The following is a 57,671-nucleotide window of genomic DNA, read 5'->3' on the forward strand; positions in this document are numbered from 1 at the left end:
TAATGAAGTAGGTCGTCGGAATGGTAACCGTTTTGTAAAGGGTGCCGACGGAGCCGTCCATGTCAAACAGAATTTGAAAGGTGAGGCCGTTTTTCTTCACAAAGTCAAGCGGCGCATTCTCGTTCGTTTCTGTATTCGTTAAATTCACAGCAAGCACCGCGACATTCGGGTTTTTTTCATAAAAACGCTGCATATCCGGCATCTCCGCTTTACACGGCGGGCACCAGGAAGCCCAAAAATTCAAGATTACCGTTCTCCCTTTAAAATCAGACAGTTTGATCGTTTTCCCCGATAGATTTGTCAGTGCAAAATCCGGCGCATTTTCCCCTTCTTTTGCTTCTGCGCTGCCGGATAGCGGTTGTGCTTTCACGGCGGTTTGCCGATCCTCCCCTGTTGTTTTATTTTTATCGGGATCGTCCGGTTTTTTTAAGGCCGTAAGCAAAATGGCTGCGGCCAGAAGCACGGTGGCAGCCAGGAACACGATTTTCTTCACCCACTTCAGCTCCTTTTCGGGTATTAAAGTGCTTTTCTATCATTTCTATTCTTTTTTTCGATGAAATAGAAGCAAACGCTAGAACACCATTAATTGAAAAGAGGACAGAAGACGTTTTATAAAACGAGGTGGAACCCGGCCGGTATTGCAAATGCAAAGAACCGTTCTGCCGCAAACCAGTATGCGGCTGATATCAGATGGGCATCCAAACAGGTTGCAACGATCTATTAGCTGTACAGCCTGCTCGATTGCGGCCGGAACGAACTGGACATCCCGAAATCTCAACAGCCACGCAAAGAAAGCAGCAGGGTGCTTTATCCTGCTGCTTTTACCGTTTTTATTTTTACAAGGGCTGTCGGGGCTTTTGCCAAGCGGTTTAAAGCGGGCTTCCCGGCCGTTTAAAAAGGGGAACCTTTTGCTGTGTTTGGCGTTACCATCCCCGGCTTGCGCCGCCGCCTCCGGAAGAACCGCCGCCACCTTTGCTGCCGCCCCCACCGCTTCCGCCGCCACCGCCGCCGCGAAAGAACATCATCAGGATATTCAGCAGAAAATACGTCATGGTTCCGCCGAGAAACTTGAAATCAATGAAAATCAGGATAAGGATCCCAAGCCCGATTAAAATCTGTTTCCAGAACGATAAGGGGGAAGCCTGGCTGGAAGAGGGCTGCTCATACGCCTTTGGATGGGCCTGAAGATCCACATTGTACTCTTTCGCCGTTTCGGTGGCAAGTTCCTTATACGTATTGGTCACCGCCGCATCGGGCTTGTTTTCTTTCAAATACGGTATGGCATACTGATCAAGGATCCGCCCTACTTTTCCGTCCGGAAGCGCTCCCTCCAGGCCGTACCCGACTTCAATTCTGATTTTCCTGTCTTTTACTGCCAGTACGAGCAATACCCCGTTGTTCATGGATTTATTGCCGAGCCCGTACTGGCGGAAAGCTTTATTGGCGTACGCTTCAATGGTTGTGTCTTTCCCGATCGTGTTCACAGTTAAAACCGCGACTTGCGCTTTTGTTTGCTCATCCAGCTGCTTGCCGAGTGAAACGAGCTCCTGTTTTTGGCTGTCTGTCAGCACACCGGCAAAATCCTGCACATAGATGTCTCCAACCGGTTCCGGAATGTCCGTCGCAGCGTGCACACCAGAAACGGCCGAGCACACGGCAAAAAGAAAGGTGAGAAAAACGGCTGTAATAAGCGCGGCCTTTTTCATCACTGATCACTGCTGTTCCCAAAATCAACTTTCGGGGTTTTCTTTGCACTTTCATCCGCTTTAAAATATTCCTTTTCCTCAAAACCGAACAGGCCGGCAATCAGTGCGCCAGGCATTCTTTTTATCTTTTTGTTATACGTGGCAACGGCGCTATTGTAATCCTGGCGCGCCACAGCAAGGCGGTTTTCCGTGCCGGCGAGCTCATCCATCAGCTGCGTGTATTGTTGGTTTGCTTTTAAATCCGGATATTTTTCAACCACCACCAACAGCCGGCTCAACGCACTGTCCAGGCGGTCGTTTGCCGCTGCCTGATCTCCGGGTGTTTTCGCCCCGGCCAATTGTGCGCGGGCTTTCGAGACGTCATCTATCACCGCTTTTTCGTGGGAAGCATAGCCCTTGACGGTGTTCACAAGATTCGGGATCAAATCCGTCCGCCGTTGCAGCTGGTTTTGAATTTGCGAATAAGATTGATTTACATTTTCTTCCGCATTCACCAAGCTGTTATAACTTGTAAAAACGCTGACGATCAGAACCACCAATATGGCGGCCACAATCAGCCATGGCATCCACTTCTTCATATACAATCCTCCTCATTTATGCTTATAAATCCAATACCCTGTCAAGAGCATTGAAATACCAGGCTCGGCAAATAAAAAGAAAACATGTACCGGCCGTCTATCATTAAGATACGGAGTGCCTGCCCAAAAGTTTCATGCTTCATGTAAAATATTTTCCGAGCAGGATGCCTGAAAATGCCAGGGCAATGCCGAACAGATAGCTCAACACAAGGTACGGGACAAGAATATGATATTTTTTGTCTGCTTGCAGCTGAATATTCTCAAGTTTAAAAGTGGAGAAAGTTGTAAAGGCACCCAAAAAGCCGGTCCCGAGAAGCAGGCGCCACGAACTCCCGGCACCAGCACCGAACAGAAGGCCGAGCATAAATGAGCCCGAAAGGTTAATGAAAAATGTGGCCAGCGGGAATTTTGCCGGAAAGGCCCGGTTGATCCACCGCGAAAGAGAAAACCGGGAAACCGCCCCGAAAAAGGCGCCAATTGCGATAAAGATGCCGTTTAAAACCATGAATCCGTCTCCTTTATTTATGCTGTATCTGAACCGACTCTGCCTTTAGCCCGCGAATGCAGTATTCCGCCAAGTTTAAAGCCGGCCCATGACATGAACAAGCCGCCAAATAAACTGCAGAAAACATACAACATCGCGGCAAACGCATGCGATTGCCGGATCAGCTGCACCGTTTCCACACTGAAAGTCGAAAATGTGGTGAAGGAACCGACAAACCCGGTGCCAAGTGCGGTTACAACATACGGATGAATCTTTTTAGACTGAAATATATGCATCGTAAGCCAGCCAAGCAGAAAACAGCCGGCCAGATTGATCGCAAGTGTCGGGTATGGAAAAACGGCATGCGTGTACATGCCGATCCATATGCCGAAATAATAGCGTGCCAAGGCACCGAAAATACCGGCAACCCCGACCCAAATATATAACATACAGCTCCCTCCAGTCCATTGCGGCATGGGCTCCCCCCACTGTTTTTTCGTGAAAAGAGTTCCCCGTGCCGTTCTTAAAGTGCGTTTTATTTTGTCAAAAGCCTTGCCAGCCCAAACGCAGCGGCAGCGGCCAAACCACCAATCACAACCGTTTCAAGCCCGCTTTTCCACACATTGGAACCGGTAAACCGCCCTTTCACCGCCCCGAAAATAAACAGAACAACGAGCGTCACCAGGACGGAAACAAGCAAGGCCTGTGATGCCCGGGTGACAAAAAAGTAAGGGGAAAGCGGGATCAGCCCGCCCACAATATAAGACAAGGCAATCGTTAACGCACTTTTTAAGCTCCGCCCTTTTTCCGGCTTCTCAAGCCCCAGCTCGAATTTCATCATAAAATCCACCCATTTATCAGGGTTTTCCGCCATTTTATCGACGATTGCTTCGATTTGTTCCGGTTTCAGCTCATATGCCTTAAATACATCCCGGACTTCGTCTTTTTCCCGTTCCGGTACCTCTTCTACTTCCCGGTATTCCCTTTTTAATTCGCTATAATAATGCTCGGCATCCGATTTTGCTGCCAGATATCCGCCAAGCCCCATGGCAATGGAACCGGCCGCAATTTCCGCCGCGCCGGCCGCGAGAACGAGCACCGGCGAATCCACTGCACCGGATAATCCTGCTGCGAGTGCAAACGGCACAGTCAGCCCGTCTGACATGCCAATCACAATATCACGGACGGTGTCAGATGCCTGGAAATGTTCCTCAACATGTTCATATTCCGGCATTCCTTCTCTTCCTTTCTGTCTTTATAGGTCTTATTGTAGCATTTCAAGCCGGAAATGGGCGAAAATGAACATAAAGTTTACTTTCTTGTAAAAGTTTCTTTGCAAACTTTAGAGATACGCATATAATGAACTTAACAACTGACGTCCGTCCAAAAGCCTGTTTCCCGGCTTTTGGACAGCATGTGTAAAAGGAGCCAATAAAATGTCACACGACCATGGACACCAACACCATCACCATGAACCGGCACAATACGGAAAAGCTTTCGCCGCCGGCATCGGGCTGAATATTCTTTTTGTTGCGGTTGAAGCCATTTACGGTTTCTTTTCCGATTCCCTTTCGCTGTTGGCGGATGCAGGCCATAATCTGAGCGATGTGCTCGGGCTCATCATTGCTTGGGCCGCTGTCTGGCTTGGCAAAAAATTGCCGACAAAAAAGCGCACATACGGCTATAAAAAATCATCCGTGATGGCTGCGCTTTTAAATGCGATTATTTTGCTGATTGCGATCGGCGCGATTTTTCTCGGGGCAATCCAGCGTTTTGCCCATCCGGAACCTGTCGCAGGCAAAACGGTCATGATCGTTGCCGTGATCGGGATCGTTATTAATACCATTACCGCTTTACTGTTTATGTCAGGAAGAAAAACGGACCTCAACATCCGCGGCGCTTTTCTGCATATGGCTGCCGATGCGCTTGTCTCTCTCGGCGTTGTCATCGCAGGTGCGATTATCCTGTTTACAGGCTGGGAGTGGGTCGACCCGGTTACAAGCATCATTATTGCGATTGTGATTTTTGCGGGGACATGGGGCCTGTTGCGGGAAGCAGCCGACCTTTCGCTTGATGCGGTGCCTGCAGGCGTTGATGCTGATGCGATTAAAACCTATTTAGAACAAATTCCGACCGTGCTCAACGTCCATGATTTGCATATCTGGGGAATGAGCACGACAGAAACGATATTGACGGTCCATATTGTCCGTTCGCAAATTGAAGACAACGACCTGCTGCTTGAAAAACTGGAAAAAGAACTGCATGACAAATTCGGGATCGAACACGCTACCATCCAAATTGAAAAAGGGACATATGTTTGCGGCCTGGCGCCGGACAACAAAGTTTAAACCGGAAAACAAAACTTACGGCAATTCAATAAGCATGCCCGGCACATGAAGCCGGATCCAGCATGCAAAACCCCGATGGAAGCAAGCGGTTTACCTCATAAATACGCCTTTTGCCCGGATTTTCCTTTTGTACCGGCAAAAGAAAAAAGGCTGCCACTGCGCAGTCTTTTTTTTGTCCCTTTAAAAGCACAAAACTTTTCGACAGATTTCTACATTCTCCGTTGCTGTGGATATTCTTATACACATTTTGCACAAAGTAACACCAGGCCTTCTCACGTTTATAAACAATTTACCCACAAGATATAAACATTTTACTGTGGATAAAAGAACGCTTGTTCCGCAAGGCTAAATTTGGTAAAGTAAGAATACAAATACTCTCTCTTTATGATACGCAGGATGCTTAAAAAAAAGAACAACATTTTCGGAGGTGGTACAGATGTATAAGTTATCTGATGAACTATTGATCGAGTCCTATTATAAAGCAAAAGAGCTGAAATTAAGTGCCGAGTTTGTGAAGCTGATTGAAAAAGAGATTGAACGCCGGTCCCTGACCCATAAAATCAAAGCAACGTCCTAGCCACTTTTGCTTGATATGTGGCTTTTTTTGTGTGATCAATCCTTTTTTTCTTGAATATATATATAAATAAATGGCAGTTGGGAGGTTTGCGGGGGTGGACTTTGATCATTGGTATGATGCTATCTTGAATTTTATAAAATCGCAAGCCGCCAATGGATTGACAGTGGCAAACGGATGCTGCGGTGCTGCAGCGCTTTTTTATTGCGGCAATCATCAGCCGGCGGTTTCCGCAGCCTTGATCTTTGCCGCTGTATTGTTCGACCGCTATGACGGGAAACTGGCCAGGAAGTTAAAAATGGAATCCGCGCTTGGCAAGCAGCTTGATTCCCTTTGCGATTTGCTTTCGTTTGGCGCCGCGCCTGCCATGCTGATCCATACAGCGCTGTTTTGCCTGTACGGGGTTCCGGGTATGTTGGCCGCCATTTTTTATATGCTTTGCGGGATGATCCGGCTCGCCCGGTTTAATATCAGCAAGCAAGAGGGATTTTTTTACGGGCTTCCGATCCCCGTGGCAGGCTTATGTGTAACGGCCGGTTTTTTTGCCGTTCCTTATGTCACCCACTTCTGGTTGTTTGTGTGGATGGTGCTGTTGTCGGTCCTGATGGTGGCGCCGTTTAAGTTAAAAAAAATATGAAAAAGGCGCACTGCAAATTTTGCAATGTGCCTTTTTCATTATTCGCCGTTTTGTTCCTTTCTTTTTTCTTTCTCAAGCCGGTAAAATTCGTGGAACATTTTCATGAGGGCCCGCTTTTCAATACGGGATACGTAGCTTCTTGAAATGCCGAGCTCCTTCGCAATTTCGCGCTGTGTTTTTTCCTTTTTTAAATTCAGGCCGAATCTGCCGATGATCACCTGTTTTTCGCGTTCATCCAATATGTCAAAGAATTGTTTCACTTTTTCCAGCTCCATATTCAGCTGGATCGTGTCAAATACGTCTTCCGCTTCAGACTGGAGAACATCAATTAACGAAATTTCATTTCCTTCCTTATCTTGGCCGATCGGGTCATGCAGCGAAACATCTTTTTTTGTTTTCTTTAAAGCTCTTAAATGCATGAGGATTTCGTTTTCTATACACCTTGCTGCATAAGTGGCAAGTTTTGTCCCCTTCCCTTCCGAATAGCTCTCAATTGCTTTGATGAGGCCAATTGTTCCGATCGAGATAAGGTCTTCTGTATCTTCACCGGTATTTTCAAATTTTTTGACGATGTGCGCTACAAGCCGCAGGTTATGTTCGATTAAAATATTCCGGGCATCCGCGTCGCCTTCCGCCATCCGCTTCAAATATTTCCGTTCTTCGCTTGCCGAAAGAGGTTGTGGAAAAGCATTGTTTTTCACATAGGAAACCAAAAAAACAAGCTCTTTCATCATATAGCTTACCGCTGTTAAGATCCCCGACATCCTTCCACCTCCATTAGGCTTGAGCCTATATAGTTCAAACATATGAACAAGGAGGCGGAATTGTGTCTGTCCCGAAGAAAAGACGGCTGGTAAATATTGCACGACACTTAAAAAACAAAAAAAGTTGTCTCAAAATCGCAAAACGGCTGATGGGAGCTTTTATTTTTGCAAGGGATGATAAAGTTGGCTGTTTGATCGCGGCATTCAGCCACTATTCTCGGGAAGCGTTTCGTAAAATACGCGGCCTTCCGCCCAAGGAGTGACATACATGTAAAAACCGCATTACAGCGCGCTGTAATGCGGTTGGGTTGAACAGATTCCTTAACTGTGTACAGCTTCATCCGTTTTTGTTTCCCGGATGATGTAATCAAAAGCACCGAGCGCAGCTGTCGCGCCGGCCCCCATCGAAATAATGATTTGCTTATAAGCGCTGTCGGTGCAGTCTCCTGCGGCAAACACGCCCGGAACACTGGTCGCGCCGCGCTTATCCACCACAATTTCACCCCGCGGTGTGCGTTCCACTGTATCGCCAAGCCATTCGGTATTCGGGACAAGACCGATTTGGACAAACACACCCTCGAGTTCAATATGGTGTTCTTCCCTGGTTGCACGGTCAATATATGTGATGCCGTTCACTTTATCTGTGCCGGTAATTTCTTTTGTTTGCGCATTTTTTACAACCGTCACATTCGAAAGGCTGTAAAGGCGCTCGAGCAGCACACGGTCCGCCTTTAATTCAGGCATAAATTCAATGACGGTTACATGTTTGACTACACCGGCAAGGTCAATGGCCGCTTCAATGCCGGAATTGCCCCCGCCGATTACGGCAACATGTTTACCGGCAAACAACGGCCCGTCACAGTGCGGGCAATAGGCCACACCTTTGTTTTTGAATTCTGCTTCGCCCGGCACGTTGATGTTGCGCCAGCGTGCACCGGTGGAGATGATCACGGTTTTGCTCTTTAATACAGCCCCGTTTTCCAATTCCACCTCAACGAGATCTTTCTTTTCGACCCGTTTTGCACGTTGCAGATTCATAATATCAACATTATACTGTTTGACATGTTCTTCAAGGTTTGCAGCAAGTTGCGGGCCTTCCGTATACTTCGTGCCGATTAAGTTTTCAATGCCGACTGTATCGAGAACCTGCCCGCCAAAACGTTCAGCGACAATCCCTGTCCGGATGCCTTTGCGCGCCGCATAAATGGCTGCACTTGCGCCGGACGGGCCCCCGCCGATAACGAGCACATCAAACGGGTCTTTCTTTTCAAACTCGGACGGATCCGCTGTGCTGCCGAGTTTGGCAAGAATTTCTTCCACTTCCATCCGTCCGCTTTCAAAGAATTCGCCGTTCAGGTAAATGGAAGGGACGGCCATAATGCCTTTTCCTTCCGCTTCCTCTCTAAATGCAGCCCCGTCAATCATCGTGTGCGTAATATTCGGATTGAGCACACTCATGATGTTTAAAGCTTGTACCGCAACAGGACAGTTCTGGCAAGTCAGGCTGACATAGGTTTCGAAATGGTATTCGCCTTTTATGCTTTGAATCTGGTCAATAACCTTCTGATCCACTTTAGGAGGGCGGCCGCTGACCTGCAGCAGGGCCAAAACGAGCGATGTAAACTCATGCCCGAGCGGTACGCCTGCGAATACAATCCCGGTATCTTCTCCCGGGCGGTTTACACTGAAACTCGGGGTTCTGTCGAGTTTTGTGTTTTCCACTTTTATCCGGGGCGACATGGCAGCCAATTGGTCAACCAGTTCGAGCATGTTCCGTGATGTTTCATCGGATCCCGCGCTCACTTTCAGCAGAACGTCGCCCTCCATCATTTGCAGATACTGGGCCAGTTGCGCTTTAATCTCTTCATCCAGTATCATATCGGTTCAGCTCCTCAGATTTTGCCTACAAGATCAAGGCTTGGTTTCAGTGTTTCACCCGTTTCTTTCCATTTTGCCGGGCATACTTCACCTGGATGCTGGCGTACATATTGTGCGGCTTTGACTTTGTCGATCCATATGCTTGCGTCACGGCCGATGCCGTCAGCGTTGATTTCAACCCCTTGGATGACGCCGTCCGGATCGATCAGGAAAGTGCCCCTGTCAGCAACGCCTTCTTCTTCGCGCAATACATCAAACATACGGGTAAGTTTTTGTGTCGGGTCGCCGATCATGGTGTATTCGATTTTGCTGATCGCTTCAGAATGGTCATGCCATGCTTTGTGAACAAAATGAGAGTCTGTTGAAACCGAATAGACTTCCACGCCGAGTTCTTTTAAAGCGGCATAATTTTCCTGAAGATCTTCCAGTTCAGTAGGGCAGACAAATGTAAAATCAGCAGGATAGAAGCAGACAATGCTCCAGTTTCCATTGAAATTTTCATCCGTCACTTCGACAAATTCACCGTTGCGGTATGCTTGTGCTTTGAATGGTTCAATTTTTTTGCCAATAAGGGACATCGTGCAATTCCTCCTTAAAATCATTTGTGGTAAATGATCATGGTTCACTGACCAGGCCAGCAAACAATAATCATTTTAATTCAATACCAATTATTATATGGAATTAATTTCGTGTCAAGCAATTACACCCGGTTTTCTATTTTATCGTTTCCTGATTTTATATGATATAGTCATAAAACCATGATATTTATGTTTTTTATGCTGTTTCCGCCTCTTTTTTTCACCTCTGTAATTGAAAATCAGGGCAGATAATTGAAATTTTTTACGCCCAGAGACCGCCGCTCTCCCATTTCAGTATTGAGAATGCTTTTCAATAGATAGATGTCAAAAAAGCCGGTGGCCGGAGCCATCAGCTTTTTCTTTTCCGCCTGTGGAAAACAGCGGTAAAAATCAAAATATGCAAAAACATAGCGCCATCCCCTGATCCGGTTTTGCTAGGTGGAATCTGTCTCCATAAAGATAAAGTCCAAACGTTTCTGATAACGGGCCATCGTCAACCGCTCCTTTCTTCAGGTGTTTTTTCAGCTTAAAAATGCCTTGCTTGGAATGCCTCACGCTTTGCATTCATTTCATCGTACAGCCTGAAAACTTCTTCATCACGCTGCCTTTGTTCTGCCGTCTTTTTCAGCCGTTTAATCGTGACGGTAATAAAGATTAAATTGAGTGTCATATTTTTCCACCTCCTTAAGGGCGCAAAAAAACCGCAGGACAGGCATGATCCCGCGGCTTTCCGGAAAAAAACCGCACGGATCAGGCAAATGCATCCTGCGGCTTGTGCGTCAAGTTAAAAAATCAGCGCAAATTCAAACCGATACGGAGCGGATGCAGAACATGTTCAGTTGCAACTGCAGAAAATAGGATTGTGTATGCCATGTTCTTCAACCTCCTTTGAATTTGCTTACATAGGAAAGTATATCCAATTCCGGCGGGTTTGTAAACCGCAAATTGGCAAAAAAATAAAAAAAGGCCGAAAACCTTGTATGCCGGACAACCGTGTGCTTCGTTACTGCACCGCCCGCGTTACAAAGGCCCCTGCCTTTTCGATTATGATTTGCGATTATTCCGCTGTAAAAGCTGTGCGCCTTCTTCGCTTTTTAAAAGCCGTTTATGGTAAGCTCGTGAAATCGAGAAAAACAAAACAGATACGGCAACAAACCCGCTTGAAGCAACGAGTAAAATTTTTGTCCCCAGTTCGGATTTCCCTTCGATCGGCATCACCGCACCCAAATATAAAAAGCCCGTCACAGCAAGCAGCACGATGCCGTACATTTTAAAATCCACCATTTTCACGTACATCGATTTCGCTTTCTTCAACCGCCTCACCCTTTCTATCAATCTGCTAAACCTACTCTATCACAGATAAAACATAAAAAAGACAAGTAATTACAGGAAAGGAAGGAAAAAAATGGATCTACAGATTTTCAACAATACCCGTGACAAGATGGGCAGAGTTCACGGCCGCCGTTTCAAGATATTCATCAAAAGAGATCCCGGACTCCTGCCCTGCAATATCGGAAAGGGAGCGGATGATCACAAATGGGATGCCAAATTGCCATGCCACTTGTGCGACGGCAACGGCTTCCATTTCCACCGCCTGCACTTCCGGGAAGTGCTCCTTTACAGCCGCCGTTTTCGCAGGATCATCCATAAACGAGTCCCCGGTAGCAATCAATCCTTTCACAACCTTAATGCCAGGCAGTTTCCCTGCGCAGCTTTCCGCAATCCGGACAAGTTTCTCATCCGCCAAAAAAGCGGGCGGCATTTGCGGCACTTGCCCGTATTCATAGCCGAATACTGTCGCGTCGACATCATGGTGGCGCACTTCCGTTGAAATGACGACATCGCCGACGTGAAGGGCGGGGTTTGCGCCGCCTGCTGAACCGGTATTGATTAAGCAATCCGGCGCGTATGTTTGCAGCAAAAGGCCGGTAGAAAGCGCAGCATTCACTTTCCCGATGCCGGATCGGAGCAAGATGACATCTTTCCCTCTCATTTTTCCCGCCGTATATTCATAACCGGCAATCGTTTTAACTTGCGGGTGCTCGATCTGCCCGCGCAAAATCGACACCTCTTCTTCCATTGCGCCGATGATTCCAATTTTCATATGACTCCCTCTTTCGTCCAAAAGTTCCAATCCCCATTATATAGCAAAAAAGCAGAAGTGGATACGGCTTGCCAAAAAAACAACGTCTGATACGATGAACATGGAGGTGTACGAAAATGGCATTTGAGCTTGACAGGATAGAGGATAAGATTGAATTTTTCGAAGCGGACCGGCTTGAGGCGCTCGAGAAAAAAATCAATGATCAAATCGAAGCCAATAAAACCCTGCTGCTCCGGGTGGCGTCTGTTTCACACCAAATGCAGTTTGACGCGGACGGCAGACCCCATTATTCCGCCGTCGTCCATTTTACGGCACAAAAATAAGCGGCACAGACGGCCGCTTATTTTTTATCGTTCTCGATCAATTCATACATCTTTGTGGGTTTCCAGCCTTTTCCGTCCACCCATGTCAAATAAACACGGTAGGTCGTATCGGCATTTTTCGCGGAAACCGTCCCGATCGCCTCATCGGTCGTTGCCCCATGCTCCAAAAACCAGACCGTCATATTGTCTTCCGGTATGCCTGTTGCATACGACAATGCCTTCAGCTTTTCCTTCCAGTCAAGGGAAGTGGATGAGGCGGAATAGACATGTCCGCCTGTTTGTTCGGTTCCGACCGGTTTCCAGCTGGAATCGGTAATGACTTCTTTCACATTCGGTTCATTGCTTTTTTCCACTTTACGGGTTGATTTTTTGCTGTCTTTGTCCGCCGTTTTTTTGGATGTATGAGATGATGTCGTTTCATGGCCGGACGAAGCAGTCTTTGTTACGGCCGCTTTCTTTTCTTTCGGTGCCGGTTTTGAGTTGTCGTTACCGGCGAAAAAAATGGAGTAAGCCACAATACAAATAAGCGCGATGACAATCACAATCAGTGTATTTAAAATGATGTTTGTTTTCCGCCGTTTTGACTGCTGCATGGCCTGTTTCCGTTCTTCACGGCTGTAAAATTCAGGCAAGGTCATCCCTCCACTTCATGGCCTTATCATACCACGGTTTTACCGAATCGAAAAGGCGCACAAAGAAAATTCGGCGGGCATGGCCCACCGCAATCTGGATGTGATAAGCGTTTGCATCAGGCCGTATCCTTTACAACATGCACCTTGGAACACCTGCGCACCCGCTCCGGATTATTGAATCGAGATGATTTTGACTCTCATATCCCCGCCCGGCGTCTGAACCGTGACTTCCTCTCCGACGCTTTTCCCGAGCAGGCTTTTTGCAATCGGGGAGTCGTTTGAAATCTTTCCTTCAAACGGATCAGCTTCGGCGCTTCCGACAATCGTGTACGTTTCTTCTTCCCCGTCCGGCAGTTCCACAAAAGTAACGGATTTTCCGAGCGATACCGTATCTGTCCCGTCATCTTCAATGATTTTCGCGTTGCGGATCATGTTTTCAATCGTCGTAATGCGGCCTTCCACAAAAGCCTGTTCTTCTTTCGCGGAGTCGTACTCGGAATTTTCGGAAAGGTCCCCGAAACTTCTGGCAATTTTAATCCGTTCGACGACTTCTTTCCGTTTGACCGTTTTTAAATATTCCAATTCCTGTTCCAATTTTTCTTTCCCGTCCTGGGTCATCGGGTAAACTTTTTCCTGAGCCAAATCCCTTCACTCCTATATCTCTTAGTTATCAAATGTGTATGCGTTTCAACATACAAGATGACGCTTTCTGCAAGCGGCTGTGTTTTTTCCACCATGTTGTTTAGCGCGCCGAAAAGATTCCGGCGCGCTCACCATGTATTCTAAATAATCGTATTACAAAAAAGACTTTTGTTCAAGGATGGATTGCAATTTTGTCACGACCAAATCAATCGCCACCCGGTTCTGCCCGCCTTCCGGGATAATGACGTCCGCATATCTTTTTGTCGGCTCGATGAACTGGTTGTGCATCGGCCTGACCACCGTAATATACTGCTCGATGACCGACTGGAGCGTCCTGCCGCGCTCTTCGATATCCCGTTCAAGCCGCCGGATGATCCGCAAATCGGCATCGGTATCGACATACAGCTTAATATCCATTAAGTTGCGCAATCTCTCATCTTCCAATACTAAAATGCCTTCCAAAATAATGACATCTTTCGGTTCCACATGGATGGTGCGGCTAGCGCGCGTATGTTTGGAAAAATCGTAAACCGGTTTTTCAATTGCCTCATAAGAAAGCAGTTTATGCAGATGCTCAATTAACAGGTCATTGTCAAATGCAAACGGGTGGTCATAATTTGTTTTCAGCCTTTCTTCAAACGGGAGATGGCTTTGATCTTTGTAGTAAAAGTCCTGTTCAAGCACCAGAATGGAGTGTCCCTTCAAGCTTTCGTAAATCGCCCGGGTTACGCTTGTCTTCCCGGACCCGGAGCCCCCGGCCACGCCGATCACAGCCGGCTTTCGTTCCATTTCCTTCACCTCTTCATACTGACTGCCAATCCATCTCCGACTGGGAAAATCGCGGTGATAAATTGCTCATGCTGCATTAACCATTCGTTGTAGCTTCTGATTTTCCGCACCAGATTGCTGACTTGCTTCTTTGCGATGAAGTCTTGTACCACAAGGCCTTTAAATAGCACATTATCCGTGTATACACATCCCTTTTCCCGCAGAAAAGGCGTAAACGAATCAAAAAATTTCCGGTACTGCCCCTTTGCCGCATCAATAAATATCGCATCGTACGGGCCGAGTTCCCTGGTCTTTTGGATGACGTCGGAAGAAAGTGCATCCCCTTTCAGCAGGCGGATCCGCCGGGATAAAGGGGTGCGGGCAAAATACGCATTTGCCTGGGCAACCCTTTCTTCTTCGCGTTCAATGGTGACGATTTTTACATCCTGAAGCGCATCTGCCATTTTCAGGGCCGAATACCCGATCGCCGTCCCGATTTCAAGCACGCTTTCCGGCTTTTGAATCCTTAACAACTGGCAGAGTGTTTCCATTCCGATTGGATCCATAATCGGAATATGCTCTGATTTTGCAAAAGACGCCATTTCTTCAAAAAGCGGATCTTTCTTTTGCATCAACTGTTCTATATACGCTTCGACCGGTCCGTTCATCGCTGGGCCCTCCGGCATAAACACATTTCCATAACTTCTCCCTGCTTCTCAAAAAAATTCCGCTTATTATCGTAGCACATTTCAAACGGGAAAGCGAATGTTTACCGTTTCGCCTTCGCAATGTACTTTTCCTTTAAAGCATTATGTTCCTTCAATGTCTTGGCAAAATAGACTTTTCCTGTATCCACATTTGCAAGAAAATAGAGGTAATCGGTTTTTTCGGGCTTGAGCGCAGCCTTGATCGATTGTTCTCCGGGACTTGCAATCGGGCCCGGCGGCAGGCCTTTATGTTTGTACGTGTTATAAGGGGAATTCACCCGCAAATCTTTATACGTCACTTTTTCTTTATGCCGGTTTAAAGCATACAGTACGGTCGGGTCCGTCTGCAGCGGCATGTTCTTCTTTAATCTGTTGTAAAAGACGCTTGAAATTTTTGCCCTGTCCGCTTTTTCAGTTGCTTCTTCCTCGATAAGTGAAGCCATCGTAAGCAGTTTGTGTGGCGTTAAACGGGCCTGTGTGCTTTGCCCGGCGTAAGCGGAAAAAACCGCATTTGTTTTAGCCACCATCGTTTCCAGTACGGCATCAAGCGGCACATGCTGATCATAAAACGAATAGGTCGCCGGAAAAAAGTAGCCCTCGAGCGGATGCCGGATCTGCTGATTGAAAACTTCTTTTGTCACAAGGCGCGGATATTTTTTCATCAAATGTTGTACAAAAGCAGGGTCATCTGCCCGCTTGAGCACCTCTTCTTTCCGGAAGGAGCTGTGTTTTTCGATGATCTCCGCAATTTCCTCAAGGCCGGCCCCTTCCGGCACGGTAAAGCGGATCATGGCAATGCCGCCTTTTTGCATGCTGCTGACGATCTCGCTCGTATCCATGGACGGCGACATTTGATAGGTGCCGGCCTTTAAACCCGACTGGTGGTGGGATTTCGCATAAATTGCAAAAGCCCAGGCATTTTGGATGATCCCGTTTTTTTGCAAAATATGCCCGATCTCTTTTACCCCGGAGCCGGGCGGAATCGTGACGAGTTTTGTCTTATGGCTTCCAGGCTCCACCGGTTTCAGCGCCGACACGTAAAAAAGGGCAGCCCCTCCAAAAACAACAACAGCCAGCATGATGATGCATGCGGCTATCCATAATTTCGGTTTCTGCTTCATTTTTTGAAGCAACAGTTGAAACGGATTTTTCTTTCCGGCCAAAACAGAATCTTCCTCTCAATAAGAAAAATCTTAAAACAAGTACAGAAAGCCATTTTCGACTTTTTTCCTGTCCATTATACTACAAATTTCGCCAAGTTTTATTTCATTTTCTTTTCAAAAGGGAAAGTCTTCCATTCCGGCAGACGGAAAAAGCACACGGTTTGTCCCGTGTGCATGTTCAAGATGCGTTTATGCTTCTTCTTCATCGAGAAACGTATTCAGCATTTCCTCGATCATTTCCCACTCTTCATCTGTTTCAATCGGCTGGAGATCCCCTTCTGTGCCGTCTTCATTTTCCACATAGGCGGAAGCATGAATTTCGATGCTTTCATCCTCGTCTTCTTCCGCACCAATCGGATAATACAGGACGTACGATTTTCCGAAATCTTCGGATTCAAACGTAAAAAGCACTTCATACAATTGTTCGTTTCCGTCTTCGTCCACTACGGTAATATGCTGGTGGTCTTCGTGGTCATGTTCATGGTTATGTGTCATTTCTTCACCCCGTTAAGTTTGGCTGTCAAGGAATCCTTGCAAAATTACACTTGCCGCCATTTTATCAATTACTTTTTTCCTTTTTTTACGGCTGACATCGGCTTCCAGTAATATTCTTTCCGCTTGTGCCGTGCTTAAACGTTCGTCCCATAAAATAACGGGCAGATTGAGCCGTTTTTTTAATTCTTCGGCATAAACCTTTGAGGCCTCTGCCCGTGGGCCGATCGTGTTGTTCATATTTTTCGGGAATCCGACGACAATTTTTTCGACGCCGTGGATTTGCGCGAGTTCAGCGACCCTGTCGAAACCGAATTTGCCCTTTGCTTCATTGATGGCAATCGTTTCGATGCCTTGGGCAGTCCAGCCCAGGGCATCGCTGACCGCCACACCGACGGTTTTCGAACCGACATCAAGGCCCATAATTTTCAATTTGATCCCCCGCGATGTTGTTTCAAATACGATTTGACCAGTTCTTCGATAATTTCATCCCGTTCCAGTTTGCGAATCATATTCCGGGCATCCTGATGGCGAGGGATATAAGCCGGGTCGCCCGAGAGGAGGTATCCGACAATCTGGTTAATCGGGTTATAGCCCTTTTCCTCGAGCGCGCTGTATACATGGAGCAAAACTTCCTTGACCTCGTGTTCCGTCGGTTCTTCCGGAAAATTAAACCTCATCGTTTCATCGAATGAGCTCATTATCGCAGCACCTCTCTACTAAAGCTTGGCTTTTTAGATGTTCCGGTTTACACAAATTTTGAAGGTGCATTTTCCGCTTTCTGCCTGAAAACGATCCGTGTAAACAACCAGCTTTGTTTCATTGTACACTACTTTTTGCTTGAATCAAACGGATTTTACCCATTCTTCTACAATTTGTAATGCGGCATCAATTTGTTCAGGCTGTTTGCCACCGGCCTGCGCCATGTCCGGACGGCCGCCGCCACCGCCGCCGCAGCGCGATGCCACTTCTTTTACTAGCTTCCCGGCATGGTACCCTTTTTCGACAAGGTCTTTGGTGACGCCAGCAATGAAGCTGGCTTTTCCGTCTGTCGCCGCAGCGAGGACAATAATGCCGCTTCCGAGTTTTTGTTTTAAATCGTCCGCCATATTGCGCAATTGGTTCATGTCGCCGGCTTCGACTTTCGCCGCGAGCACATTTATGCCGTCTACTACTTTTACGCGGTCCACAAGCGATCCGGCTTCGATATTGGCGAGTTTTGCGGCCAGGGATGCATTTTCACGCTGCGCTTCTTTCAATTCCTGCTGGAGGGCGTCGATACGGTCCGGCAATTCTGTTGGTTTTACTTTTAATTTGGCGCTTGCCTCTTTTAAAAGGTGGAGCTGTTCCTGCATCAATCCGTAAGCATATTTTCCCGTCACCGCTTCAATCCGCCTTGTCCCTGCACCGATTCCGGATTCGGAAACAATTTTGAACAGGCCGATCTGGGCTGTGTTCGAAACATGGCAGCCGCCGCACAGTTCCAGGCTGTAGTCGCCCATTTGAACGACGCGGACGATCTCCCCGTATTTTTCGCCAAACAACGCCATCGCGCCCATCGCTTTCGCTTCGTCCAGTTTTTTCAAATCCGTTGTAACCGGCAGGCTTGCCCAAATTTTTTCATTGACGATCGTTTCAATTTTTTCGAGTTCTTCTTCTGTCACCTGCCCGAAATGCGAGAAGTCAAAACGGAGGCGTCCCGGTTCGACAAGCGATCCCGCCTGGTTGACATGAACGCCGAGCACATCCTTCAATGCCTGGTGTAACAGATGGGTAGCAGAGTGGTTCTTTTCCGTGTCACGGCGTTTTGCTCCGTCCACCTGTGCAAATACTTCCTGGCCGGTTTTGATGGTGCCTGATACGACAACGCCCTGATGCAAATTTTGGCCGTTCGGCGCTTTCTGCACATTTGTGACCTCCACTTTCAGCCCTTCTGCTGTCAAGGTGCCATGATCGGCAATCTGGCCGCCGCTTTCCGCGTAAAAAGGGGTTTGATCTAAAATGAACTGGATTTCCTCTCCGCTGGCAGCCGACTCCGTGATGTCACCGTCTTTTAAAAGGACAGCGACATGTGCCGTCCCCTCCAGGTGGTCATAACCGATAAATTCGCTTTTCACTGTAATATTGCCGAGCACGCCGCCCTGGACGGACATCGATTCTGCCTGCTGGCGGGCGTTGCGTGCGCGTTCACGCTGCCGCTCCATTTCTTTTTCAAAGCCTTCATGGTCGGCACGGAGCCCCTGGTCGTGCGCATACTCTTCTGTCAGTTCAACAGGGAAGCCGTACGTATCGTAAAGCATGAAAATATCTTCACCCGGCAGCTGTTCCAGGCCGTTTTTCTTTGCCGCCCTAATCCGTTCTTCCAAAATCGAAAGCCCTTCGTTCAGCGTTTCCTGGAAACGTTCTTCTTCGGAACGAACCACTTTTTGCACAAAATCAGCATTTTTTTCCACTTCCGGATAATAGGAATTCATAATCCTGCCGACCGTTGGCACAAGCTTGTACATAAAAGCGCCGTGAATATCGAGCTGAATGGCATAGCGGACCGCCCGGCGCAAAAGCCTGCGTAAAACATAGCCGCGGCCTTCGTTTGACGGCAGTGCCCCGTCCGCAACCGCAAAGGCAACGGTGCGGATATGGTCGGCAATTACTTTAAATGCCGTATCTGCCTCTTTGTTTCCGGCACGGTATTTTTTACCGGAGATTTTTTCGACCTCTTCAATAATCGGCATGAACAAGTCGCTGTCATAGTTGGTATCGACCCCTTGCAGCACGCATGCCATCCGTTCAAGGCCCATTCCGGTATCAATGTTTTTCTTCGGCAGCTCTGGATACTCGCTGCGTGGCACCCCTGGTATCGCATTAAACTGGGATAACACGATATTCCAAATTTCAATATAACGGTCGTTTTCAATGTCTTCCTGAAGGAGCCGGATTCCTAACCGTTTCGGGTCGTATTTTTCCCCGCGGTCGAAGAAAATTTCCGTATCCGGCCCGGATGGCCCTTCGCCGATTTCCCAGAAATTGCCCTCGAGCGGGATAATATGATCCGGGGACACCCCGATTTTTTTCCAGCATGCAATCGAATCCAGGTCATCGGGATAAACGGTGACATACAGTTTTTCTTTTGGCATGCCGAACCATTTGTCGGAAGTCAGCAGCTCCCATGCCCAGGCAATCGCTTCTTCACGGAAATAATCCCCAATCGAAAAGTTGCCGAGCATTTCAAAAAATGTATGGTGGCGCGCTGTTTTTCCGACATTTTCAATATCGTTTGTCCGGATTGCTTTTTGCGCGTTGACAATGCGCGGGTTTTCCGGAATGACCGTGCCGTCAAAATATTTTTTTAAAGTGGCCACACCGCTGTTAATCCAAAGTAGCGACGGGTCATTGACCGGGATCAGTGAAGCGCTCGGCTCGACTTTATGCCCTTTTTCCTTAAAAAAGTCCAAAAACATGCTGCGGATTTCCGCACTTGATCTTTTCTTCATGAGAAAACCTCCTCTGTTTATTTATGAAAACCGGAACCCCCCGGACGCAAAAAAGCCCCCATCCCGGACAGGGACGAGAGGCTTGCTCGCGGTACCACCCTGATTAAAGGCAAAAAACGCCCTTCTCTTTGGGTGCCTGTAACGGGGCAAAACGGCAGGGTTTGGCTGCACTCCGGATTAGCGTTCTGTTATCCTTCATTTTGGAATTTCTTTCAGCCGCGGAAATTCCTCTCTGGGCCGTACATCACGGTTTAAAATGGGCGATAACATACTCGATCTTTCTTCGTTTTTTGATATGCAGTTCTATCAATAGGAACGGCCTGTGCTGCGCAATTCCCAAGCCCGGACAAAAATCCCTGTCCGGAAGCCTATTTTGCCCACAGGACACGTATGTTCATGGGTAAATTATAAAAAAGTTTACTCCGGTTTGTCAACTTGATTCGTGCGGCCTGAAAAGCGCAAAGTTTTGCGAGCATGGATGATGGCCACTTTCAGCACGGCAAGCGCCGGCACAGCGAGAATCAGTCCTGCGATCCCCGCGATTTCCTCTCCCGCGATCAAGGCGATGATGATAAACAGCGGGTGAAGATGCAAAGATTTCCCGACAATAAAAGGGGAAAGGATATTGCTTTCAATAAATTGCAGGACGAACACAATGATGACCACATAAAGGACAAATTTTAATGAAATGGTCGCCGCAATAACCGAAACGGGAATGGCGCCCAAAACAGGGCCAAAATACGGAATGACATTGGTGACCCCGATGATGATGCCGAGTAGAATCGGGTATTTCATGCCAAGGATGGCAAATGCGACAAAAGAAAGAAAGCCGATCAACAGGCAATCCAAAAGCTGGCCGCGGAGATAGCCGCCGATCGACCGGTCGACATCGCGAATAAATGCTGCAGCGGACGGCCGCCATTTTTCCGGCGTCAATGCCAGTGCTGCTTTTTTGACATGTTCAAAATCTTTCAGAAGGTAAAATGAAATAAACGGAATGACGGCAAGCGCAATGGCGTAATTGACAAGTTGCATCAGCATATTGATTGAATTTGAAACATTTGCAGAGAGCCATAATTCAAAGCGTTCAATGCGCTCGTCAATCTGGTCCTGAAGCCCGTCCGGCCAGTGCTTCATCGATGTTTGCAAGTAAACAACGCCGTCCCTGTACTGGTCTGCAAACTGCGGCAGATGTTCCGACAGATCGTTCATTTGGGCGATCACAAGCGGCAGCCCTCTGTAAATGCCGTAAGCGGTGCCGCCAAAAAACAAAATATAGATAATCAGGATAGCAAGCCCTCTCGGCAGCCCGTTTTTATAAAGAAATTCAACAAGCGGATGGAGGATGTAAGCGATAAAACCGCCGATCAAAAGCGGCAGGCATACCGCCAGTACGACGCGCAATACGGGCGCCCAAAAAGGCTTGAGTAAAAGCAGCACATATAAAATAATCAGGATAAATAACAGCCAAGACAATTTATACAGCCATGTACCGCGAAACCGTTGCATAAAAAAACCTCCCTCCTTCAAGTGTTTGCGAAAGAGGGAAGTTTATGAGGATTTTTATCACCGGTCCAATGCAGCAACCTTTCGGACAACCGAAATACGGAGGGCGCAAACACCTTATGAACGAGAACACCGGGCTTCGTGAAAAGGGATGCAGCGGGACAGGGATATCCGCCATTTGGCAAGATGCATCCGCGCGTTCCCTTTCGGCCGTTGGCGTCCGGCCAGGGAAACGAGACCGGGGTTTTTATCGGATAGGCGGTTTTAACGGAATGCCTTGCGCACCCGCTTTGCCATTTTCCGCATCTGCCGCCTGTCCGCGAAGCCATTTTTCGCCATTTGGGCAGCGGCCATTCCCGCACCAAAACCGACTGCAGCTATCATCATTTTGTTCATTTCCCCATTCCCTCCATTCAGCTGAGTTTGCGTGCTTCTTCCTCAAACAAATCATCCAAAGAGCTCAATGTGCCGTCTTCTTCCACCTGATGCGTATGGATTGTATTTTTTGCAACCGATAGTTCAATAAAACAGTTCCAGCAGTAATACTGGTTCACGCCGATTTTTCCGATGTCCTTGCTTCGGCAATTCGGGCATTGCATGGTAAGCACCTCGCTTTCAAGGTCCATTTTTGCTTACCAATATGCCCAATTTTTCCAAAAAGCATACGTCAAACCGGCATATATAGTTTGCCGGAGCGGACTGACAGCATGCAAGGAAACGGTTCCCAGCGTATGATCGTCCATTCCGGAAAAAATATAGGAAACCAACAGCAGGAAGTGACATGTATGCAAAACATTAAACCGCTTTTGATTAAAATCGCCGGGCATTTTATTTTTTTGTATTTGGTGCTCGGCTTCATTTACGGCATGTCTTTTTTCGGTGTGCTGTTTACAGCGCTCTTGCTTAGCGTGATTTCTTATTTTTTGGCTGATCTTGGCCTTCTTCCGCGCACAGCGGACTGGTTTGTACTGATCTTAGACTTTGGGCTTGCATTTTCTGTCATCTGGGGGATGACTCGGTTTTTCGCCCACAACCATTTGCCGGGGCTTCAGGTTTCGATCGGTGCTGCCGTCGTCATCAGCGTATTCGAACATTTTTATCACCAATATTTAACCGACTATGTGCTCCAAAAAGGGGTTCCGCGGCGGAGCAAAGCACAAACCCTCCGGTACGGCACGGAAACCGCAGAGGAAATCCGTCCGGAAACGGGAAAGAAACAGCAATAAGGGCTTGCCGGGATGTTTAAACCGGGGTTTCGCAAGCCCTAATTTTTTTGTTTTTCTTCAAAAGGAACCGGCGTCATACAGCGAAAAGCGACCGGTGATGACAGTACGATCGATGTGTTGATGTTTCCATAAGGGGTTAGCCGGTCAATCAGCTTGCTCAGATGGTCCATAGAGGTAACAGCAGCTTTCAGCAAATAGCTGACAGCGCCTGTCAAGCGATGGCATTCAACAATTTCGGGAACCTGCACAATCCATTTCTCAAATTCTGTATAAGTGGACATCTTGATCTCACTTACCTGCATGTAAGCAACCACTTCCCTGCCCACAGCTTTCGGGGATACCCTTGCGCTGAATCCTTCGATAATCCCCTTCTCCTGTAGCCGTTTCAACCGCTCCGAAATGCTCGGGCGGCTGAGGGACAATTTCTTCGATAAATCACTTAAAGTCATGCGCCCGTCCTTTTGCAGCATTTCAAGAAGACGAATGTCCAACTGGTCCATGAAAAAGCCCCCTTTGCAAAATGCAGTTTGCGATACGAAAACTTATTCAAAATAGAAAGGTTTACACCCGAAATTGATACAGTTTGTTATTTCGTTTCTTTTTGCCATCGTTTATGATGGATTCAGACACAAAATCTTATAAATTTTTAGATTTCACATGATGTTACCGCTTTCATTCTAGCACATCGTTTCTGGTGCAATAAAGTATTCAATTGCAATGATTTTTAGGCGGCGGTCCGGTGAAATGTAAACGCTGTCAAAATAAGTGCAGGAAACCTTTTCTTTTAAACTTTTATCACTATATCCACAGTGCAAATGGAGGTAATCTGAAATGAATGTAATCAAACCGCATATGCAAACAACGGAAACATTGCTCGATAAAATGCAGGAACATGAACAAATTGTTTTTTGTAATGATCCTGCGACAGGTTTGAAAGCCATTATCGCAATCCATAATACGACACTCGGGCCCGCATTGGGAGGCTGCCGCATGCAGCCGTACCGGACGCTGGATGAAGCGTTGGAAGATGTGTTGCGGTTATCGAAAGGGATGACCTATAAATGTGCAGCGGCGGATGTCGATTTTGGCGGAGGAAAAGCAGTGTTGATCGGCGACCCGTCAAAGGATAAAACCCCCGCCATGTTCAGAGCTTTTGGCCAGTTTGTTGACTCCTTATGATTGCCTGCGTCATCGTTTTAGCCCTATTAACGGCCATATCCATCTTTAAGTTTAAAAACGCCGGGGATAAAAGTGTCCAAATCAGCCAGGTCCAACCTGCCAGAAAACTTGATCCTTGAGCCAAACCAAAAAGCAGCGGGGCCTGCCGCTGCTTTTTGGTTGCTTAATCCGGTTGGGACGCAGTCTGTCCTTCTTCTGCGTACGTGTACGGGGTAATGCCCGCCATGCCAATCATCGGGTCGACCCGGTCCCAATTTTCTTCTGTTAAGGACAGGGCTGTCTCCGTCCCTGCCTCTTTTTGTGCCGTTTTTAATGCTTCAGCCAGTTTTTCACACAGTGTCGTCTTCCGCTTTTGGTCATCTTCCCTTTCCACACCCATCCGGAAAGCCGGTTCTTCGCCAAGCAGAATTAAAATTTTTTTGCTCCTTGTAATCGCCGTATACAGCAAGTTTCGGCGCAGCATCCGGTAATAGCTGCGGACAACCGGCAAAATTACGACCGGAAACTCGCTTCCTTGCGATTTATGGATCGAACAGCAATACGCAAGCGTAATCTGATTGAAATCTGGCTTCGTATACGTCACTTCAATCCCATCAAAAGAAACGATGAGCATATCTTGTTTTTCCGTATTTTCTTTTGCGGTAAAAAGCGAGACAATCTCGCCGATATCGCCGTTATACACCCCGTGTTCCGGCTGGTTGACAAGCTGCAGTACCTTATCGCCGATCCGGTAAACCGCGTCCCCGTGCTTCAGCTCTTTGCGGGCCCCGTTCTCATTCGGATTAAAAATATTTTGCAACAGGCTGTTCAGACGGTCAATGCCGGCCGGCCCCCTGTACATCGGCGCCAGCACCTGAATGTCTTTTGCCGTATAGCCTTTCCGTTTCGCGCTTTTCACCACTTTTTCCACCGCTTCCGCCACCTGCCCGGAAGAACAGCGGATAAACGAACGGTCTGCCTGCATTTGAAAAATATTTTCCGGAATACGGCCATTTTTAACATGGTGGGCCAGTTCAATAATCGAAGAACCATCTTTCTGCCTGTATATGTCTGTCAGCCTGACAACCGGGATGGCGTTCGATTTCAATAAATCTTTCAGCACCTGGCCTGGACCGACGGACGGCAGCTGGTCTTCATCCCCAACCATGATGACTTGGATTTCATCCGGCAGCGCCTTTAACAGCTGGTTCGCAAGCCATGTATCGACCATCGACATTTCATCAATGATGACAAGCTTGCCTTCTACTTGCCGTTCCTCTGAATCGTCCAGGTCCTCCATGCCGGTCATGCCGAGCAGGCGGTGGATCGTCATCGCCGGCAGACCAGTTGACTCCGCCATTCTTTTCGCGGCCCTCCCTGTCGGCGCCGCGAGAACAATCGGAAATACCTCATCTTTTTTATAGGTTTGCGGGTCAAGCGAGACGCCGTGCAATTCACCGTACAGTTCCACAATCCCTTTAATGACCGTTGTTTTCCCTGTGCCGGGCCCGCCCGTTAAAATCATCATCGGACTCATCAGCGCTTTTTGGATGGCTTCCTTTTGCGACGGGGCATACTCGACCCCGATCCGTTCCTCAAGACTGCCTAAAGCAAGCAGGAATTCAGATTCCGGGAACTGTTCCGCATACTCGGTTTGCGACATAATCCGCTCAATATTGGAAACGATTCCTTTTTCCGAAAAATAGAGGGACGGAAGATAGACTTTGTCTTCTTCCATGATCACTTTGCTCTCTTCCTGAAGTTTTACCAGCTCATTTTCAATCAAGTCCATCGGGATTTCAACATGCTGGTATTCTTCCAAAAGGGCTTTGACATCCTGTGCAAGTTCTTCTTTCAGGACGTACACATGACCGTGCTGCATGCTTTCCATTTCCAGCATGTAACAGCAGCCGGCCTGGATGCGGTGCGGATGCGTCCCGCTGATGCCGAGCTGCCGGCCGAGTTCATCTGCCCGCCCGAAACCGATGCCTTTAATATCATCAACGAGCTGGTATGGATTTTGCGCAATTTTTTCGAGCGACTCATCCTCGTAAACCTGGTAAATGCGCATCGCAATCTGCGGCCCGAAACCGTATTGTGCAAGTCCGATCATGACACGTTCAAGCCCCTGGTGTTCAACTAACGTATCATGAATCAGCTGCGCTTTTTCCGGTGCCAGTTTCGGTACCTCATCAAGGGCGGCGGGATTTTCCAATATTTTGCTGATCGCATTTTCACCGAGCACGTCAACGATCCGCTCCGCCGTTTTTTTGCCGATCCCGTTAAATAAATCACTGGAAAGATACTCAATAACGCCCTGCTTTGTATTGGGGATGTCTTTTTGGAAGCGGTTTGCCTGGAACTGGGGGCCGAATTTCGGGTGTTCCTGCATTTTTCCAAAAAAGGTGTACGTTTCCTGTTCATGGATGCGCGGAAAATAGCCGGTAATCACCGTTTCCTTATCTTCCAGCCCGATATTGGTCTCTTCCACCCGCACACGGATGACGGAATACAAATTTTGCTCGTTATGGAAGATGGTCGCGAGATGCTTTCCTTTTATAAAATTTTCCTCGTCCTGGAATAAATCCATCGCATGCTGTTTTTCCAATTTCATCACCTTACAGCGTTTCAATGTCTTTCAGTTTTTCAACCATTTTCAAGCCGTATCCCGAAAGCAGATGGCCCGGCTGAATCTCCACCGCTTTTTTGAAATAGCCGGCCGCTTTTTCCAGGTCGCTAAGGAACTGCATATAAATCGCGCCTGTATTGTATAAAGCATCCGTATGTTTTGGGTCCTGTTCCAGCACTTTTTGAAATTGTTTCAGCGCTTCGTCCGCGAAATTGGATTTGATAAGGGAAAGCGCGTACTGAAATCTCGCTTCCGTATCCCCTTCATCCAGTTCAACGCTCCTTTGCAAATACGGCATGGCAAAGCGCGGATTGCCGAGCATCATAAAACACATGCCGAGCATAAAATACGTATCTTTGTCCTTGAGCCCGAGCCGGATGGCTTTTTCAAAACAGCCGGCAGCCGCTTCATAATGCCCCTCTTCGTATTGGATTGTGCCGAGGCTGTAAAAAGGAGCGGGAAGTTCTTTCAATGCCAGCGCTTTCCGGTAAAAATTCTGCGCCTTTTCCCGCTCGCCTGCAGCAAGCAGCACATCGCCGAAATGGATATAGCCGACCGGATCGTCCGGATTGTCTTCGATCGCTTCATTAAACCATTTCAGCGCTTCATCATATTTTTTATCCTGCAAGGCTTTCATACCGCGTTCATGCTTGTTCATTTCGTACACTCCTGATTGATGATACGAGTATTATAACATAAAATGAATCCCTTCACTTTTTTAACGAACCCCGGCATTTTGTGAGAGCATGCTTTTGCACTTTCCCCACCCGGTCCAGAACATGGTCTTCACTGGCTGTGTGAAGGATGAGGCGATTTTTACAGCTGTGCGCAATGCGGTCGGTCCGGGTGATGGTTTTTTCGAGCTGTGTGAAGGAGCACCGCCCTTTTCCTGTTTCATGTATAAACCTGTACTGCGATCATGGCGAGCTCCCCGTTTCCTTGTTTCCGGCAATCACATTCCCCTGTCCAACGGTTTAGAGCAGTGACCTGTTTGCCCATAAATAAAGCCATGCACACAATTGTGTGCATGGCTCCTGTAAGATCAGCCGACGTACATGAGCTGTTCTTCGTTTTTATAAATTTTATCGATCGTGGCGCCGCCGAGGCATTCTTCACCGTTGTAAAAAACAACAGCCTGGCCGGGGGTGACGGCGCGAACCGGTTCGTCGTAAATGACTTTGACTTCATCATCACCAAGCAGCTGGACCGTTACTTTCTGGTCCGGCTGGCGGTAGCGGAACTTCGCGGTGCACCGGAATACTTCAGGCGGCTTTTTGCCCGATACCCAGTTTGCTTTCACGCCGGTCATATAATCGGAGTAGAGGGCCGGATGATGGAATCCCTGTTCCACATAAAGGACATTTTCTTTCAGGTCTTTGCCGACAGCAAACCATGGCTCGCCGGAACCGCCGATCCCGAGGCCGTGGCGCTGGCCGATTGTATAGTACATCAAGCCTTCGTGTTCGCCCATCACTTTTCCGTCGAGCGTTTTCATCAGCCCTTTTTGCGCAGGCAGATAATGGCTTAAAAATTCTTTGAAATTGCGTTCGCCGATAAAGCAGATGCCGGTCGAGTCTTTTTTATTTGCCGTGGCAAGCCCGGCTTCTTTCGCAATTTCGCGGACGCGCGGTTTTTCGAGCTCCCCGATCGGGAACATCACGCGCGAAAGCTGGTGCTGCCCGAGCTGATTGAGGAAATACGTCTGGTCTTTATTTCCATCCGCGCCACGCAGCATTTTATATTCGCCGTCCCGGTACGCCACGCGTGCATAATGGCCGGTCGCAAGATAATCGGCACCGAGGTTTAAAGCATGTTCAAGAAAAGCCTTGAACTTGATTTCCTTATTGCACATCACATCCGGGTTCGGCGTCCTTCCCGCGCGGTACTCATCAAGGAAATATGTGAACACTTTATCCCAATACTGTTTTTCAAAATTAACGGCATAGTACGGAATGCCGATCTGGTTGCAGACGCGGATGACGTCATTGTAGTCTTCCGTTGCCGTGCAGACGCCGTTTTCATCGGTATCATCCCAGTTTTTCATAAAAATGCCGATCACGTCATAGCCCTGCTGTTTAAGCAAATAGGCGGCAACAGAAGAGTCAACGCCGCCCGACATGCCAACAACCACTCTTGTATCTTTTGGTGCTTTTTGCATAATGCCTCCTCTTTTCTATTGTTGCTGGAACTTGCGGACGATTTCTGCCGTTTTGCGGGCGGCCGCTTCCACTTGCTCAATCGTATTGGCAATTCCGAAACTGAAACGGATGGAGGTGCGGAGCCGTTCCGAATCGCGCCCAAACATGGCAACAAGGACATGGGAAGGTTCAATCGACCCGGCTGTGCAGGCAGAGCCGCTTGAAGCCGCAATCCCGGCAAGGTCCAGATTGACAAGCATCGATTCCACGTCCGTTTTCGGAAAACTTAAGTTGAGCACATGCGGAAGTGCCGCCTCCGCGTTGCCGTTCAGCTGAAATTCCACCTTTTCCTGCTTTAAAATTTCCATAAATCTTTGTTTAAAAGTGCCGTATTGCTTTGGTTTATCAGCAAGCGCCTGCTGCGCCCATTTGACGGCCTCGGCAAAACCGGCAATGGACGCCGTATTTTCCGTCCCCGGGCGGCGTTTTAATTCCTGTGCGCCGCCGAAGTTGCGGTTTTTCAATTTTGTTCCGTTCCGAACGTATAAAAATCCGATCCCTTTTGGCCCGCCAATTTTATGGGCCGAAACGGAAAGCATGTCCACGTTCAGGGCATTTACGTCGAGCTTCACATTTCCGTAAGCCTGGACGGCGTCCGTATGGAAAACGGCCGGATGGTTTTTCAGCAGCCCGCCGATTTCGGCAATTGGCTGGATCGATCCGACTTCATTATTCCCATACATCACGCTGACAAGAATGGTATCATTCCGGAGCGCTTTTTGCACGTCTTCCGCCTTAATCCGCCCTGTTTCATCCGGCTGTAAATACGTGACGTCGTACCCTTTTGTTTCCAAATATTCCAGCGGATGCAAAACAGCATGATGCTCGATTGCCGTGGAAATAATATGTTTTCCCTTTTCAGCGGCTGCTTCTGCCGTACCGAGAATCGCGTAATTATCCGCTTCGGTTCCGCCGCTTGTAAAAATGATTTCATTAAACTGCGCGCCGATGCTGTCTGCAATCACCTGGCGCGCTTCGTCCAAAATGCGGCGCGCTTCCCTGCCGAATGCATGAATGCTCGACGGATTCCCGAAATGGCCGGTAAGCACTTGCATCATTTTTTCTGCAACTTGCGGAAGGACAGGGGAAGTGGCCGCATGGTCCAAATAAATTTTCTCCACTTTTCGCACCCCATATCAATTTAAATATAATACATGTAGGCATCCGGTTCTGTATCTTCCCGGTATTTGGCCAGATCTTCGATGGTTGTGCTGTCAAGAACGTCCTTGACCGCGTCCCGGATCCGGATCCAGAGCTGGCGTTTCACCGGTTCTTCGTCTTCAATGCCCTCTACCGGCGTAATCGGGCCCTCCAGCACGCGGATCACATCACCGGCTGTGATTTGCGAAGGTTTTTGCGTTAAAACATAGCCGCCGTAAGCGCCGCGGATGCTTTTGACAAACCCGGCATTGCGGAGCGGGGAAATCAGCTGCTCCAGATAATGTTCAGACAAATTCTGGCTCTGGGCAATGGATTTCAGGGAAGTCGGCCCCTTGCCGTACCGCTTTGCCAGTTCAATCATAATGGTCAGCCCGTAGCGGCCCTTCGTTGAGATTTTCATTTCATTCCACCTCTTTCCGATTATTCCCGAAAAAAATTGTTAAGCCAAAAACGGCAGATGAGCGCGTAAAAAAATAAGCCCATTCATATAAATGAACGAACAGACTGGTCCCAAACTTAACATATTATAGCATATTTATCGGCATAATGCGAAACAAGAGCGGCTTGTGCAGTTCTGAAGAGTAAATTCATCAATTTTTAGATGTTTTATGATAAAATGACTTATCCACATTTAGAAAATTTTTCCATCTATTTTTTCTGCTTTCAAAGTCAAAAAGAGCCGAATTTGCAAATTTCTTTTTTAAAATTGTGGATAACTTCAAAAAAACCTTTTTTTACATCACATCCTTTGCTATAATATAACCATTAAGTAAACCTTACTTGTATTGGCTTACTTAAATGGGTGAAATCCTCGTCTGTTAAAATGCGTGTCCGAAACGATTCCAACAGATTTGAGGATTTTTCTTTTGCCGTTTTTTTGAGTGCTTTTAAGATTGACGAACCTTTTTCAAACAGCTGTCTAATAATATCTGTTATTTGAACTAATAAATAATGATTTTTCATGGCTGTGTAGTTTTGGCTATTGGCATGTTCTATATTGTAACGATTATTTTTTTGTTCGTTAAATCCTTGATTTTCAATCTTCCAGCGGCTTCTTCCTGCAGCGATGAGTCGTTCCACGTTCTTTTTCGTGATTTTAATATCCGTTATAAATACATACTCTTTCGATTTCCCATCCTCTGTTTTCATTGTGGCCTCCATCAGATTGACCGTTCTGTCTTTGTAGGCAATATCATTCACCCAAACTAATGAATTCTGATCCTTACTTTGTTCCAGCTCTTTTATTGCCTTAAACTCCGTCGAGATACTTTTAATTCTCCCTTCCTTAAATCTGCATATATATTTCCATTTGTGCGCCCTGCACAGATTAAATACCGTTTCACATGCATAGAGACTATCTCCCAAGATACAAATCGGTAGTCTTTTAAATATTTTTTTTATTTTCTTTGCCAGCCTGTCGAAGGCTTTTAATTCACAATCTTGCTTAGAAACATTTTCTGATTCATTTTCGATAAATTCGGAGGCAATACTGAAGACCATATCCCCCACGACAAGCTTGGCTTCAAGTACATGGTGCATATAAAGTACGTTCGTTTCTCCTGTTTCTTTATTTGTATATGCCCGTCTCAGGCAGTGTTTACAATGTTTCTCATGAAAGGTGTGTAATCCAGTTCCATCAATGATGACACCCCAGTACTTTCCTTCAATTCGATAAGACTCGAGAGACCTTTTTTTCAATAATTCTTTAATCATATACGTTCTAATTTTTTCTAATTCATTTACATCTAAGCCAGATAAAAAGTCGTTAATTGTATCATAATGTGGAAGTTCTTCAAGAGAATCTAAGCCTAACACCTTCCCTACATTTTTAATACATTCTTCTTTATTAAAACGCTCACTCATGTTTCTCATGGATTTTAGGCCGGTCATATTTTTCAACATCATCGTAAATAAAAGGACCTCTGGACCATAAGTGATATAGCTTTGATGTCGGTGGTCTGCTACCTTTTTTAGGTTATTCATCAGGTCTTTGAAAAAATGCTTCTGAATTTTAAGGAACTCGAAAAAATAATTTGCTTCTTTTTCACGATTTCTTTTTTCTTTTCTAGTAACCAAAATAAAAACCCCCTCAAAACAGCCAAGTTTAATTAGGGCTTGCTGAACGAATCAAATTTTAGCTTGTATTCGACTTGTCACTAAGCCATGCCAAAATATTCGTCCAGCAAGCTCTAATTATTTAAATTATTACATATTTGGCCGCTTTTTTGGGAGGTATATTTAAATTATCACGAAAAATTTTTACTCCTCAGAGCTGCGGCTTGTGAATGCTACTTTAACTTGAAAAACATCATTGAAAACAGCAAAAAGCCCCCTGTCATTCATGGAGGCTATAGAGGGTATTTTGTTATGTTTGATTAAGGCTAATTTTTGCATTTTTTTCGCAAGTTTCATAATAAAATCATCTTTTAATCTTTGGTTTTGTCATATTTGGAAACACTTCGTTTTCTATCTGACTTTATTTGGTGCTTCAATTCATTTTTATACGTTTTCATGACGGAAGAATGATTAACAGAAGAGGATTCGATTGTGTCACTTGTGTCCGTATCGTCAATTCCTGAAACCTCTGTATTTGAGTTGGGGCCTGAAACAAGTAAAGAACCATCATCTTGTGCATATGCTAAAAATACATAAGATTGGCCAACTTCAGGAAGCACATCATCATCAAATGTTACGATTGAACTCCCATCTTTCGAAATGCCGCCAGCTTTTTGAAGAGGAATCGGTTTGTCAGTCTCTAGTTCACCTTTCATATTTTCCAATACTGTTATTTTGTAATTGGTATAGGGTGTGGAAATTTCCTTCGTACCCTCTTCTGTTTCAATTTGTGTTGTATTTTTATATGCCGTACCTGTTTTCTCCTCAACGCGTGCTAAAAATACATAATCGGCGTCCCCGACAGTTTCTTCAGGATGATCCCTATTAATTGAAAAAGTACCGTCCATCTGCACTTTTTTAGGATGTTTGCTCGTTTTATTGGTTGCAGAATGATGAGAGCAAGCCCCTATCGCCATTGCAGCAATCAATACCAGAACGACCACCAATGGAAGCAATGTTTTTTTCTGTGAAAAACTCATTCTGAATCACTCCTTTGATTTTAGGTTCTTTTAGCCGACGAAGTGTAATGCGCTTTCATTAGCGTTTAATGTTATTCTGGCTGTTTCGTATTTATACATCATGTCACTGCTCGTATGATGTTTCAAGCCTAAAGCATGTCCAAGTTCATGGGTCGCGACATATTGTCTTTCTTTAGAGCTCAGATCAGACATTACCGTCTTGTTGAAACGAATTGCTCCATCTGAAGAAGTATAAGCACAGGTGGAAGAGTTCTCCTTGTAATCTGAAATAGCCACATCTTGTATAACAGAAGCAGAATCGTGTCTAATCACACCACTTTTATAATCATTCCATGTATTTACTCCCTTTTTGAAATAAGATGAGGAAGTGGAAGACCCATCCCAGTCTAGATGCCCTCCTGAATGAACTAGCCACCAACTCTATAATTTTACTGTTGCTGCTATGTGAAGGAAGACCTTCGTTTTTGCTTGCTTTCTTAACATAGACGGCCTCTAGGTGAAGAAAGGCCTTCTTTTTTCTGCGCTTCCTTAACGTAGACGCCCTCTATATAAAGAAAGGTCGCATTTTTTCCGTGCTTCCTTAACATAGACGCACCCTATGTTAAGGAAGAGCCTCGTTTTTGCTTGCTTCCTTAACGTAGACGGGCTCTAGGTGAAGAAAGGCCTTCTTTTTTCCGCGCTTCCTTAACGTAGACAAGCTCTAGATGAAGGAAGGACGCCTTTTTTCTGCACTTCCTTAACATAGACGCGCCCTATGTTAAGGAAGGACCTCGTTTTTGCTTGCTTCCTTCACGTAGACGGGCTCTATATGAAGAAAGGACGCCTTTTTTATCTTCCCCATCTGCTGGCAGGTCCTGTTTATCGGTTTTTCGTATATCTGCCACCGAGCAGGCGGGAGATGAATACTGGCAGGCGACAATTGGTATGGATAAAGACGTTTCGAAGGGGGCCCGTCTTTCAAAAATCCGGCTTCATTCGAAAAACACCATCCGGTTTTCCCCGGATGGTGTTTTTTACTGTGCCGTATAACCCCCGTCTACATGGAGGTCCGTGCCGGTAATAAACGATGCGTCATCGCTTACAAGGAACAAGACGGCTTTCGCCACTTCTTCCGGCTTGCCAAGTCTTTTCATCGGATTGTGGTCAATGGTTTCCTGAATTTGTTCTTTTGTGAAATATTTCAGTGCCGGCGATTCTGTTGTACCCGGAGAAACGCTGTTGACGCGGATGCCCTGTTTGGCATACGTAACAGCTTCCGCCCGCGTCAAATTCACAACCGCAGCTTTGGCGGCGGAATAAGCCGCACTGTTGGTAATCCCGACGTGGGCCATAAAAGAGCCCATGTTGACAATCGCGCCTTTTCCGTTTTTCAGCATGTACGGGATCGCATATTTATTGGAAAGCATGACACCGGTTAAGTTAATGTCCAATACTTTTTGCCAGTAGTCCTGGTCGAGTTCATGAACAGGCCCGTGCTTTTCCGGAATCCCGGCACACGCAACCAGAATGTCAAGCTTCCCGTAAGTATCCGTCGCCTTCTCCATTAAATGCCTGACACTGTAATAATCGGAAACATCACAATGAACAAAAAGCGCTTCCCCACCGGTTTCTTTGATTTTGTCGGCAATTTCCATCTTGGATTCCGCCACATCCCCGATGACGACTTTCGCACCCTCGTTCGCAAAAAGCCAGGCCGTCGCTTCCCCGATTCCGGAAGCGCCGCCTGTAATGACCGCAACTTTATTTTTCAGTCTCACCGCGTTCACCTTCCTATGTCAAATCATACAAAAACCACGCACGGCCGGATTTCATTTTTTTCCGCAGCCGTTTATGGCGCCCATTTTCCTAGCCTACAATCATTATATCAAAAAAGCAACAATGTACAGCCGGGAAAACTGAAAAATACAAAAAGCCCCCATCAATGCTATTCCCTTTAAACCTACGCCCGAAAAACCTGATTGCTTCCCGCATGTCCGTGAAATCTGTTAAGATAAGGATACGAAAACAGGTTTGGAGCGATTAAAATGAAAGACGAACCGCTTGCCTACCGGATGCGGCCGCGCACGATTGATGAAGTGATCGGACAGGAGCATCTCGTCGGCAAAAATAAAATCATATACCGGATGGTCAAAGCGCGCCAGCTTTCTTCCATGATTTTGTACGGGCCGCCGGGCGTTGGGAAAACGTCGATTGCCAGCGCGATTGCGGGAAGCACCAAATATGCATTCCGTACGTTAAATGCCGTGACGAACAATAAAAAAGATATGGAGATTGTCGCCGCCGAAGCAAAAATGAGTGGAAAAGTCATTTTGCTTCTCGATGAAGTCCACCGGCTCGACAAAGCAAAACAGGATTTTTTGTTGCCGTATCTTGAGTCCGGCATGATCGTCCTGATCGGGGCCACAACGAGCAACCCGTACCATGCCATTAACCCGGCGATCCGGAGCCGCTGCCAGATTTTTGAGCTTTTCCCTTTATCGCTTGATGAGATCAAGACGGCGCTTACCCGTGCCCTTGATGATGCGGACAGGGGCCTTGGCAAATACAAAGTGAAAATAGATGAAGCGGCTTTCAACCATTTTGCGCAAGGATCGAACGGCGATGTGCGCAGCGCGTTAAATGCGCTGGAACTGGCCGTGATTTCAAGCGAACCTGATGATGACGGCGTGATCCACATTACGCTTGCCATTGCCGAAGAATGCCTGCAGAAAAAAAGCCTTGCCCATGATAAGGACGGCGACGCGCACTACGATGTGCTGAGCGCTTTTCAAAAATCGATTCGCGGCAGCGATGCCAATGCCGCCCTCCATTATTTGGGCCGGCTGATCGAAGCCGGGGACTTGCCGAGCATTGCGCGCAGACTCCTTGTGATTGCTTACGAAGACATCGGCCTTGCAAGCCCGCAGGCCGGCGCGCGCACCCTTGCCGCCATCGAAGCGGCAGAACGGCTCGGGTTTCCGGAAGCGCGCATCCCGCTTGCAGCTGCGGTCATCGAATTATGCCTGTCGCCGAAATCGAATTCCGCGATCATGGCAATTGATGCCGCCCTTTCCGATATCCGTGCCGGAAAAAGCGGCGAAGTGCCCGCCCATCTGAAAGACGCCCATTATAAAAGCGCAAAACAGCTGGGACGGGGCATCGGTTACAAATACCCGCATGACTTTGAAAACGGCTGGGTCAAACAGCAATATCTTCCGGACACCCTAAAATTTGCCCATTATTATGATCCGAAAAAAACGGGCAAATTTGAGCAGGCACTTGCTCAAGTCTATGAAAAAATTGAGCGGAACCATAAGCCGTAAAAAAAGAAAGCATCCCAGATGCTTTCTTTTTTTCAATGTTCATCTTTTACCCTTTTTACCGGGATGTCTTTCAAAATGTCGCGGACAACGAAACTTGCCATAAACAGCCCTGCAGTGGACGGAACAAACGCATTGGATGATGGTGGCATTTGCGCTTTGCGGGTTTCGGCTTCATCATTACCGACCACTTTGCGGACCTCTTCGCGGATGACGATCGGGCTTTCGTCGGAAAACACGACCGGAATGCCTTTTTTGATGCCTTCTTTGCGCAGCTTCAGGCGCACAACGCGGGCAATCGGATCGGTGTGCGTTTCGGAAATGTCTGCGATGCGGAGGCGTGTCGGGTCCATTTTATTGGCCGCCCCCATGCTGGATATAATTTTGATCTTCCGTTTCAGGCATTCTTTCATTACATGCACTTTGTAAATAATCGTATCACTTGCATCCACCACATAGTCCGGCTTGTAAGAGAAAAACTGTTCAGCCGTTTCTTCCGTATAGAACATTTTTAAAGAAATCACGTCACAATCCGGATTGATATCGGCAATCCGTTTTTTCATCAAATCGGCTTTCGCCTGCCCGACAGTGGAAAGCAGCGCCGGAATCTGGCGGTTAATATTTGTAATGTCAACATCGTCTTTGTCAACAAGGATTAACCTTCCGATTGCCGACCGGGCCAAAGCTTCAACCGCAAACGAGCCCACACCGCCGACACCGAGAACAGCAACGGTGCTGTTTTTCAGCTTTTGCAGCCCTTCCTGCCCGATTGCCAATTCATTCCGTGAAAACTGATGCAGCAATTTTCTCATCTCCAAACATACTCATTTCTTCCCTAGATTATCCAAAAACGGCCCGGAAAGCAAACCTTTATGTTCAGCTGCTTGCAACCGGCTTTTCTGTTTTTTTATCCCTGTATACGCTCGAAAGCAATGTTCCGAAAAAAGAGGCCAGCACCTGCTGAAAAAGCATGCCGGAGATGACCGGCAGCACAACCTGGGCCGGGAAAAAGGTGACTGCGATGACAGATCCGGCACTGATATTGCGCATACCGCCGCTGTACGTTAATGTCACGATCATGCCGCGGTCAAGATGGAACAAAGCGCCGATCAGCCAGCTTAATAAATAGCCGCAAGCCGAAATGAACAGCACAGTCAGGATAATAAACAGCACATGGGCATCTATTCCCCTGAGGTACGGCGATACGACCCCGCCGTTGATCATGACAACAAGAAATATGCCGATTTTGGAAAACGGGGAAAGCACTGAAGCAGCCTTCCGCTGGGTTTCAAGCTGTGTAAACTGGCTGAACAGGATGCCGAGCAAAGACGGGATGACGATCATCGTAAAAAGATCCTGCATGAGCGGCCCAACCTCAATATGTACATTCTTGCCAACAAACAAGAGCAAAGTAAGCGGCACAACAACCGGTGAAAGCAGGGTATCTATCAAAATGACCGTTAAAACAAGCGGGATATTCCCTTTTTGCATCATGACCCATACAAAGCTTGTCACACCTGTCGGAATGGCGGCCGAAAGCAAAAACCCGGTTGTCGTCAGCGGGTGCCCGGGAAAGAGCAAATGCCCCGTTCCGTACGCAAACAAGGGCATGAATAGATGCAGCACCCCTAAAGCAAGCAAAACCGGGAACGGATGGCGGACAACCGCCCCAAGCTGCTTAAAGGTTGAGCCGATGCTCCCCGTAAAAGTCATAAAAGCAAACAGCCACGGTACTAAAAATAAAAGGCCTGTCAGCCGGTGCCCGAGCACCATCCCGATGATCAAGCTTCCCGGGATAAAAACCGGCATCATTTTGCCAAGGAAACGGTTTGCGCGATCAAAAAACGAAAAACACACAAAAATTCCTTCTTTTCCAAAAATAAAAACCCTCTTTTTCTAAAGAGGGAAAGGAGTAGAATGAGCCCCGGACGTGCCGTTCTTGCAATCCTCTGTTTTGATCCCGCTCTCGAGCAGGTGGGTGCCCTGCACCAGGCTTTATGCGTCCCCGCAAAGGGCATGCACGCCGTCTGGTGACTCCGGGCCCCCGATAATGAAGTGTTCGGTCAAAACGATAGGAACATATACGAACACCCCAGGACTCATTCAACTTGTTTATATCATAGCATTTTTTTCACCCGTTTTCAAACGAAAAAAGGCTCGCAGGCGGTCCGCATTTTTCCCGTTCTTACGGGATAGCGGCAGCGGACGCGTTTCTTCGCGAAGCGGCTGGAAAAATTTTATGCCGCCCCTTTTCCGGGTTTCGATCTCATTTTTTTGCTTTTAATTTCAATTGCAGCTCATCCAGCTGCGCTTCGCTGACCGCACCCGGTGCATTCGTCAGCAGGCAGCTGGCGCTGGCTGTCTTCGGAAATGCAATCGTGTCGCGCAAGTTGCTGCGGCCGGCAAGGAGCATGACAATCCGGTCAAGGCCGAGTGCGATGCCCCCGTGCGGCGGCGTGCCGTAATCAAACGCATCAAGCAAAAAGCCGAACTGGGACTGTGCCTGCTCTTTTGAAAAGCCGAGCGCCTTAAACATTTTTTCCTGGACATCCCGTTTATAAATCCGGAGCGATCCGCCGCCGAGTTCATACCCGTTCAATACAATATCATAGGCCTGCGCCTTTACGCTTGCCGGGTCGGTTTCCAGCTTCTCAATATCTTCTTCAAACGGCATCGTGAACGGATGGTGTGCTGCCGTATAACGCCCTGCTTCTTCGTCATATTCCAAAAGCGGCCAGTCCGTTACCCACAGGAAGTTGAATTTTGACTCGTCAATCAGGCCGAGTTCTTTGCCGAGCTTGTTTCTTAGCGCCCCGAGCGCATCGGCAACGACTGATTTTTTATCCGCTACAAACAGCAGCAAATCGCCCGTTTCTGCATTTGTAGCGGCCGCTAATTGCGATTGTTCCGCTTCTGTAAAAAATTTTGCGATCGGGCCCTTTAACCCTTCGTTTTCCGCTTTTAGCCAGGCAAGGCCTTTCGCGCCGTAACGTGCGGCAAATTCGCCGAGCGCGTCGATGTCTTTTCTTGAATATTTGCTTGCCGCCCCTTTTGCATTGATCGCTTTTACTTGCCCGCCCGAGGTAACGGCAGACGCGAACACTTTAAAACCGGCGTTTTGGACGATTTCGGAGACGTCCACCAGTTCCATGCCGAAGCGGGTGTCCGGTTTATCCGATCCGTACCGGTTCATGGCTTCCTCGTAGGTCAGCCTTGGCAGCGGCGTTTCAATATCGATGTTTTTCACTTCTTTCATCAGCCGTTTGATCATTTTTTCTGTCATGGTCAAAATGTCTTCCTGGCTCATGAAACTCGTTTCAATATCAATTTGCGTAAATTCCGGCTGCCTGTCTGCACGCAAGTCTTCATCACGGAAACAGCGGGCAATCTGGTAATAGCGGTCAAAACCGGATATCATCAAAAGCTGCTTAAACAATTGCGGCGACTGCGGCAAGGCGTAAAATTCGCCAGGGTGCACCCGGCTCGGCACGAGATAATCGCGGGCGCCTTCCGGGGTGCTTTTTGTCAAAACCGGGGTTTCAACATCGATAAACCCTTCTTCATCGAGAAAGCCTCTAATCGATTTTGTAATCGCATGGCGCATTTTCATCGTTTCAAACATGACCGGGCGCCGCAAGTCGAGGTAACGGTATTTCAGGCGCACGTCTTCCGCTACATCCGTCTCGTTTTCAATCATAAACGGCGGGGTTTTTGCGTTGTTGATGATCGCAAGGCGGTCAGCCTGAATTTCAATTTTGCCCGTTTTTAAGTTCGGATTTACCGTATTTTCGGAACGGGCGATGACTTTCCCCTCTACTTCGAGCACATACTCGTTCCGGACTTTTTCCGCAAGTTTAAAAGCTTCTTCAGAGACCGCCGTATTAAATACAACTTGGACAATGCCGGCGCGGTCGCGCAAATCGATAAAAATGAGGCCGCCCAAGTCGCGCCTTCTCTGCACCCATCCTTTCAGTACCACTTTTTCGCCAATCTGTTGTTCCGTCACATCACCGCAATAGTAAGAACGTCCTTCCATCATGCTTCCCCCCTGTTTGCCATATCTTTAAAAGCTGTAATAAATCCTTCAAGCGGCAGTTCTTTTTGTTCGCCTGTCGCCATATTTCTGACGCTTGCTTTCCCGGCCCGCAGCTCCTCTTCGCCGATGACCGCAACAAATGCGGCTTTCACCCGGTCCGCCGCTTTAAACTGTGCTTTCACTTTGCGCCCCAAATAATCCTGGTCAGCTGAGAACCCGGCACTTCTTAATGCCTGGAGCAATTTAAAAGCAGCCGGTTTCGTCTCCTCACCGATCGCGACCACATAGCAGTCCGTCCTGTGGCCGACAGGAAGTTCGATGCCTTCCGCGTCCAGTGCGGCAAGCAGCCGTTCAATGCTTAAGGCAAACCCGATCCCCGGCGTTTCCGGCCCGCCCATTTCCTGAACGAGGCCATTGTAACGCCCACCGCCGCAAAGGGTGGTGATTGCGCCGAATCCTTCCGCATTGCTCATAATTTCAAAGCACGTATGCACATAGTAATCAAGGCCGCGCACAAGCCCGGGGTCGATTTCATATGGGATGCCGAGCGTGCCGAGAAACTGTAAAACTTTATCAAAATAGGCTTTTGATGCATCATTTAAATAATCCAAAATGGATGGCGCTGTTTTCATAAGCGGATGATCATGGTCTTTTTTGCAGTCGAGAATACGCAGCGGATTTTGTTCAAGGCGTTTTTGGCAGTCCGCGCAAAACTCCCCGATATGCGGTTTGAAATGACTAATAAGCGCTTCCCGGTGCCTGAGCCGGCTTTCTTTATCGCCGAGGCTGTTGATCACAAGTTTGACATTTTTTAAACCAAGCTGTTTGTAAATGTCCATTGCGAGCGAAATGATCTCGGCATCGATGGCCGGGTCTTCGCTTCCAAGCGCTTCAACGCCGAACTGGACAAACTGACGGAAGCGCCCTGCTTGCGGCCGTTCATAGCGGAACATCGGGCCATTATAATACAGTTTGACCGGCTGAACCGCGTTTCCGAACATTTTATGCCCGATAAAGGAACGGACGACAGGCGCTGTCCCCTCCGGCCGCAGTGTCAGGCTGCGCCCACCCCTGTCATTGAATGTGTACATTTCTTTTTGGACAATATCCGTCGTGTCCCCGACCCCTTTTTGGAAAAGCTCGGTATATTCGAAAATCGGTGTCCGGATTTCCCGGTACTGATAGTTTTCACATATTTTTTTTGCAGTGTTCTCAATATAATTCCATTTTTCCACCTCGCCGGGCAGGATGTCCTGCGTGCCGCGCGGAATTTGAACGGTCATGGCGTACTCCTCCTTCTATTGCTGAAAAATGATGGGTTTTCATTTTCATCCTGCATGCCTAAAAATGTTGATATGAAGACGAGTATCCTCCTTCTCAATCAATGTTTATGTAAAATAAAAAACCCCCGGTCCCTTGTCTTATAAACAAGGGACGAGAGTTGAATTCCCGTGGTGCCACCCTAATTGAAGCGTCTGCTTCCACTTTTACAGTTAACGCCTGTAACGCCCGTCCCTACTGGATTTCCGTTCAGGACAGAACCTACAAAGTGTTCGTTCATTAAGCCGTTGTGCAGAAATGTTTTCAGCCCGGGACATTTCCTCTCTTTTCACACGGATCTTAATTACTCTTCTTTGTCATCGGTTTTGCCAATTTTACCATCTATTTTTATTATGTTACGCGTGGCACCGGCTGTTGTCAAGGCTGCCGGCAAAGTTTTTCCCCGATCTGCGTTCAGCGCCTGAAAAAGTTCGTTTTCCGCGGATCGGGTCTTTCATTATGAGCGCCCCAGTTTCTTTTTCAAAAGTTTCAGGTCCCCTTTTGAAAGACCAGTTTCAATCGCTGATTCAGCGTTGAACGCTTCCTGCCCGGCACTTCCCGGATCCTGGAAATTAACGCCGTAAATTTGATTAAATGCATTACCGGCTGTCCTATTTTTATCCGCTGCTCTCAATGCCGTTCACTCCTTCTCGTTCCATCATTTCTATTTTTCCCTTTTTTATTTTTTCTTACCCGCAAAAAGGAGTTTTTTTACGGAGCGCGAATAACAAATAGTGGACAATTTTCCGGACAGGGATGAGGGGTGGAGATGTGAAAAAACTTTTTTTCCGGCTGTTTTTCCTGGTGCTCTTTTTTCTGATTGCACCCGGCGTGATCCATGCGGGGGCGGAAGAGGCCGGGACGGTAACGGTGACGCATGCGGCTGTCTACATCCGCAGCGGGCCCGGGGTGTCCTACCCGATCGCAGGCAAAGCAGCCGAAAACGACACGTACACGGTTCTTCAAAAGGACGGGGATTGGTTTCAAATCCGCCTCCCGCAAGGAAATACAGGCTGGATTGCGGGCTGGCTTGTGGAAACAGGCACCCCTTCCGCAAAACAATCAAAACAAGGAAAACAAGGAAAAATCACCGCTGACCGCCTGCGCATCAGAAAAGCGCCGGACCAGTCTGCCGCAATCGTTGGCACGCTTGAAAAAAATGCCGTAGTCACGGTTACCAGGGCAGAAGGCGGCTGGGTTTATATTGAAAGCGGCAATGTTTCAGGCTGGGCAGACAGCCAGTATGTACAGACGGAAAAAAACAAAAACGCCGGGAAAATGGCGGAAAACAACGTAAGCGCCGCAATTGTTGCCGCCACAAGCCTAAATATCCGCCGGTCTCCTTCGCTTCAAAGCGGAACGGTAGCGACAGTAACGTACGGGACGAGACTTGAAATTACCGGAACCGACCACGGCTGGTATGAAGTTGAACTGGAAGACGGCACGCACGGATGGGTCGCAGGCTTCTATGTGACGCGCGAAAGCCAGGCAAAGCGCAGCAGTGAAGCAGAAGTGACCCTCCATTCCGGCACAAACCTTTACAAAAGGCCACAATCCGGCTCGGACACGGTGGGAACCGCCAAGGCCGGAGACCGTTTTCCCGTCGTTTCAGAAATGGACGGCTGGTATAAAATCAGGCTGGAAAGCGGCACTTCAGCCTATATTTCGGCAAAAGCCGCCCAAAAAAGTGATACGGCTGTAAAAAAAGGAATCAAGGGAAAGACGATTGTGCTTGACCCCGGTCACGGCGGAACGGATAATGGCACAACCGGCGCTTACGGCACGCTCGAAAAATTGGTAACGCTGAAAACGGCGAATGCCCTGTACGAAAAGCTGAAAAAAGCGGGCGCCCGGGTCATTTTAACCCGGAACAGCGATACGTACGTATCTTTGTCGGAAAGAACCGCCATCAGCAATACAAATCATGCCGATGCTTTTGTCAGCATTCATTTTGACAGCGCTGAAGATTCCCATACGCGCGGGCATACGACGTATTATTATCATGCGCAGGACTATGATTTCGCAAGGCTTGTCAATAACCAGATCACAAGCCGGCTCGGCACCGTTGACAGGGGCGTAAAATTCGGGGATTTCCATGTTATCCGTGAAAATACCCAGCCTGCCATTTTGCTTGAACTCGGTTATTTGAGCAGTCCGGCTGAAGAAAAGCATATCGTGGAGAAGTCTTTTCAAACGAAGGCAGTGGCCGGCATTTATAACGGGTTAAAAGCTTATTTTCAGTAAAAAAATGCCGGGGCATCCCCGGCATTTTTTTATTTCTTAATATTTGGCTGCGGCATTGCGCGTTTGATAAAGAACGACAAAATTAACGCAAACGCTGCGATCCCGGTCGCGACGAAAAAGGCATCGTTTATGCCGCTGATCGTCGCATTCACAACCGATTTTTGATACACAATAGAGGAGCCGAGCACTTGCCCGTACTGAGAAGGCAGCCCGGAAGCATGGGCCAGGCCCTGCCCGATGGCCGCGATTTTAGCAGACACATACGGGTTGATATTTGCAAAGGCATTGACGTAGTTTGCCGTATGGAAATCGGCACGGGTGGACATGACGGTTACGAGAAATGCCGTTCCGAGACTTCCGGCAACCGTACGGGCGGTGTTGGCCGCAGCCGTCCCGTGGCTGGTCATATGAATCGGCAGCTGGTTCATCCCTTCGGTCATGATCGTCATCATAATGAAAGACATCCCGAAGCTGCGCAAAACATACAAGAATAACAAGTGGCCGTAGGAGGTCGTCATCGACAGCTTCGTAAATTCGTAAGTTGTCCAGACGGTGATAATCAAGCCGAAGACAGCGAGCGGTCTTGCCCCCAACTTGTCAAACAGCCAGCCGGATATCGGCGACATAATCCCCATGACGATCGCCCCCGGCAGCATCAGCAAACCGGAATCAAGCGCAGTAAACCCGCGGATGTTTTGCAAATAAATCGGCAGCAAAATCATCCCGGCAAACATCGCCATATTCACCACCATGCTGACAATCGTCGTTAAAGCAAAGATATCATATTTGAATACACGCAAATCAAGCATCGGTTTTTCCGTCGTTAATTCCCGCCATACGAACAAAACAAGCGAGATAACGGCAATGATCAGGGAAATGACAACCTGTTTGCTGCTCCAGCCGTCATTCCCGGCTTCACTGAATCCGTACAGCAAAAAGCCGAAACCGAGCGTGGAGAAGATAATACCCGGAATATCGATTTTCGGGTTTGTCGTTTTCATGACATCTTTCATCCATGCCAAAGTGACAAAAATATCAATCACGCCGAACGGAATGACAATCCAGAACAGAATATGCCAGTCGTAATGGCCGACCAGCCACCCTGACAATGTCGGGCCGATCGCAGGGGCGAAAATCATGGCAACCCCCATCATCCCCATCGCGCTGCCGCGTTTTTCAGGCGGGAAGATGGTTAAGAACACCGTCATCATCAACGGCATGATGATCCCGGCACCGGAAGCCTGGACAATGCGCCCGAGCATCAGAATCGAGAAGTTTGTCGAAATGGCACACAAAACCGATCCGGCCGTAAAGAGGGAAACGGCTGTAATCAGCATTTTCCGCGTGCCCCATTTACTGATCATAAATGCCGTAACCGGAACAAGAATCCCGTTTACAAGCATATATCCGGTTGACAGCCATTGCACCGTATTCGCCGTCACATTCAAGTCGTTCATAATATGCGGAATGGCGACATTCAAAAGCGTTTGGTTCAAAATCGCCACAAATGCCCCGAGCATCATCGCAAAAACAATTTTCCCCCTGCCGTGTTCTTCCTCCACTTCCGGGGGAACAGCAGCTCGCCCGGGTGCTTCTGCCGGGCGTTTTTCGTCGTCCGTACGAGCGCGGCGCGTTTCCATTTTTTCAGGCTCTGCCGCCAATCCTTCATCTGTTTTTGCCGGCACCTGCGTTTCCGCTTTTTCAGGCGGCGCAGGCATTGTTTCCATTTCCGGCGCCCGCTTGTCAAGAAGCGGGCTTTCCATCTTTTTCTTCCTTCCCCTGTTCCTTAATATGAGATTCAGGATAAGAAGGACAATGATCGATAAAAGAACATAACCTGCGATAAATTTTCCCATCGGATTCACCTACTTATGAATGCGCACAGTCACGTTCATGCCCGGAACCAGGTCCAGCCCGCCATAGCTGTCAAGTTTGACTTTAACAGGAATGACCTGTGTTTCTTTCGTATAATTGCCTGAGCTTCTGTCTGTCGGCATAAGGGAGAACGTGCTGGCAGCCGCTTTTCCGATTGAATCGACGGTTCCTGTCAGTTTGGTGTTCGGATAGGCATCCACGTACACGTCAACGTCCTGGCCGGTTTTCACGTCATTAAGATCTGTTTCTTTTACTTCAGCAGTGACATACAAGTCGTCCAAATCATAGCTTTGTGCAAGTGTTGTACCGGCTGCCACATACGTATTCGCAACCGCGGAATTTTTCACGATCGTGCCGTCTGCCGGCGCTTTAATATCCATTTTCACCGTATTGGCGCCGTTTTGTACTTCAACGGTACCGACTTTATCCCCTTTGGTAAATGCCTTGCCTTCCTTACCGTCCCATGAAACGAGTTTGCCGGTTGCAGGAGAAGCGATGGTGACCGACTGGCCGTCAATATAGGCGTTATCGGTTGTGACATAGCTGACCGAGCGGTTGTAAAAATAATATCCGGTAAAACCGCCGCCAACGAGAATAACAAGAATAATAATATTGATCAAAATCATCCGTCTTGCGCTCATAAAAAGTTTACTCCTCCTCAGATGTTAAAATTTCCAGCATTTCGTTGTGGAGCCTTAACAGATTTTCCAACTCCGCTCCGTAACGTTCTGTAATCAGGTACATTTTTTGTTTCAGTACTGTATTGCCGCCCATAAACGCTTTGAGCCTGCTTTTCCCCTTTTCGGTCAGACAGAGGACAACGGCTCTCCGGTCATCCTTGGATGATACCCTGTTGACAAATTCCTGCTGGACAAGCCGGTCAACAATGCCGCTGACTGTGCTGTTCGTTAAATAGAGGCTTTCCGCCAGCTCATTTAATCGCATATTGGGATGAAGCGCGATGGCTTTTAGCGCAAACATTTGCATCGCGGTCAAGCCATGCTGTTCCGCCTCTTTTTCGGCCAAACGTAAAATGGCTTTATTCAGCCTGAAAAGCGATTTTAACAATTCATATGAACCGTTCTCCATGTATCCCCCTTCCTTTAACCCTTAAATGATTCTTTACGAAATAATTCGCATCCGAATTATTAACGCTATCTATCTTTGCATATCCAAAGTACAATTGTCAACTATATTACACTAAAACTTTTTTGGAAACGTTTTTATTTTGTGAAAAGAAAAAACCCCGGTTTTTTCGGGGTTTTGGCTGTTTATTTGCTTTCCAAAATGAGCGTAACCGGCCCGTCATTTGTCAGCCGGACATCCATCATCTCCCCGAATCTGCCGGTTTCGACATGGACACCCTTTTCTTCCAGCTTCTGATTAAACAGATGGTAAAGCTGTTCTGCCTGTCCGGGCTTTGCCGCCGCCATAAAATTCGGGCGCCGCCCTTTCCGGCAATCGCCGTACAAAGTAAACTGGGAAACCGACAAGATTTCCCCTCCGGTATCCAAAAGCGACAAATTCATTTTTCCCTGTTCATCTTCAAACACACGGAGATGGACGATTTTTTCGGCGAGATAGACTACATCTTTTTCGGTATCTTCGTGCGTTACGCCGACGAGGAGGACAAAGCCTTTTGTAATGCTTCCTGCCACTTCCCCGCCAACAGTGACGCACGCTTCCTTACTGCGCTGCAAAACAACCCGCATTTTTCTGACTCCTTTAACTCATGATCCTTCTGACTGAATAAATATCCGGAATATGTTTAATTCTTTCCACGACTCGGTGCAAATGGCTAATGTTCTGAATGGAAATTGACATGATAATCGTGGCCATTTTGTTGCGGTCACTGCGCCCGCTGACGGCCGAAATATTCGTTTTCGTTTCATTGACCACCTGCAGAACTTCATTGAGCAGGCCGCGGCGGTCGTATCCGGTAATCTCAATGTCGACATTATACTCTTTCCGGTCGGCCGCATCCGTCTCCCATTCGACCGGAATGAGCCGGCTTTGCGCCTCTTCGTTCTGCACGTTTGGACAGTCAGCGCGGTGGACGGAAACGCCTCTGCCTTTTGTGATAAAACCGACAATTTCATCACCCGGCACTGGATTGCAACATTTCGAAAGGCGGATCAGCAAATTGTCGACGCCCTTCACGGTTACGCCTGCATCCTTTTTCCGGTGCTTTGCGGCCGGTTTCTGCTCGGAGACAATCTCCTTAATCGCTTCTTCGGAGTCCCGCTGCTTCCGCCATTTTTCTGTCAGCCGGTTGGCGATTTGGCTTGCGGTAATCCCGTTGTACCCGACAGCAGCGTACATGTCGTCTTCATTGGCAAAATTAAATTTTTCGGCAACTCGTTTGATATTGTCGGCGGTCATCACTTCTTTTACGCCGAATTCCATCGCCCGGATTTCTTTTTCCACCATTTCGCGGCCTTTTTCAATATTTTCTTCTTTCCGCTGGCGTTTGAAAAACTGGCGGATTTTGTTTTTCGCCTGAGATGTCTGGGCAAGGTTCACCCAGTCGAGGCTCGGCCCGTATGAGTGTTTTGAAGTGAGAATTTCGACAATATCGCCAGTTTTTAACTGGTAATCGAGCGTCACCATTTTGCCGTTGACTTTCGCGCCGATTGTCTTGTTGCCGATTTCCGAGTGGATCCGGTAGGCAAAATCAATCGGGACGGACCCGGACGGCAGTTCAATGACGTCCCCCTTTGGCGTAAAGACAAACACCATATCGGAAAACAGGTCGATTTTCAGTGATTCCATGAATTCTTCCGCATTATTGGTGTCATTTTGAAATTCGAGAATTTCGCGGAACCATGACAATTTTTTCTCAAAAGACGTTTTCTCATTGACCGTTTTGCCTTCTTTATATGCCCAGTGTGCAGCAACCCCGTATTCGGCAATGCGGTGCATTTCAAACGTCCGGATCTGCACTTCAAGCGGTTCGCCTTTTGGCCCGATCACCGTCGTATGGAGCGACTGGTACATGTTCGGCTTTGGCATCGCAATATAGTCTTTAAACCGGCCCGGCATCGGTTTCCAGCATGTATGGATGACACCGAGCACGGCATAGCAGTCTTTGATGCTTTTGACAATAATCCTTACGGCAAGCAAGTCATAAATTTCGTTAAATTGCTTATGCTGCTGGACCATTTTCCGGTAAATCGAGTAAATATGCTTCGGTCTGCCAGAAATTTCCGATTTGATATGGATATCCGCAAGCCGTTCCTTCACTTCTTCAATGACATTTTGCAGGTACTGTTCACGCTCGGCGCGCTTCCGCTTCATCAAATTCACAATCCGGTAATATTGCTGGGGATTTAAATAACGGAGCGAGGTGTCCTCAAGCTCCCATTTGATGGCGGAAATGCCGAGGCGGTGGGCGAGCGGCGCAAAAATTTCGAGCGTTTCATTCGCGATCCGCCGCTGCTTTTCGGGGGGAAGATGTTTCAATGTACGCATATTGTGCAGCCGGTCCGCGAGTTTGATCAAAATGACGCGGATATCCTGCGCCATCGCGACAAACATTTTCCGGTGGTTTTCCGCCTGCTGCTCTTCATGCGATTTATACTTAATTTTCCCGAGTTTCGTCACCCCGTCAACAAGCATCGCCACTTCATCGTTAAATTCTTCACGAAGCTCGTCAAGTGTCACATCTGTATCTTCCACAACGTCATGCAGAAAACCTGCTGCAACCGTTGAAGGATCCATCTCCAAATCCGCCAGTATCCCGGCAACCTGAATCGGGTGAATGATATACGGCTCCCCCGATTTGCGCTTCTGGCCTTCATGCGCTTTACTGGCGAACGCACAGGCATGCCGCACCATTTCAACATGTTCGTCGTTTAAATATTGTTTTGTCCTGTCAATGACGTCCTCGGCGGTCATTATTCGGTCATTCGCCATAAAAAAATCACCTTTAAACTGGAATATATGAATTGATGATTGCAATATCATATTGACATTATTATCATGAAAAAAAAGAAGATTGTAAAGTAAATGACACAGAATGGAAGAAATTTGGCGAAAACAGCCGGTTTTTCCCAGTACGGACAAAACCGGCCCGTCATTTCATCCGGATGAAGGATAAATAAAGAAACCGACAATTTTGCCGATTTCCTTACAATTTATTCATTCTCGTATTCCATCAGGGTGAGGATATCATAGCCCTTCAGTTTATCGCGGCCGTGCAAATAATTCAATTCAATTAAAAAAGCAAGGCCGGCTACAACCCCGCCCAGTTCTTCAACGAGCCGGACGGTTGCTTCCATCGTGCCGCCTGTTGCCAAAAGATCGTCCGTAACCAAAACGCGCTGGCCCGGCCTGATCGCATCTTTATGGATCGTGAGCACCGCTTTTCCGTATTCGAGATCATATTCCGCACGGATCGTTTCCCGCGGCAGTTTGCCTTCTTTGCGGACCGGGGCAAAGCCGACGCCAAGTTCGTATGCGACCGGGCAGCCGATAATAAAGCCGCGCGCCTCAGGGCCGACCACGAGATCAATCTGTTTGTCTTTCGCATACTGGACGATCTGGTCCGTCGCATATTTAAACGCATCCCCGTTATTCATCAAAGGCGTCACATCCTTAAACATCACGCCTTTTTTAGGCCAGTCCGGGACGAGTGCAATATATTGTTTTAAATCCATTTTGCTGTTTCCTCCTCATACTGTACAGCAGGCTTGATCATTTGGTCAAACCACATCTTCAGCTCCTGGAAAGATGAGTACAGCAGGTCCTTTTCCATTTGATATTGTGCCAGTTTTTTTTGATACGTAAGAGATTCCTTTAAATCGCGTTTTTGTTTGGCTGCTTTCAGGGAAATAAATCCATCCTTTATTGTAACAAAATCAAGTTCAAAAAACACCTGCGAAATAAAATCGATGGTATTTCTCGACCAGCCGCGATAAGCCGCCAGCTCATCCCCGTGCTGCTTTAGGTTGAACGTTTTCCTTTTTGCAAGAAAAGCGTAAAACCATTTAAAATGTTCGCGTGTCGGGAACGTGCTGAAAAAGTGGTTCCCGGCATGGTAAAAATACGCATAAATCCTGGCCGGCGAACCGCCCTCAAGCAGTGCCGCCATCATCCGCGGGCCTTTCGGAAGATCCAGAAACACAATGTTTTTATTTGAAGGATCAAATGCCCTTGCCTCTTCCATTGTCGCAACCGACACAAGGCGGACGGAAAAATCCGGCAGCGGCAGGTTCCGCAATGTTTCTTTTTGGAAGACAACAAAAGCCTGGTCTTCTTCCGGGACGTACCGTGCCCATTGCTTTAAAGGCCTGTTGCCCCTGAAATCAAACAATTGCCAGTTTGTGATTTTGATATCCTTCACCATCATTTGCGGCTTACGGATATTGTTCCATTCGTTGATGGACAGCTCCCCGACAACCGATATGCAGGCAGAAGGGGAAATATGCGGGGCAAGATGCCCGAGCCCGAAGCCGATCCCATCGAGCGTTGTGCCGTTTTTAGAAAGCGTCAATTTCAAATGTTTCCCGTCTGCGCCGATCGCCCGGATTTGCGGGCATTCGGCCCCGTCCAGCAACAGAAGCGGCTTCGGATTCGCCGTGCCAAACGGCGAGAGCAATGCCATTTCGCGGATCGCTTCCATCCCCGCTTCTTCTATGGAAATTTCAGCGCTGATGTTCGTAACCGGCACAAACATCTCGTCCGGCAATGCCGCGGCCTGTTCGTTCAGCCGGCGCCGCAGTTCCTCCACATCGGATAAAGAAAGCGTCATCCCCGCCGCCATCGGATGCCCGCCAAAATGCGGCAAAATATCCCTGCATTTCGATAATTCGTTAAACATATGGAAGCCGTCAATGCTGCGCGCCGATCCTTTTGCCAGCCCTGTTTCCGGGTCAAAGCTGAGCACAATCGCAGGCCGGTAAAAGCGTTCTGTAAGGCGCGAGGCGGCAATGCCGATTACGCCGGCATTCCAGCCTTCTTTCCCGACAACAAGGACACGCGCCCCCTTTTCCACTTCTTCTTCCACCAGTTCGATTGCTTCATTTGTCATGTCGTTTACGATTTTTTGCCGTTCTTTATTGAGCCCGTCAATCGTTTCAGCGAGCATCCCGGCTTCTTCTGTGTCTTCGGTCATTAGCAGTTCCGCTGCCGGTGCCGCATGCTGCAGGCGCCCGGCTGCATTTAAGCGGGGGGCGAGCACAAAGCCGATGGTTTCTTCATTGATCTCTTCCTGGCGGATATCCGCACACCGGCACAGCGCCACAAGCCCCGCCCGCTTTGTCGTTCTCAACCGTTTGATGCCGTTTATGGCAATCAGCCGGTTTTCGTCCAGAAGCGGCACAAGATCCGCGACCGTCCCGATAGCGGCCAAATCTTCAAGCTGTTCCGGCACTTTGCCGTACAGCGCATGGGCGACTTTAAAAGCGACGCCTGCGCCCGACAGTTCCCGGAACGGGTATGTACTTTCCGGATGCTTCGGATGGACGATGGCAAAGGCTTCCGGCAATACCGGCCCAGGTTCGTGATGGTCCGTAATAATGAGCGTGATCCCGAGTTCGCGGGCCACTTCCGCTTCGTGGACAGCGGCAATACCGGTATCAACGGTAATGATTAGCTGAAAACCCTCTTCAGCCGCCCGGCGGAAAGCCGCTTCATTTGGCCCATACCCTTCTTTAAACCGGTCCGGGATATAAAATTCAGCATGGGCGCCAAGATCGTTTAAAGCGGCCATCATGATGGCAGTACTCGTTACGCCGTCCGCATCGTAATCGCCGAAGACGAGAACCGGTTCTTCTTTTTTAATCGCTTCGCGGATGCGGGCCGCTGCTTTTTCCATATCATGCAGCAAAAACGGATCATAATACGCTAGCCCTTCATGGAATAAAAAAGACCGCGCTTCTTCAACATCCGTTATGCCGCGGTTTACAAGCAATTTTGAAACAAGTGGCGAAACGTTCAATTGTTGCGAGATCGTTGCGGCTGCTTTTGGTTCCATTTCCGGCACCCGCCATCTTGTTCTTGACTGCAGCATATCTCCACCTCTTTCACAATACTTTATTATAACGTTTCGGCGGAAAACTGTCATTACAAAAAATGCAGGCATTTCGCCTGCATTTTTCTTATACTTGCGGTTCATCCGCGCGGGTACGCCGCGCTTTTTGAATGACGATGGCGCCATGTTTTTTCAGCTGCCGTTTTTTCAGTACAAACCAGATTTGTGCGGCAATGAAAATAGACGAGTATGTTCCGGTAATCAACCCGACAATCAGCGCGATCGAGAAATTGCGGATCGATTCACTGCCGAAAATGGCCAGGGCCACGGACGTCATCAGCACGGTCAAAACGGTATTGACCGACCGGGCCAGTGTCTGGCGGATCCCGGCGTTGACAATATCATGAATTTCCTTCGCGGTTTTAATTTTCCGCCGCCGGTTTAAATTGTCGCGGATCCGGTCGAATGTGACAATCGAGTCGTTGATGGAATAACCGACAATCGTCAGGACCGCCGCAATGAATGTGACATCGACCTCAAGCCTTGTGATGCTGAAAAAGGCGATCATGAAAAAGGCGTCATGGAAGAGTGCGACGATGGAGGCAACCCCCATTCTCCATTCAAACCGGAAGGCCACGTAAATAATGATGCAGACTGCCGCCAACAGCAAAGAATACACGGCGCTTAAGGCCAACTCTTTCCCGACTGTCGGCGAAACGGAGCTGATGCTCGGGCTCTTCCCGTATTTTTCTGTAAAATACTGGTTGATTTGCGTGCTCTTCTCTTTATCGCTGAACGAGCCTTTCACCCGGATCACGGCATGATGCCGGTTGGTCCCCTGCATCACAATATCTTCTGATTTCAAATGCAGATGGTCAAGGTCGCGCTGAATCTCCTGCTGGCTGAGTGCTTGATTTGAACTGACTTCAATGCGCGTCCCGCTCGAAAAATCAATGCTCAGATTCAATTTGAAAATAGACAGGAGAATAAACCCGCCAATGATCAGCACAGCTGAAATCGTAAAGAAAATGTTGCGGTGCTTGACAAAGTCGTACCAGTCAAATTTCGTTTTCAAATCATGCGTATCAATGTTTTCAGCAATATTGTGGATCGCCGATTTTTTCACGCCGAACCAGTGCGGCCGCTTTTTCAGGAAATTGCTGTTCACCCAGAGGCCGAGCAGCCATCTCGAGCCGTAAACCGCCGTCAGGAAGCTGAGCAGAATACTGATAATCAAAGTTGTTGCAAAGCCTCTGATCGAGCTTGTCCCGAAATAAAAGAGGATGACCGCCGCAAGAATCGTCGTTAAGTTGGAATCAAAAATGGCCACGAACGATGACTTGTTCCCTGCCCGGAATGCGGATTTCACGCTTTTTCCGACGCGCAGTTCCTCTTTAATCCGCTCGTAGGTAATAATATTGGCATCGACCGCCATCCCGACCCCGAGAACAAGCGCAGCAATCCCGGGAAGCGTCAGAACCGCGCCCATTAAACGGTAAATGAGCAAAATCAGGAAAATGTAAACGGACAGCGTAATACATGCGATAAAACCAGGAAAACGGTAGTAGCCGATCATAAAGAGAAAAATGGCTGCAACGCCGATAATCCCGGCAAGAATCGTGTCATGCAGCGCTTCCTGTCCGAAAGATGCGCCGACAGAGGTCGAATAGATTTCGTGCAGCTTCACCGGAAGCGCTCCTGCATTCAAAAGGTCTGCAAGATTGGACGCTTCTTTTACCGTAAAGTTCCCGGTAATTTCAACCTGGTCTGTGTTTAAAACAGAATTCACACTCGGATTGGACAAAAATTTTGGATTCTTCTTCGCCACTTCTTTTTTATAGGAATCGCCCTTTTGAAAGTCCATCCAGATGACAAGCTGGTTATTCGGTGCCATCGCCAGAATTTTTTTCGTGACGTCGGCAAACTTTTTCCGGCTCTTTAACTGCAGGACAACATCCGGTTTGCCGTTCTGGTCAAATGACTGTTTCGCTTTTCCCTGCACAAGGTCTGTCCCGTCCATCATCACTTTGTCATTGACGTCACGGAATGTCAGATTGGCAGTTGTCGAAAGCATCTTTCTCGCTTCGTTCTGGTCTTTCACGCCGGCAAGCTGGACGCGGATCCGGTTATTGCCTTCGACCGAGATCTGCGGTTCGCTGACGCCAAGCGCATTGATCCGCCGGTCCAATGCGGCAGCCGTATCCGCAAGCGCGGCTTTATCGATCTTCTGCCCTTTTTTGGCCGGTTCCACTTTGTAAAGCACTTCAAACCCGCCCCGTAAATCAAGGCCAAGGTTAATTTTTTTGACAATTTTATCCGTCGTTCCCCCTATTAATCCCGCAAACAGCAGGACAATGAGAAAGAAGGCAACGATGCGGCTCCTTTTCACCATTATGTACAGCCTCCTAGCGAATCAAAACATATCACATGCCAAAAAATACATGCGCCCGTGAATCATTTCTATTATGATGCAGGGCAAAAAGCGTGTCAATTTTTCTTATTATTCCGCATGCAGCCGTTTTTGCTTATTTGCCCGCTTATTCTTCCGTCTTGTCCCCGTTAAAAAGCGCATCCAGCTCCTTTTCGTCCAGCTCTGCAAACCAGTTTGGCGAACGGTAAGCTTCCACGGTTTTAAAACTCATCAAATCGCCGGGCTTAACCGATAAAACGTCGGAAACAAGCGCATACATACGGACATGCGCCGGATCCGGATTTTTCCACACTTTCCGGATTAAATATTCCCAGACATCCCTCGCTTCAATCGCGCCGTAGCCAAAGACGGCCAGTTCTTCCGCCTTGCTTTTTACGGCAGGTTCAAGTTTTTTATAGTATTTTTCATAAGGATGGCGGTCCTTCACACGCTCTGCCCCTTTCCTTAGGCATTGATGTATTCTTGTCCATTACCGTGCATATACATCATTGTATAGGAAAATTGCGGATTTGAGAAGGCAGGTTAACAGAATGTCCAAGTTTTTAAGGGGAACGATTATATTGCTCGCCGCAGGCTTTGTAACAAGGGTGCTTGGTTTTATCAACCGGATTGTCATTGCCCGGTCGCTCGGGGAAACGGGTGTCGGGCTCCATCAGATGGCTTTTCCGACCTTAATGCTCGTCATTACGGTAACCCAGCTCGGACTGCCGGTCGCGATCTCGAAATGTATTGCCGAAGCAGACGCCGTCGGGGACAGGGCGAAAATTAAAAAAATTCTTGTCATCTCCCTAACGGTTACCATTTCGCTATCGGCCATTTTTACGCCCGGGCTGATTTTACTCGCGCCGTATCTGGCTGATCATTTATTCACAGATCCGCGCGTCTATTACCCGCTTGCCGCCATCACGCCGATTATCCCGATTGTGGCGGTTTCCGCTGTATTGCGCGGCTATTTCCAGGGGAAGCAAAACATGAAGCCTTATGCCGTCTCGCAGGTCATCGAGCAAAGTGTGCGGATTATGCTGATCGCATTTTTTGCCAATTTGCTTCTGCCGTACGGGATTGAATATGCGGCAGCAGGGGTGATGTTTGCATCGATATTGGGAGAACTGTCATCCCTTCTTTATATGTTTACGATGTTTAAACTGAAAAAGCAGATTCGCGTCCGCAAACATTTTTTCAAAGCCGTAAAATCGGGGAAAGACACGTTTTACGAACTGATGCGCGTGGCGGTTCCGACCGTCTGGAGCCGGCTGATCGGCAATCTCTCCTGGTTCCTCGAGCCGATTGTCGTCTCCCACTGCCTTGCTCTTGCCGGTGTCGCTTCACATCTTGCGACAAAACAGTACGGTTCTTTAACCGGCTTTGCGATGCCGTTGTTGATGCTCCCGTCTTTTGTCACGGTTTCCTTGTCAACCGCCCTTGTGCCCGCAATCAGCGAAGCAAATTCCCGGAAAAATGCCAGACTTGTTGAACACAGGCTCCAGCAGGCATTGCGTTTTTCCCTTTTAACCGGCGGCATTTCGGTTGTCATCCTGTATGTCTTTGCAGAACCGCTCATGCAGGCGATGTACGGGACGGCAAACGGGTCACAGTTTATCAAAATCATGGCGCCATTTTTTATTTTCCAGGCATGCCAGGCGCCGCTCCAGGCCGCACTGCAGGCAATGGATCTGGCAAAAGCGGCGATGATCAACAGCATCATCGGAGCCGTCGTGAAACTGGGCACCATTTTTGTCCTTGCTTCCCGCCCGGAGTTCGGGATCAACGGCGCCGCGATCGGCATCATGGCGGGAATGGTGCTTGTGACATTTCTTCATTTTGCAACCGTTTTGAAAAAAATCCAGTTTACCCTGTATGTTCACGACTGGGCCAAGCTTCTGGCCGTTTCGGTCGTTTCCGGCGCGGTCGGGCACTGGTGGTTCACCGGTATGATGGCGCACGACGCATCTTTCCTGCGGCTTCTAGCGGGCATTTGTTTGACCGTGGCCGTCTATACGCTGCTGCTTATGATGACAAAATTGATCCGCCGGTCCGATCTCATGTATATTCCGATCCTCAAAAAATGGTTATAAAAAAGCAATAGGCCCTGCATGTTCCGGCCGGGCTTATTGCACATCATCCAGATCAATATAAAACGCGCCATCCTGATAACTGCAAAACGAAATCCGGGCGATATCCCCGTATCCTCTTTTTTGCAGCTCGCTGCGCAGCCACGCTTCGGTTTTGTTGCTTTTCTTTAAATTGCTTTGCTGGATCTTCCCTCCGACAATGAGCGGTTCCGTATAGGATGCCGGTTTGTTTTTGTTTTTGTTTTTTTTCACCACTGACAGCTGCCCGGAAGTTTCCAAAATCGCAAATTCCACATCCGCAATATTGTCAATATCTTTTGAACGGAGCTGCATTAAAAGGTCGTCAAAATTGTAACGTTGCCTGCGCATTTCCTTTTCATCGATTTTTCCTTTATTGATGAGAATGCTCGGCTTGCCGTCAATCAGCTTGCGGATCCGGCTGCTGCGGAGCGAGAAAAGTGCCAGCGCGATTTGGATGCCGAGCAGGACAACCATTGGCAAAAGGGTATTTACAACGGGCTCACTGTGATTTTCAATGGCGACGACCGCCATTTCACCGATCATGATGAACACAACAAG

Annotated in this window: 59 protein-coding genes, 1 other RNA gene, 1 pseudogene and 1 other annotated feature (2 of these 62 only partly in view); of the genes and pseudogenes, 10 read left to right on the top strand and 51 right to left on the bottom strand. The window is 47.9% G+C overall.

Going from position 1 to position 57,671, the window contains the following annotated elements; all coding sequences use genetic code 11:
• The 6 genes from NSS95_RS09270 to NSS95_RS09295 form a co-directional block, all read right to left on the bottom strand.
• Positions 1-493, bottom strand: the 5' portion of a protein-coding gene (locus tag NSS95_RS09270; protein WP_035187901.1) for a TlpA family protein disulfide reductase. Its footprint begins 107 nt before the window's first position; 493 of the gene's 600 nt are visible here — the first part of the coding sequence; its start codon is at positions 491-493; the stop codon falls past the left edge of the window.
• A gap of 430 nt (positions 494-923) precedes the next feature.
• Positions 924-1,706 carry a TPM domain-containing protein gene (locus NSS95_RS09275; RefSeq protein ID WP_035187897.1) on the bottom strand — a complete coding sequence of 261 codons (783 nt, stop codon included), beginning with the start codon at positions 1,704-1,706 and terminating at the stop codon, positions 924-926.
• A complete protein-coding gene (locus NSS95_RS09280) occupies positions 1,706-2,284 on the bottom strand; it encodes a LemA family protein (RefSeq protein ID WP_035187894.1) in 579 nt (192 codons plus the stop codon). The genes NSS95_RS09275 and NSS95_RS09280 overlap by 1 nt, the downstream gene beginning before the upstream one ends.
• Before the next feature lie 139 nt (positions 2,285-2,423).
• Positions 2,424-2,789, bottom strand: a complete 366-nt coding sequence (gene crcB / locus NSS95_RS09285) for a fluoride efflux transporter CrcB (protein ID WP_014097936.1) — start codon at positions 2,787-2,789, stop codon at positions 2,424-2,426.
• Positions 2,790-2,806: 17 nt separating this feature from the next.
• Positions 2,807-3,217: a fluoride efflux transporter CrcB gene (crcB, locus tag NSS95_RS09290; RefSeq protein ID WP_046720712.1), complete on the bottom strand. Its 411-nt coding sequence runs from the start codon at positions 3,215-3,217 to the stop codon at positions 2,807-2,809.
• An 86-nt stretch (positions 3,218-3,303) separates the two neighbouring features.
• A complete protein-coding gene (locus NSS95_RS09295; RefSeq protein WP_014097934.1) occupies positions 3,304-4,002 on the bottom strand; it encodes a VIT1/CCC1 transporter family protein in 699 nt (232 codons plus the stop codon).
• A gap of 202 nt (positions 4,003-4,204) precedes the next feature.
• On the opposite strand from NSS95_RS09295, the gene NSS95_RS09300 reads away from it, so the two are divergent.
• From NSS95_RS09300 to pssA, 3 genes are all read left to right on the top strand, one after another.
• A complete protein-coding gene (locus NSS95_RS09300) occupies positions 4,205-5,116 on the top strand; it encodes a cation diffusion facilitator family transporter (RefSeq protein ID WP_035184543.1) in 912 nt (303 codons plus the stop codon).
• A gap of 436 nt (positions 5,117-5,552) precedes the next feature.
• Positions 5,553-5,693: a sporulation histidine kinase inhibitor Sda gene (locus tag NSS95_RS09305; RefSeq protein WP_013859738.1), complete on the top strand. Its 141-nt coding sequence runs from the start codon at positions 5,553-5,555 to the stop codon at positions 5,691-5,693.
• Between the two features lie 94 nt (positions 5,694-5,787).
• On the top strand, positions 5,788-6,327 hold the full coding sequence (gene pssA / locus NSS95_RS09310; RefSeq protein WP_017550581.1) for a CDP-diacylglycerol--serine O-phosphatidyltransferase: 540 nt from the start codon (positions 5,788-5,790) through the stop codon (positions 6,325-6,327).
• Between the two features lie 38 nt (positions 6,328-6,365).
• Here the strand turns inward: pssA and sigK are convergent, their stop codons facing one another.
• Entirely contained in the window at positions 6,366-7,091 is a 726-nt protein-coding gene (sigK, locus tag NSS95_RS09315) for an RNA polymerase sporulation sigma factor SigK (protein ID WP_013859739.1), read from the bottom strand.
• A gap of 62 nt (positions 7,092-7,153) precedes the next feature.
• Between sigK and NSS95_RS09320 the strand changes: the two genes are divergently transcribed.
• Positions 7,154-7,354, top strand: coding sequence for a hypothetical protein (locus NSS95_RS09320; RefSeq protein WP_017550582.1), 201 nt, complete (start codon positions 7,154-7,156; stop codon positions 7,352-7,354).
• 58 nt (positions 7,355-7,412) lie between these two features.
• On the opposite strand, the gene ahpF is transcribed toward NSS95_RS09320, so the two are convergent.
• The 5 genes from ahpF to mtnN all read right to left on the bottom strand — a co-directional run bounded on the left by ahpF (position 7,413) and on the right by mtnN (position 11,651).
• Positions 7,413-8,969, bottom strand: coding sequence for an alkyl hydroperoxide reductase subunit F (ahpF, locus tag NSS95_RS09325; protein ID WP_017550583.1), 1,557 nt, complete (start codon positions 8,967-8,969; stop codon positions 7,413-7,415).
• A gap of 14 nt (positions 8,970-8,983) precedes the next feature.
• Positions 8,984-9,547, bottom strand: a complete 564-nt coding sequence (gene ahpC / locus NSS95_RS09330; RefSeq protein ID WP_014097930.1) for an alkyl hydroperoxide reductase subunit C — start codon at positions 9,545-9,547, stop codon at positions 8,984-8,986.
• Between the two features lie 526 nt (positions 9,548-10,073).
• Positions 10,074-10,217 (bottom strand): YrzI family small protein, encoded by a 144-nt coding sequence (locus NSS95_RS09335; protein WP_014097929.1) that lies wholly within the window; start codon positions 10,215-10,217, stop codon positions 10,074-10,076.
• Positions 10,218-10,591: 374 nt separating this feature from the next.
• Positions 10,592-10,870, bottom strand: a complete 279-nt coding sequence (locus NSS95_RS09340; RefSeq protein WP_230951705.1) for a YrhC family protein — start codon at positions 10,868-10,870, stop codon at positions 10,592-10,594.
• Between the two features lie 88 nt (positions 10,871-10,958).
• Complete coding sequence (gene mtnN / locus NSS95_RS09345; protein ID WP_328229118.1) at positions 10,959-11,651, bottom strand: 5'-methylthioadenosine/S-adenosylhomocysteine nucleosidase; 693 nt, start codon at positions 11,649-11,651, stop codon at positions 10,959-10,961.
• Between the two features lie 116 nt (positions 11,652-11,767).
• On the opposite strand from mtnN, the gene NSS95_RS09350 reads away from it, so the two are divergent.
• On the top strand, positions 11,768-11,974 hold the full coding sequence (locus NSS95_RS09350) for a YrzA family protein (protein WP_014097926.1): 207 nt from the start codon (positions 11,768-11,770) through the stop codon (positions 11,972-11,974).
• 17 nt (positions 11,975-11,991) lie between these two features.
• On the opposite strand, the gene NSS95_RS09355 is transcribed toward NSS95_RS09350, so the two are convergent.
• From NSS95_RS09355 to NSS95_RS09410, 12 genes are all read right to left on the bottom strand, one after another.
• Positions 11,992-12,606, bottom strand: a complete 615-nt coding sequence (locus tag NSS95_RS09355; protein WP_014097925.1) for a DUF1510 family protein — start codon at positions 12,604-12,606, stop codon at positions 11,992-11,994.
• A gap of 171 nt (positions 12,607-12,777) precedes the next feature.
• Positions 12,778-13,248, bottom strand: a complete 471-nt coding sequence (gene greA, locus NSS95_RS09360; RefSeq protein ID WP_013859748.1) for a transcription elongation factor GreA — start codon at positions 13,246-13,248, stop codon at positions 12,778-12,780.
• A gap of 153 nt (positions 13,249-13,401) precedes the next feature.
• A complete protein-coding gene (udk, locus tag NSS95_RS09365) occupies positions 13,402-14,037 on the bottom strand; it encodes a uridine kinase (protein ID WP_013859749.1) in 636 nt (211 codons plus the stop codon).
• A 5-nt stretch (positions 14,038-14,042) separates the two neighbouring features.
• Positions 14,043-14,684 carry an O-methyltransferase gene (locus NSS95_RS09370; protein ID WP_340713865.1) on the bottom strand — a complete coding sequence of 214 codons (642 nt, stop codon included), beginning with the start codon at positions 14,682-14,684 and terminating at the stop codon, positions 14,043-14,045.
• A 101-nt stretch (positions 14,685-14,785) separates the two neighbouring features.
• The gene (gene mltG, locus NSS95_RS09375; RefSeq protein ID WP_035188190.1) at positions 14,786-15,886 is read right to left on the bottom strand and encodes an endolytic transglycosylase MltG; all 1,101 of its coding nucleotides are present in this window, start codon (positions 15,884-15,886) and stop codon (positions 14,786-14,788) included.
• Positions 15,887-16,075: 189 nt separating this feature from the next.
• Complete coding sequence (locus NSS95_RS09380) at positions 16,076-16,381, bottom strand: DUF1292 domain-containing protein (RefSeq protein WP_013859752.1); 306 nt, start codon at positions 16,379-16,381, stop codon at positions 16,076-16,078.
• A gap of 12 nt (positions 16,382-16,393) precedes the next feature.
• On the bottom strand, positions 16,394-16,810 hold the full coding sequence (ruvX, locus tag NSS95_RS09385) for a Holliday junction resolvase RuvX (protein ID WP_014097922.1): 417 nt from the start codon (positions 16,808-16,810) through the stop codon (positions 16,394-16,396).
• Positions 16,807-17,079 carry an IreB family regulatory phosphoprotein gene (locus tag NSS95_RS09390; protein WP_013859754.1) on the bottom strand — a complete coding sequence of 91 codons (273 nt, stop codon included), beginning with the start codon at positions 17,077-17,079 and terminating at the stop codon, positions 16,807-16,809. Before NSS95_RS09390 ends, ruvX begins: the two co-directional genes overlap by 4 nt.
• Before the next feature lie 144 nt (positions 17,080-17,223).
• On the bottom strand, positions 17,224-19,869 hold the full coding sequence (gene alaS, locus NSS95_RS09395) for an alanine--tRNA ligase (RefSeq protein WP_035188192.1): 2,646 nt from the start codon (positions 19,867-19,869) through the stop codon (positions 17,224-17,226).
• 417 nt (positions 19,870-20,286) lie between these two features.
• Entirely contained in the window at positions 20,287-21,378 is a 1,092-nt protein-coding gene (locus NSS95_RS09400; RefSeq protein ID WP_035188194.1) for an AI-2E family transporter, read from the bottom strand.
• A gap of 261 nt (positions 21,379-21,639) precedes the next feature.
• Complete coding sequence (locus NSS95_RS09405) at positions 21,640-21,771, bottom strand: DUF3918 family protein (RefSeq protein ID WP_080746274.1); 132 nt, start codon at positions 21,769-21,771, stop codon at positions 21,640-21,642.
• A 17-nt stretch (positions 21,772-21,788) separates the two neighbouring features.
• Positions 21,789-22,001, bottom strand: a complete 213-nt coding sequence (locus NSS95_RS09410; RefSeq protein WP_035188196.1) for a hypothetical protein — start codon at positions 21,999-22,001, stop codon at positions 21,789-21,791.
• A gap of 159 nt (positions 22,002-22,160) precedes the next feature.
• On the opposite strand from NSS95_RS09410, the gene NSS95_RS09415 reads away from it, so the two are divergent.
• Positions 22,161-22,601, top strand: coding sequence for a YndM family protein (locus NSS95_RS09415; RefSeq protein ID WP_014097917.1), 441 nt, complete (start codon positions 22,161-22,163; stop codon positions 22,599-22,601).
• Between the two features lie 38 nt (positions 22,602-22,639).
• Here the strand turns inward: NSS95_RS09415 and NSS95_RS09420 are convergent, their stop codons facing one another.
• A complete protein-coding gene (locus tag NSS95_RS09420; RefSeq protein ID WP_035188198.1) occupies positions 22,640-23,101 on the bottom strand; it encodes an Lrp/AsnC family transcriptional regulator in 462 nt (153 codons plus the stop codon).
• Positions 23,102-23,432: 331 nt separating this feature from the next.
• Between NSS95_RS09420 and NSS95_RS09425 the strand changes: the two are divergent.
• Positions 23,433-23,777 (top strand): annotated as a pseudogene (locus NSS95_RS09425) (Glu/Leu/Phe/Val dehydrogenase dimerization domain-containing protein); the annotation flags it as partial.
• Between the two features lie 166 nt (positions 23,778-23,943).
• Here NSS95_RS09425 and recD2 read toward each other — a convergent pair.
• From recD2 to NSS95_RS09470, 10 genes are all read right to left on the bottom strand, one after another.
• The gene (recD2, locus tag NSS95_RS09430) at positions 23,944-26,367 is read right to left on the bottom strand and encodes an SF1B family DNA helicase RecD2 (protein WP_340713866.1); all 2,424 of its coding nucleotides are present in this window, start codon (positions 26,365-26,367) and stop codon (positions 23,944-23,946) included.
• A gap of 10 nt (positions 26,368-26,377) precedes the next feature.
• Positions 26,378-27,046, bottom strand: a complete 669-nt coding sequence (locus tag NSS95_RS09435; RefSeq protein WP_035188209.1) for a tetratricopeptide repeat protein — start codon at positions 27,044-27,046, stop codon at positions 26,378-26,380.
• Between the two features lie 384 nt (positions 27,047-27,430).
• Positions 27,431-28,546 carry a tRNA 2-thiouridine(34) synthase MnmA gene (gene mnmA, locus NSS95_RS09440; protein WP_340713867.1) on the bottom strand — a complete coding sequence of 372 codons (1,116 nt, stop codon included), beginning with the start codon at positions 28,544-28,546 and terminating at the stop codon, positions 27,431-27,433.
• Between the two features lie 15 nt (positions 28,547-28,561).
• Positions 28,562-29,707, bottom strand: a complete 1,146-nt coding sequence (locus NSS95_RS09445; protein ID WP_340713868.1) for a cysteine desulfurase family protein — start codon at positions 29,705-29,707, stop codon at positions 28,562-28,564.
• 20 nt (positions 29,708-29,727) lie between these two features.
• The gene (gene cymR, locus NSS95_RS09450) at positions 29,728-30,147 is read right to left on the bottom strand and encodes a cysteine metabolism transcriptional regulator CymR (protein ID WP_013859764.1); all 420 of its coding nucleotides are present in this window, start codon (positions 30,145-30,147) and stop codon (positions 29,728-29,730) included.
• A gap of 365 nt (positions 30,148-30,512) precedes the next feature.
• A complete protein-coding gene (locus NSS95_RS09455) occupies positions 30,513-31,823 on the bottom strand; it encodes a transposase family protein (protein ID WP_014095824.1) in 1,311 nt (436 codons plus the stop codon).
• Between the two features lie 183 nt (positions 31,824-32,006).
• Positions 32,007-32,159: a hypothetical protein gene (locus NSS95_RS09460; RefSeq protein WP_340713869.1), complete on the bottom strand. Its 153-nt coding sequence runs from the start codon at positions 32,157-32,159 to the stop codon at positions 32,007-32,009.
• Positions 32,160-32,173: 14 nt separating this feature from the next.
• The gene (locus NSS95_RS09465) at positions 32,174-32,842 is read right to left on the bottom strand and encodes a cell surface protein (RefSeq protein ID WP_276210333.1); all 669 of its coding nucleotides are present in this window, start codon (positions 32,840-32,842) and stop codon (positions 32,174-32,176) included.
• A 30-nt stretch (positions 32,843-32,872) separates the two neighbouring features.
• On the bottom strand, positions 32,873-33,034 hold the full coding sequence (locus NSS95_RS16985; protein ID WP_429890298.1) for a matrixin family metalloprotease: 162 nt from the start codon (positions 33,032-33,034) through the stop codon (positions 32,873-32,875).
• 821 nt (positions 33,035-33,855) lie between these two features.
• The gene (locus NSS95_RS09470; protein ID WP_014097906.1) at positions 33,856-34,599 is read right to left on the bottom strand and encodes an SDR family NAD(P)-dependent oxidoreductase; all 744 of its coding nucleotides are present in this window, start codon (positions 34,597-34,599) and stop codon (positions 33,856-33,858) included.
• A 267-nt stretch (positions 34,600-34,866) separates the two neighbouring features.
• On the opposite strand from NSS95_RS09470, the gene NSS95_RS09475 reads away from it, so the two are divergent.
• Positions 34,867-36,144, top strand: a complete 1,278-nt coding sequence (locus tag NSS95_RS09475) for a replication-associated recombination protein A (protein ID WP_061577088.1) — start codon at positions 34,867-34,869, stop codon at positions 36,142-36,144.
• 32 nt (positions 36,145-36,176) lie between these two features.
• On the opposite strand, the gene NSS95_RS09480 is transcribed toward NSS95_RS09475, so the two are convergent.
• From NSS95_RS09480 to NSS95_RS09505, 6 genes are all read right to left on the bottom strand, one after another.
• A complete protein-coding gene (locus tag NSS95_RS09480; protein WP_276211230.1) occupies positions 36,177-36,944 on the bottom strand; it encodes a tRNA threonylcarbamoyladenosine dehydratase in 768 nt (255 codons plus the stop codon).
• Positions 36,945-37,017: 73 nt separating this feature from the next.
• Positions 37,018-37,998, bottom strand: coding sequence for a bile acid:sodium symporter family protein (locus tag NSS95_RS09485; RefSeq protein WP_328228084.1), 981 nt, complete (start codon positions 37,996-37,998; stop codon positions 37,018-37,020).
• A 60-nt stretch (positions 37,999-38,058) separates the two neighbouring features.
• Positions 38,059-38,243: non-coding RNA, 6S RNA (gene ssrS, locus NSS95_RS09490), on the bottom strand.
• Positions 38,244-38,407: 164 nt separating this feature from the next.
• On the bottom strand, positions 38,408-40,180 hold the full coding sequence (aspS, locus tag NSS95_RS09495; protein ID WP_081106217.1) for an aspartate--tRNA ligase: 1,773 nt from the start codon (positions 40,178-40,180) through the stop codon (positions 38,408-38,410).
• Positions 40,177-41,460, bottom strand: coding sequence for a histidine--tRNA ligase (gene hisS, locus NSS95_RS09500; protein ID WP_061565554.1), 1,284 nt, complete (start codon positions 41,458-41,460; stop codon positions 40,177-40,179). The genes aspS and hisS overlap by 4 nt, the downstream gene beginning before the upstream one ends.
• Positions 41,461-41,604: 144 nt before the next feature.
• Positions 41,605-41,827, bottom strand: a binding site (T-box leader).
• A 127-nt stretch (positions 41,828-41,954) separates the two neighbouring features.
• A complete protein-coding gene (locus NSS95_RS09505; RefSeq protein WP_168986061.1) occupies positions 41,955-42,131 on the bottom strand; it encodes a hypothetical protein in 177 nt (58 codons plus the stop codon).
• Between the two features lie 137 nt (positions 42,132-42,268).
• Here NSS95_RS09505 and NSS95_RS09510 point away from each other — a divergent pair, with 137 nt between their 5' ends.
• Positions 42,269-43,741, top strand: coding sequence for an N-acetylmuramoyl-L-alanine amidase (locus NSS95_RS09510; protein ID WP_061565553.1), 1,473 nt, complete (start codon positions 42,269-42,271; stop codon positions 43,739-43,741).
• Positions 43,742-43,770: 29 nt separating this feature from the next.
• Here NSS95_RS09510 and NSS95_RS09515 read toward each other — a convergent pair whose 3' ends face one another.
• The 9 genes from NSS95_RS09515 to NSS95_RS09555 form a co-directional block, all read right to left on the bottom strand.
• The gene (locus tag NSS95_RS09515; protein ID WP_035188220.1) at positions 43,771-45,597 is read right to left on the bottom strand and encodes a DHA2 family efflux MFS transporter permease subunit; all 1,827 of its coding nucleotides are present in this window, start codon (positions 45,595-45,597) and stop codon (positions 43,771-43,773) included.
• A 9-nt stretch (positions 45,598-45,606) separates the two neighbouring features.
• Positions 45,607-46,257, bottom strand: a complete 651-nt coding sequence (locus NSS95_RS09520) for an efflux RND transporter periplasmic adaptor subunit (protein ID WP_014097896.1) — start codon at positions 46,255-46,257, stop codon at positions 45,607-45,609.
• Between the two features lie 7 nt (positions 46,258-46,264).
• On the bottom strand, positions 46,265-46,705 hold the full coding sequence (locus tag NSS95_RS09525) for a MarR family winged helix-turn-helix transcriptional regulator (protein WP_035188223.1): 441 nt from the start codon (positions 46,703-46,705) through the stop codon (positions 46,265-46,267).
• A gap of 182 nt (positions 46,706-46,887) precedes the next feature.
• On the bottom strand, positions 46,888-47,328 hold the full coding sequence (gene dtd, locus NSS95_RS09530) for a D-aminoacyl-tRNA deacylase (RefSeq protein WP_035188226.1): 441 nt from the start codon (positions 47,326-47,328) through the stop codon (positions 46,888-46,890).
• Between the two features lie 13 nt (positions 47,329-47,341).
• Complete coding sequence (locus tag NSS95_RS09535; protein WP_046720701.1) at positions 47,342-49,531, bottom strand: RelA/SpoT family protein; 2,190 nt, start codon at positions 49,529-49,531, stop codon at positions 47,342-47,344.
• Between the two features lie 221 nt (positions 49,532-49,752).
• A complete protein-coding gene (locus NSS95_RS09540; RefSeq protein ID WP_014097892.1) occupies positions 49,753-50,274 on the bottom strand; it encodes an adenine phosphoribosyltransferase in 522 nt (173 codons plus the stop codon).
• Complete coding sequence (recJ, locus tag NSS95_RS09545) at positions 50,265-52,628, bottom strand: single-stranded-DNA-specific exonuclease RecJ (protein ID WP_035188232.1); 2,364 nt, start codon at positions 52,626-52,628, stop codon at positions 50,265-50,267. Before recJ ends, NSS95_RS09540 begins: the two co-directional genes overlap by 10 nt.
• 88 nt (positions 52,629-52,716) lie before the next feature.
• Positions 52,717-54,981 (bottom strand): protein translocase subunit SecDF, encoded by a 2,265-nt coding sequence (gene secDF, locus NSS95_RS09550; protein WP_035188234.1) that lies wholly within the window; start codon positions 54,979-54,981, stop codon positions 52,717-52,719.
• Between the two features lie 145 nt (positions 54,982-55,126).
• On the bottom strand, positions 55,127-55,447 hold the full coding sequence (locus NSS95_RS09555; RefSeq protein ID WP_017551048.1) for a post-transcriptional regulator: 321 nt from the start codon (positions 55,445-55,447) through the stop codon (positions 55,127-55,129).
• Positions 55,448-55,550: 103 nt separating this feature from the next.
• On the opposite strand from NSS95_RS09555, the gene spoVB reads away from it, so the two are divergent.
• The gene (gene spoVB / locus NSS95_RS09560) at positions 55,551-57,095 is read left to right on the top strand and encodes a stage V sporulation protein B (RefSeq protein WP_046720700.1); all 1,545 of its coding nucleotides are present in this window, start codon (positions 55,551-55,553) and stop codon (positions 57,093-57,095) included.
• A 33-nt stretch (positions 57,096-57,128) separates the two neighbouring features.
• Here the strand turns inward: spoVB and NSS95_RS09565 are convergent, their stop codons facing one another.
• Positions 57,129-57,671: the 3' portion of a DUF421 domain-containing protein gene (locus tag NSS95_RS09565; protein WP_014097886.1), read on the bottom strand. The gene runs 111 nt beyond the window's last position; only the last 543 of its 654 coding nucleotides appear in the window; its start codon lies off the right edge, out of view — the gene reads right to left on this strand; it ends in the stop codon at positions 57,129-57,131.

This window comes from Weizmannia sp. FSL K6-3076 (assembly GCF_038007245.1).
Lineage (GTDB): Bacteria > Bacillota > Bacilli > Bacillales > Bacillaceae_C > Weizmannia > Weizmannia faecalis.

Bases quoted from the DNA above. Each gene is read 5' to 3' on its own strand.
- NSS95_RS09275 (WP_035187897.1), bottom strand. From the start codon at position 1,706: ATGAAAAAGGCCGCGCTTATTACAGCCGTTTTTCTCACCTTTCTTTTT.
- NSS95_RS09460 (WP_340713869.1), bottom strand. From the start codon at position 32,159: ATGAAACTTGCGAAAAAAATGCAAAAATTAGCCTTAATCAAACATAAC.
- NSS95_RS09535 (WP_046720701.1), bottom strand. From the start codon at position 49,531: ATGGCGAATGACCGAATAATGACCGCCGAGGACGTCATTGACAGGACA.
- NSS95_RS09410 (WP_035188196.1), bottom strand. From the start codon at position 22,001: ATGGACCTTGAAAGCGAGGTGCTTACCATGCAATGCCCGAATTGCCGA.
- sigK (WP_013859739.1), bottom strand. From the start codon at position 7,091: ATGTCGGGGATCTTAACAGCGGTAAGCTATATGATGAAAGAGCTTGTT.
- mnmA (WP_340713867.1), bottom strand. From the start codon at position 28,546: ATGCAAAAAGCACCAAAAGATACAAGAGTGGTTGTTGGCATGTCGGGC.
- cymR (WP_013859764.1), bottom strand. From the start codon at position 30,147: ATGAAAATCTCAACGAAGGGCCGCTACGGGCTGACCATTATGATTGAA.
- ahpC (WP_014097930.1), bottom strand. From the start codon at position 9,547: ATGTCCCTTATTGGCAAAAAAATTGAACCATTCAAAGCACAAGCATAC.
- NSS95_RS09280 (WP_035187894.1), bottom strand. From the start codon at position 2,284: ATGAAGAAGTGGATGCCATGGCTGATTGTGGCCGCCATATTGGTGGTT.
- crcB (WP_014097936.1), bottom strand. From the start codon at position 2,789: ATGGTTTTAAACGGCATCTTTATCGCAATTGGCGCCTTTTTCGGGGCG.
- NSS95_RS09465 (WP_276210333.1), bottom strand. From the start codon at position 32,842: ATGAGTTTTTCACAGAAAAAAACATTGCTTCCATTGGTGGTCGTTCTG.
- ahpF (WP_017550583.1), bottom strand. From the start codon at position 8,969: ATGATACTGGATGAAGAGATTAAAGCGCAACTGGCCCAGTATCTGCAA.
- NSS95_RS09380 (WP_013859752.1), bottom strand. From the start codon at position 16,381: ATGACACATAACCATGAACATGACCACGAAGACCACCAGCATATTACC.
- NSS95_RS09475 (WP_061577088.1), top strand. From the start codon at position 34,867: ATGAAAGACGAACCGCTTGCCTACCGGATGCGGCCGCGCACGATTGAT.
- mtnN (WP_328229118.1), bottom strand. From the start codon at position 11,651: ATGAAAATTGGAATCATCGGCGCAATGGAAGAAGAGGTGTCGATTTTG.
- NSS95_RS09370 (WP_340713865.1), bottom strand. From the start codon at position 14,684: ATGAACGGACCGGTCGAAGCGTATATAGAACAGTTGATGCAAAAGAAA.
- udk (WP_013859749.1), bottom strand. From the start codon at position 14,037: ATGGAACGAAAGCCGGCTGTGATCGGCGTGGCCGGGGGCTCCGGGTCC.
- crcB (WP_046720712.1), bottom strand. From the start codon at position 3,217: ATGTTATATATTTGGGTCGGGGTTGCCGGTATTTTCGGTGCCTTGGCA.
- NSS95_RS09305 (WP_013859738.1), top strand. From the start codon at position 5,553: ATGTATAAGTTATCTGATGAACTATTGATCGAGTCCTATTATAAAGCA.
- NSS95_RS09295 (WP_014097934.1), bottom strand. From the start codon at position 4,002: ATGCCGGAATATGAACATGTTGAGGAACATTTCCAGGCATCTGACACC.
- NSS95_RS09335 (WP_014097929.1), bottom strand. From the start codon at position 10,217: ATGACACTCAATTTAATCTTTATTACCGTCACGATTAAACGGCTGAAA.
- NSS95_RS09525 (WP_035188223.1), bottom strand. From the start codon at position 46,705: ATGGAGAACGGTTCATATGAATTGTTAAAATCGCTTTTCAGGCTGAAT.
- NSS95_RS09415 (WP_014097917.1), top strand. From the start codon at position 22,161: ATGCAAAACATTAAACCGCTTTTGATTAAAATCGCCGGGCATTTTATT.
- NSS95_RS09405 (WP_080746274.1), bottom strand. From the start codon at position 21,771: ATGAACAAAATGATGATAGCTGCAGTCGGTTTTGGTGCGGGAATGGCC.
- NSS95_RS09435 (WP_035188209.1), bottom strand. From the start codon at position 27,046: ATGAACAAGCATGAACGCGGTATGAAAGCCTTGCAGGATAAAAAATAT.
- recJ (WP_035188232.1), bottom strand. From the start codon at position 52,628: ATGCTGCAGTCAAGAACAAGATGGCGGGTGCCGGAAATGGAACCAAAA.
- aspS (WP_081106217.1), bottom strand. From the start codon at position 40,180: ATGATGGAAGGACGTTCTTACTATTGCGGTGATGTGACGGAACAACAG.
- NSS95_RS09420 (WP_035188198.1), bottom strand. From the start codon at position 23,101: ATGGACCAGTTGGACATTCGTCTTCTTGAAATGCTGCAAAAGGACGGG.
- spoVB (WP_046720700.1), top strand. From the start codon at position 55,551: ATGTCCAAGTTTTTAAGGGGAACGATTATATTGCTCGCCGCAGGCTTT.
- NSS95_RS09515 (WP_035188220.1), bottom strand. From the start codon at position 45,597: ATGGGAAAATTTATCGCAGGTTATGTTCTTTTATCGATCATTGTCCTT.
- NSS95_RS09350 (WP_014097926.1), top strand. From the start codon at position 11,768: ATGGCATTTGAGCTTGACAGGATAGAGGATAAGATTGAATTTTTCGAA.
- NSS95_RS09540 (WP_014097892.1), bottom strand. From the start codon at position 50,274: ATGGATTTAAAACAATATATTGCACTCGTCCCGGACTGGCCTAAAAAA.
- NSS95_RS16985 (WP_429890298.1), bottom strand. From the start codon at position 33,034: ATGTCTGATCTGAGCTCTAAAGAAAGACAATATGTCGCGACCCATGAA.
- alaS (WP_035188192.1), bottom strand. From the start codon at position 19,869: ATGAAGAAAAGATCAAGTGCGGAAATCCGCAGCATGTTTTTGGACTTT.
- secDF (WP_035188234.1), bottom strand. From the start codon at position 54,981: ATGGTGAAAAGGAGCCGCATCGTTGCCTTCTTTCTCATTGTCCTGCTG.
- NSS95_RS09300 (WP_035184543.1), top strand. From the start codon at position 4,205: ATGTCACACGACCATGGACACCAACACCATCACCATGAACCGGCACAA.
- hisS (WP_061565554.1), bottom strand. From the start codon at position 41,460: ATGACCGTTCAAATTCCGCGCGGCACGCAGGACATCCTGCCCGGCGAG.
- NSS95_RS09390 (WP_013859754.1), bottom strand. From the start codon at position 17,079: ATGAGCTCATTCGATGAAACGATGAGGTTTAATTTTCCGGAAGAACCG.
- NSS95_RS09400 (WP_035188194.1), bottom strand. From the start codon at position 21,378: ATGCAACGGTTTCGCGGTACATGGCTGTATAAATTGTCTTGGCTGTTA.
- NSS95_RS09520 (WP_014097896.1), bottom strand. From the start codon at position 46,257: ATGAGCGCAAGACGGATGATTTTGATCAATATTATTATTCTTGTTATT.
- dtd (WP_035188226.1), bottom strand. From the start codon at position 47,328: ATGCGGGTTGTTTTGCAGCGCAGTAAGGAAGCGTGCGTCACTGTTGGC.